Source organism: Leucobacter fengyongliangi (assembly GCF_052386045.1).
Genome location: NZ_CM126356.1, coordinates 1,203,205 through 1,259,942 on the forward strand (window position 1 = coordinate 1,203,205; position 56,738 = coordinate 1,259,942).

Annotated in this window: 54 protein-coding genes, 1 tRNA gene and 1 pseudogene (1 of these 56 running past the window's edge); 32 read left to right on the plus strand and 24 right to left on the minus strand. The window is 65.5% G+C overall.

Translation table 11 applies throughout. From position 1 onward, the window contains the following. Positions 1-372 precede the first annotated feature (372 nt). Positions 373-1,221, minus strand: a complete 849-nt coding sequence (locus ACTNFK_RS05620; RefSeq protein WP_435935963.1) for an SDR family oxidoreductase — start codon at positions 1,219-1,221, stop codon at positions 373-375. 102 nt (positions 1,222-1,323) lie between these two features. Here ACTNFK_RS05620 and ACTNFK_RS05625 point away from each other — a divergent pair, with 102 nt between their 5' ends. The 3 genes from ACTNFK_RS05625 (at position 1,324) to ACTNFK_RS05635 (ending at position 3,379) form a co-directional block, all read left to right on the plus strand. Further along, positions 1,324-1,722: a winged helix-turn-helix transcriptional regulator gene (locus ACTNFK_RS05625; protein ID WP_435935962.1), complete on the plus strand. Its 399-nt coding sequence runs from the start codon at positions 1,324-1,326 to the stop codon at positions 1,720-1,722. Between the two features lie 274 nt (positions 1,723-1,996). Then, on the plus strand, positions 1,997-2,782 hold the full coding sequence (locus ACTNFK_RS05630; protein WP_435935961.1) for an NYN domain-containing protein: 786 nt from the start codon (positions 1,997-1,999) through the stop codon (positions 2,780-2,782). A 132-nt stretch (positions 2,783-2,914) separates the two neighbouring features. Then, positions 2,915-3,379 carry a LexA family protein gene (locus ACTNFK_RS05635; protein WP_435935960.1) on the plus strand — a complete coding sequence of 155 codons (465 nt, stop codon included), beginning with the start codon at positions 2,915-2,917 and terminating at the stop codon, positions 3,377-3,379. Between the two features lie 30 nt (positions 3,380-3,409). Here ACTNFK_RS05635 and ACTNFK_RS05640 read toward each other — a convergent pair whose 3' ends face one another. Next, the gene (locus ACTNFK_RS05640; protein WP_435935959.1) at positions 3,410-4,108 is read right to left on the minus strand and encodes an SOS response-associated peptidase; all 699 of its coding nucleotides are present in this window, start codon (positions 4,106-4,108) and stop codon (positions 3,410-3,412) included. Between the two features lie 240 nt (positions 4,109-4,348). On the opposite strand from ACTNFK_RS05640, the gene ACTNFK_RS05645 reads away from it, so the two are divergent. Then, on the plus strand, positions 4,349-4,474 hold the full coding sequence (locus ACTNFK_RS05645) for an antitoxin VbhA family protein (RefSeq protein ID WP_435935958.1): 126 nt from the start codon (positions 4,349-4,351) through the stop codon (positions 4,472-4,474). Further along, positions 4,443-4,817, plus strand: coding sequence for a DUF5655 domain-containing protein (locus ACTNFK_RS05650; protein ID WP_435935957.1), 375 nt, complete (start codon positions 4,443-4,445; stop codon positions 4,815-4,817). Before ACTNFK_RS05645 ends, ACTNFK_RS05650 begins: the two co-directional genes overlap by 32 nt. A 257-nt stretch (positions 4,818-5,074) precedes the next feature. On the opposite strand, the gene ACTNFK_RS05655 is transcribed toward ACTNFK_RS05650, so the two are convergent. The 3 genes and pseudogenes from ACTNFK_RS05655 to ACTNFK_RS05665 form a co-directional block, all read right to left on the minus strand. Beyond that, positions 5,075-5,323, minus strand: a complete 249-nt coding sequence (locus tag ACTNFK_RS05655) for a rhodanese-like domain-containing protein (RefSeq protein ID WP_445117211.1) — start codon at positions 5,321-5,323, stop codon at positions 5,075-5,077. Positions 5,324-5,386: 63 nt separating this feature from the next. Then, positions 5,387-6,775: pseudogene (locus tag ACTNFK_RS05660) on the minus strand (MBL fold metallo-hydrolase); the annotation flags it as partial. 36 nt (positions 6,776-6,811) lie between these two features. After that, positions 6,812-6,997 (minus strand): DUF8730 family Cys-rich protein, encoded by a 186-nt coding sequence (locus tag ACTNFK_RS05665; protein ID WP_433646497.1) that lies wholly within the window; start codon positions 6,995-6,997, stop codon positions 6,812-6,814. A 124-nt stretch (positions 6,998-7,121) separates the two neighbouring features. Here ACTNFK_RS05665 and ACTNFK_RS05670 point away from each other — a divergent pair, with 124 nt between their 5' ends. Further along, positions 7,122-7,418 (plus strand): metal-sensitive transcriptional regulator, encoded by a 297-nt coding sequence (locus ACTNFK_RS05670; RefSeq protein ID WP_435935956.1) that lies wholly within the window; start codon positions 7,122-7,124, stop codon positions 7,416-7,418. Positions 7,419-7,568: 150 nt separating this feature from the next. Here the strand turns inward: ACTNFK_RS05670 and ACTNFK_RS05675 are convergent, their stop codons facing one another. The 4 genes from ACTNFK_RS05675 to ACTNFK_RS05690 form a co-directional block, all read right to left on the minus strand. Further along, positions 7,569-9,263, minus strand: a complete 1,695-nt coding sequence (locus tag ACTNFK_RS05675; RefSeq protein ID WP_435935955.1) for a thiamine pyrophosphate-binding protein — start codon at positions 9,261-9,263, stop codon at positions 7,569-7,571. Positions 9,264-9,268: 5 nt separating this feature from the next. Next, positions 9,269-10,042 (minus strand): cyclase family protein, encoded by a 774-nt coding sequence (locus tag ACTNFK_RS05680; protein WP_435935954.1) that lies wholly within the window; start codon positions 10,040-10,042, stop codon positions 9,269-9,271. Positions 10,043-10,251: 209 nt separating this feature from the next. Further along, complete coding sequence (locus ACTNFK_RS05685; protein WP_435935953.1) at positions 10,252-10,878, minus strand: LON peptidase substrate-binding domain-containing protein; 627 nt, start codon at positions 10,876-10,878, stop codon at positions 10,252-10,254. Between the two features lie 41 nt (positions 10,879-10,919). Continuing rightward, positions 10,920-11,714, minus strand: coding sequence for a Pr6Pr family membrane protein (locus ACTNFK_RS05690; RefSeq protein ID WP_433646492.1), 795 nt, complete (start codon positions 11,712-11,714; stop codon positions 10,920-10,922). A 129-nt stretch (positions 11,715-11,843) separates the two neighbouring features. Here ACTNFK_RS05690 and ACTNFK_RS05695 point away from each other — a divergent pair, with 129 nt between their 5' ends. Further along, positions 11,844-12,266 (plus strand): DUF1801 domain-containing protein, encoded by a 423-nt coding sequence (locus ACTNFK_RS05695; protein ID WP_435935952.1) that lies wholly within the window; start codon positions 11,844-11,846, stop codon positions 12,264-12,266. Between the two features lie 34 nt (positions 12,267-12,300). Here ACTNFK_RS05695 and orn read toward each other — a convergent pair whose 3' ends face one another. Genes orn through ACTNFK_RS05720 form a run of 5 tightly spaced genes read right to left on the minus strand, consistent with a single transcriptional unit; the run spans position 12,301 to position 18,024 of the window. Beyond that, positions 12,301-12,936: an oligoribonuclease gene (orn, locus tag ACTNFK_RS05700; protein WP_435935951.1), complete on the minus strand. Its 636-nt coding sequence runs from the start codon at positions 12,934-12,936 to the stop codon at positions 12,301-12,303. Between the two features lie 31 nt (positions 12,937-12,967). Continuing rightward, a complete protein-coding gene (locus tag ACTNFK_RS05705) occupies positions 12,968-14,539 on the minus strand; it encodes an ATP-binding cassette domain-containing protein (RefSeq protein WP_435935950.1) in 1,572 nt (523 codons plus the stop codon). Next, on the minus strand, positions 14,536-15,393 hold the full coding sequence (locus ACTNFK_RS05710) for an ABC transporter permease (RefSeq protein WP_445117203.1): 858 nt from the start codon (positions 15,391-15,393) through the stop codon (positions 14,536-14,538). Before ACTNFK_RS05710 ends, ACTNFK_RS05705 begins: the two co-directional genes overlap by 4 nt. A 4-nt stretch (positions 15,394-15,397) precedes the next feature. Beyond that, on the minus strand, positions 15,398-16,363 hold the full coding sequence (locus ACTNFK_RS05715; RefSeq protein WP_435935948.1) for an ABC transporter permease: 966 nt from the start codon (positions 16,361-16,363) through the stop codon (positions 15,398-15,400). Positions 16,364-16,371: 8 nt separating this feature from the next. Then, positions 16,372-18,024, minus strand: coding sequence for an ABC transporter substrate-binding protein (locus tag ACTNFK_RS05720; protein ID WP_435935947.1), 1,653 nt, complete (start codon positions 18,022-18,024; stop codon positions 16,372-16,374). A 58-nt stretch (positions 18,025-18,082) separates the two neighbouring features. On the opposite strand from ACTNFK_RS05720, the gene ACTNFK_RS05725 reads away from it, so the two are divergent. Together ACTNFK_RS05725 and def are read left to right on the plus strand one after the other, a co-directional pair. After that, a complete protein-coding gene (locus ACTNFK_RS05725; protein ID WP_435935946.1) occupies positions 18,083-18,652 on the plus strand; it encodes a TetR/AcrR family transcriptional regulator in 570 nt (189 codons plus the stop codon). Positions 18,653-18,682: 30 nt separating this feature from the next. Then, positions 18,683-19,246, plus strand: a complete 564-nt coding sequence (gene def / locus ACTNFK_RS05730; protein ID WP_433646483.1) for a peptide deformylase — start codon at positions 18,683-18,685, stop codon at positions 19,244-19,246. Here the strand turns inward: def and ACTNFK_RS05735 are convergent. The 3 genes from ACTNFK_RS05735 to ACTNFK_RS05745 all read right to left on the minus strand — a co-directional run bounded on the left by ACTNFK_RS05735 (position 19,243) and on the right by ACTNFK_RS05745 (position 21,970). Further along, entirely contained in the window at positions 19,243-20,454 is a 1,212-nt protein-coding gene (locus tag ACTNFK_RS05735; RefSeq protein ID WP_435935945.1) for an MFS transporter, read from the minus strand. The two genes, def and ACTNFK_RS05735, sit on opposite strands and share 4 nt — an antisense overlap. A gap of 53 nt (positions 20,455-20,507) precedes the next feature. Further along, positions 20,508-21,572, minus strand: coding sequence for a zinc-dependent alcohol dehydrogenase family protein (locus tag ACTNFK_RS05740; RefSeq protein ID WP_433646481.1), 1,065 nt, complete (start codon positions 21,570-21,572; stop codon positions 20,508-20,510). A gap of 325 nt (positions 21,573-21,897) precedes the next feature. Then, positions 21,898-21,970, minus strand: a tRNA-Arg gene (locus ACTNFK_RS05745). A 154-nt stretch (positions 21,971-22,124) separates the two neighbouring features. On the opposite strand from ACTNFK_RS05745, the gene ACTNFK_RS05750 reads away from it, so the two are divergent. The 3 genes from ACTNFK_RS05750 to ACTNFK_RS05760 are packed head-to-tail and all read left to right on the plus strand — an operon-like array spanning position 22,125 to position 24,931. Then, positions 22,125-23,327, plus strand: coding sequence for an SHOCT domain-containing protein (locus ACTNFK_RS05750; protein WP_433646480.1), 1,203 nt, complete (start codon positions 22,125-22,127; stop codon positions 23,325-23,327). Between the two features lie 7 nt (positions 23,328-23,334). After that, positions 23,335-24,492 (plus strand): TFIIB-type zinc ribbon-containing protein, encoded by a 1,158-nt coding sequence (locus ACTNFK_RS05755; RefSeq protein ID WP_433646479.1) that lies wholly within the window; start codon positions 23,335-23,337, stop codon positions 24,490-24,492. Positions 24,493-24,505: 13 nt separating this feature from the next. Continuing rightward, on the plus strand, positions 24,506-24,931 hold the full coding sequence (locus tag ACTNFK_RS05760) for a hypothetical protein (protein ID WP_433646478.1): 426 nt from the start codon (positions 24,506-24,508) through the stop codon (positions 24,929-24,931). A 19-nt stretch (positions 24,932-24,950) separates the two neighbouring features. Here ACTNFK_RS05760 and ACTNFK_RS05765 read toward each other — a convergent pair whose 3' ends face one another. The 3 genes from ACTNFK_RS05765 to pepN are packed head-to-tail and all read right to left on the minus strand — an operon-like array spanning position 24,951 to position 28,859. Then, complete coding sequence (locus tag ACTNFK_RS05765) at positions 24,951-25,403, minus strand: globin (protein WP_435935944.1); 453 nt, start codon at positions 25,401-25,403, stop codon at positions 24,951-24,953. Next, positions 25,400-26,293: a mechanosensitive ion channel family protein gene (locus ACTNFK_RS05770; protein ID WP_435935943.1), complete on the minus strand. Its 894-nt coding sequence runs from the start codon at positions 26,291-26,293 to the stop codon at positions 25,400-25,402. Before ACTNFK_RS05770 ends, ACTNFK_RS05765 begins: the two co-directional genes overlap by 4 nt. Then, on the minus strand, positions 26,286-28,859 hold the full coding sequence (gene pepN / locus ACTNFK_RS05775; protein ID WP_435935942.1) for an aminopeptidase N: 2,574 nt from the start codon (positions 28,857-28,859) through the stop codon (positions 26,286-26,288). Before pepN ends, ACTNFK_RS05770 begins: the two co-directional genes overlap by 8 nt. Before the next feature lie 89 nt (positions 28,860-28,948). On the opposite strand from pepN, the gene ACTNFK_RS05780 reads away from it, so the two are divergent. The 6 genes from ACTNFK_RS05780 to ACTNFK_RS05805 all read left to right on the plus strand — a co-directional run bounded on the left by ACTNFK_RS05780 (position 28,949) and on the right by ACTNFK_RS05805 (position 33,900). Then, the gene (locus tag ACTNFK_RS05780; protein ID WP_435935941.1) at positions 28,949-29,560 is read left to right on the plus strand and encodes a mycothiol-dependent nitroreductase Rv2466c family protein; all 612 of its coding nucleotides are present in this window, start codon (positions 28,949-28,951) and stop codon (positions 29,558-29,560) included. A 30-nt stretch (positions 29,561-29,590) separates the two neighbouring features. After that, positions 29,591-30,082 (plus strand): ribose-5-phosphate isomerase, encoded by a 492-nt coding sequence (locus ACTNFK_RS05785; protein WP_433646473.1) that lies wholly within the window; start codon positions 29,591-29,593, stop codon positions 30,080-30,082. A gap of 21 nt (positions 30,083-30,103) precedes the next feature. Beyond that, positions 30,104-31,132, plus strand: a complete 1,029-nt coding sequence (locus ACTNFK_RS05790) for an Fpg/Nei family DNA glycosylase (protein ID WP_435935940.1) — start codon at positions 30,104-30,106, stop codon at positions 31,130-31,132. Positions 31,133-31,149: 17 nt separating this feature from the next. After that, positions 31,150-32,472 (plus strand): MurT ligase domain-containing protein, encoded by a 1,323-nt coding sequence (locus tag ACTNFK_RS05795; protein WP_435935939.1) that lies wholly within the window; start codon positions 31,150-31,152, stop codon positions 32,470-32,472. Continuing rightward, positions 32,469-33,221: a type 1 glutamine amidotransferase gene (locus tag ACTNFK_RS05800; protein ID WP_435935938.1), complete on the plus strand. Its 753-nt coding sequence runs from the start codon at positions 32,469-32,471 to the stop codon at positions 33,219-33,221. Before ACTNFK_RS05795 ends, ACTNFK_RS05800 begins: the two co-directional genes overlap by 4 nt. A gap of 121 nt (positions 33,222-33,342) precedes the next feature. Continuing rightward, on the plus strand, positions 33,343-33,900 hold the full coding sequence (locus ACTNFK_RS05805; protein ID WP_433646470.1) for a YceI family protein: 558 nt from the start codon (positions 33,343-33,345) through the stop codon (positions 33,898-33,900). 80 nt (positions 33,901-33,980) lie between these two features. Here ACTNFK_RS05805 and ACTNFK_RS05810 read toward each other — a convergent pair whose 3' ends face one another. Next, positions 33,981-35,066 (minus strand): FUSC family protein, encoded by a 1,086-nt coding sequence (locus tag ACTNFK_RS05810; RefSeq protein ID WP_433646469.1) that lies wholly within the window; start codon positions 35,064-35,066, stop codon positions 33,981-33,983. Continuing rightward, positions 35,063-36,109: an App1 family protein phosphatidate phosphatase gene (locus tag ACTNFK_RS05815; protein ID WP_435935937.1), complete on the minus strand. Its 1,047-nt coding sequence runs from the start codon at positions 36,107-36,109 to the stop codon at positions 35,063-35,065. Before ACTNFK_RS05815 ends, ACTNFK_RS05810 begins: the two co-directional genes overlap by 4 nt. A gap of 220 nt (positions 36,110-36,329) precedes the next feature. On the opposite strand from ACTNFK_RS05815, the gene ACTNFK_RS05820 reads away from it, so the two are divergent. From ACTNFK_RS05820 to kynU, 5 genes are read left to right on the plus strand one after another with little or no spacing between them, the layout of a single operon-like run. Then, positions 36,330-37,787 (plus strand): cytochrome ubiquinol oxidase subunit I, encoded by a 1,458-nt coding sequence (locus tag ACTNFK_RS05820; RefSeq protein ID WP_433646467.1) that lies wholly within the window; start codon positions 36,330-36,332, stop codon positions 37,785-37,787. Positions 37,788-37,799: 12 nt separating this feature from the next. Continuing rightward, positions 37,800-38,840: a cytochrome d ubiquinol oxidase subunit II gene (gene cydB / locus ACTNFK_RS05825; protein WP_435935936.1), complete on the plus strand. Its 1,041-nt coding sequence runs from the start codon at positions 37,800-37,802 to the stop codon at positions 38,838-38,840. A gap of 52 nt (positions 38,841-38,892) precedes the next feature. Continuing rightward, positions 38,893-40,521 (plus strand): thiol reductant ABC exporter subunit CydD, encoded by a 1,629-nt coding sequence (gene cydD, locus ACTNFK_RS05830; RefSeq protein WP_435935935.1) that lies wholly within the window; start codon positions 38,893-38,895, stop codon positions 40,519-40,521. Then, a complete protein-coding gene (gene cydC, locus ACTNFK_RS05835) occupies positions 40,518-42,188 on the plus strand; it encodes a thiol reductant ABC exporter subunit CydC (protein ID WP_435935934.1) in 1,671 nt (556 codons plus the stop codon). The genes cydD and cydC overlap by 4 nt, the downstream gene beginning before the upstream one ends. Before the next feature lie 12 nt (positions 42,189-42,200). Beyond that, positions 42,201-43,472 (plus strand): kynureninase, encoded by a 1,272-nt coding sequence (gene kynU, locus ACTNFK_RS05840; protein ID WP_435935933.1) that lies wholly within the window; start codon positions 42,201-42,203, stop codon positions 43,470-43,472. On the opposite strand, the gene ACTNFK_RS05845 is transcribed toward kynU, so the two are convergent. Next, positions 43,473-44,231: an aminotransferase class IV gene (locus ACTNFK_RS05845; RefSeq protein WP_435935932.1), complete on the minus strand. Its 759-nt coding sequence runs from the start codon at positions 44,229-44,231 to the stop codon at positions 43,473-43,475. It abuts the gene before it with no gap. A gap of 49 nt (positions 44,232-44,280) precedes the next feature. Here ACTNFK_RS05845 and ACTNFK_RS05850 point away from each other — a divergent pair, with 49 nt between their 5' ends. The 5 genes from ACTNFK_RS05850 (at position 44,281) to holA (ending at position 52,790) form a co-directional block, all read left to right on the plus strand. After that, positions 44,281-45,675, plus strand: a complete 1,395-nt coding sequence (locus ACTNFK_RS05850) for an anthranilate synthase component I family protein (RefSeq protein WP_435935991.1) — start codon at positions 44,281-44,283, stop codon at positions 45,673-45,675. Positions 45,676-45,745: 70 nt separating this feature from the next. After that, positions 45,746-48,253, plus strand: a complete 2,508-nt coding sequence (leuS, locus tag ACTNFK_RS05855; protein ID WP_435935931.1) for a leucine--tRNA ligase — start codon at positions 45,746-45,748, stop codon at positions 48,251-48,253. Positions 48,254-48,384: 131 nt separating this feature from the next. After that, positions 48,385-49,212, plus strand: coding sequence for a ComEA family DNA-binding protein (locus tag ACTNFK_RS05860; RefSeq protein WP_435935930.1), 828 nt, complete (start codon positions 48,385-48,387; stop codon positions 49,210-49,212). Then, entirely contained in the window at positions 49,209-51,761 is a 2,553-nt protein-coding gene (locus ACTNFK_RS05865) for a ComEC/Rec2 family competence protein (protein WP_435935929.1), read from the plus strand. The genes ACTNFK_RS05860 and ACTNFK_RS05865 overlap by 4 nt, the downstream gene beginning before the upstream one ends. Positions 51,762-51,770: 9 nt before the next feature. Next, the gene (gene holA / locus ACTNFK_RS05870; RefSeq protein ID WP_435935928.1) at positions 51,771-52,790 is read left to right on the plus strand and encodes a DNA polymerase III subunit delta; all 1,020 of its coding nucleotides are present in this window, start codon (positions 51,771-51,773) and stop codon (positions 52,788-52,790) included. On the opposite strand, the gene ACTNFK_RS05875 is transcribed toward holA, so the two are convergent. Continuing rightward, complete coding sequence (locus ACTNFK_RS05875; RefSeq protein ID WP_435935927.1) at positions 52,791-53,669, minus strand: acyl-CoA thioesterase; 879 nt, start codon at positions 53,667-53,669, stop codon at positions 52,791-52,793. A gap of 89 nt (positions 53,670-53,758) precedes the next feature. Between ACTNFK_RS05875 and ACTNFK_RS05880 the strand changes: the two genes are divergently transcribed. From ACTNFK_RS05880 to ACTNFK_RS05895, 4 genes are all read left to right on the plus strand, one after another. Beyond that, positions 53,759-54,418: a DUF8185 domain-containing protein gene (locus ACTNFK_RS05880; RefSeq protein ID WP_435935926.1), complete on the plus strand. Its 660-nt coding sequence runs from the start codon at positions 53,759-53,761 to the stop codon at positions 54,416-54,418. Between the two features lie 60 nt (positions 54,419-54,478). After that, entirely contained in the window at positions 54,479-54,793 is a 315-nt protein-coding gene (gene rpoZ, locus ACTNFK_RS05885; protein ID WP_435935925.1) for a DNA-directed RNA polymerase subunit omega, read from the plus strand. A gap of 91 nt (positions 54,794-54,884) precedes the next feature. Further along, positions 54,885-56,075 (plus strand): methionine adenosyltransferase, encoded by a 1,191-nt coding sequence (gene metK / locus ACTNFK_RS05890; protein WP_435935924.1) that lies wholly within the window; start codon positions 54,885-54,887, stop codon positions 56,073-56,075. Between the two features lie 7 nt (positions 56,076-56,082). After that, a protein-coding gene (locus ACTNFK_RS05895; RefSeq protein ID WP_435935923.1) for a primosomal protein N' family DNA-binding protein crosses the window boundary here: on the plus strand, positions 56,083-56,738 show its start. It continues 1,339 nt past the right edge of the window; the window shows 656 of its 1,995 coding nt (coding positions 1-656); its start codon is at positions 56,083-56,085; its stop codon lies beyond the right edge, outside the window.

Here is a 56,738-nt window from a genome sequence, read left to right on the forward strand (position 1 = left end):
AGGTATCCGACGCTGAAACCAGTGAGGTAATCGTCGACAAGTCGATCTACTTCTGCGGGGGTGAGAAGGGTTTGAGCTTTTCCAATCCTCCTGACGCAAGGCCCTCGTACGTCGTGAATCGGGGTATTATCGGCCCGCTGCGATACCCGGTATACCCCTCGTTTCCAGCGAGAAATCAACGATTTCAGCTTCGGGGTGGGGTTTGAGAACTTTCTACGCAGGGACCCCAAATGGGAGGGGTTCAAACCCTCGACAAGAGTAACCACTCTTTGTCCGGTTTGAACCTCTCCCTTCTTTTTCGCCTCAGACGCCCAGTTGAGGGCGTTCATCTGCTCCCCGCGAGGAACGCCGACCCGGCAGTGCACGCTACGCCTAGACTGAAAGCGCGTCGGACACAGTGCTCGAAGGGCGACCAATCAGGTCTTGCAAGTCGGTGCTCTCGGAATAGAGCGCCCCTTGCGCGATAATCGGATCCATTTCGGCAAACATCTGGGCTATTGCGGCGGGCAGACCGAACCCCTCAAGGGTTGCCCGGTATTCGTCTACCGTCTGATCAACATAGGTAACCTGCGCCCCGATGACCGCGGCGACTTCGTCCGCAATCCCTTGATACGTGAGCGCGGGAGAACCTGCGAATTCATAGACACGACCGGCCTGATTCTCAGACGTCACAACTACGGCCGCTGCTTCTGCGTAGTCGCGACGGGCTGCACCGGATACCTTGGCGGAGCCAGCTGCACCGAAGAATTTACCGACGGCCCTGCCTGAATCGATCGCCGATGCATAGTTTTCCCAGTACCAGCCGTTGCGCAATAGTGCATGATCGATCCCACTCTGCGCGAGGACTTCCTCTGTCGCAGCATGCTCAGGGGCGAGACCAAGCTCTGACGTGTCGAGGTTCAGGAGGCTCGTGTAGGCAATGAACTCCACTCCGGCCGCCTTCGCCGCGCTGATAATGCTTGTGTGCTGTGCGACCCGCTTGCCGACCTCACTTCCCGATACGAGCACCAAACGATCCACTCCTTCGAGTGCCGCGGCAAGCGCAGCTTCGTCCTCGTACGATGCCACGCCCAACCGAACACCCTTCGTGGCGAGGTTCGCGGCCTTAGCTTCGTCGCGGACGATCGCAACGATGTCGGCCGCCGCAACTTCTCGAGTCAACAGGGACTCGATGACGTGACCGCCGAGGTGACCGGTGGCTCCGGTAACTGCAATGCGCATGAGATGCTTCTTTCAGTAAATGGGATATTCAAACATTGAAGCACTATCTAGAAGTTAGTGCAACCTGGAAGTAAGTACTTATTTTCAGGGTATGCTGTTGGCATGCGACGCTCAGAAGAAACGATTGAGCCCAAGGCGGCCGACGTGTTCTCGAGCGCATGCAGTTCTCGCACCGCATTGCAGCACCTCACGGGACGCTGGGGGGCCCTTATCATCGTTGCCCTGAAGCTCGGCGAGAGGGCGATGCGGTTTGGAGAGATTCGCCGAAGGGTTGACGGAATCAGCGAACGGATGCTCTCACAAACACTCGGACAGCTCGAACGTGACGGCATGGTCGCTCGCACAGTGCACAGCAGCATTCCACCTAATGTCGACTACGCGTTGACACCGCTGGGCGTGAAGCTCGCCGATCCACTCTCGGAAGTGGTCAGCACGATCGAGGCGGAATTGCCGCGGATCCTCGATGCCCAGCGAAGTCACGATGCAGTGCAGTCATTCTAAGTTCTTGACGATTCTTAACTTCCTGACACCAAGCCATCATTCACTGCGGGCGCTCGTTGGCGAAGTTGTTGCGACACCCACGGAACAGCAGTCGATCGAGAGCTCCGCCGAACGGACGCATCTCAGCGTCCGACACCTAGGCCGTCTGTTCCAACGGTGGCCTCTTGAATGCAAGGTATTGGTTCAGGAACGCCCATGGGGGCAAGCGTACGGGGTTGACGCAATGCTCTGTCGTTTTGTAGGACGCCAGCTGGCTATGGTGCAAGATTGCATTATGACTCAGTCGTCCTCACGCATTGCCGTTCTCATCGATTCTGACAACGTCAGTGCGTCACATGTTTCCCACGTGCTCGCGGAGCTGGCGAGATACGGGACGACGTCAGTTCGGCGCATGTATGGAGACTGGACCTCTGATCGTTTGCGTGGCTGGAAAGAAGCGGCGAATGAGCACTCGATCCAGCCGATCCAGCAGTTCTCATACACAACGGGCAAGAATTCAACTGACAGTGCCCTCATCATCGATGCGATGGATCTGCTGCACCAGAATCATCTGGACGGCTTCGCCATCGTCTCGTCCGACAGCGACTTCACCCGGCTCGCGGCGAGACTGCGTGAATCGGGCGCCCAGGTTTATGGGTTCGGCGAACGAAAGACCCCGCCACCGTTTGTCAACGCGTGTGACACCTTCACGTATTTTGACGTTCTGCAGGTTGATGAGGTTGTACCCGAAAAAGAGACCAGCACGAAGCCAACACCGGGCAGCGCTGCCGACGAAAACCCCGCGGCAGCTCGGCCGACATCAAAGCAGTTACGACAAGATACTCGGCTCATGAATCTCGTGCGAGCCGGAATCGTTGCTGGGGCCGACGATGATGGCTGGGCCCATTTGGGTGAAGTCGGCTCGACCGTGCGGAAGCAATCCCCGGATTTTGACTCACGCAACTGGGGGTTCTCGAAACTCGGTGACTTGCTTGAAGCGATCGGCCTGTTTGAACTGAAGCGGGTGGTGGGGCCCTCAGGCGGAACAAACCTGCAGGTACGCATTCCAATGAAGAAGTAGCTGCCTACACAACTGGGCCTTGTTGCGTCTGGGAGTTCCGAATAACTGACCTACCTCGCCGAAGCAGGTCTGACGACTGCCACTATGGAGGCCATTGCGGGGGCTGCCTCGGTGGCCGCTACAATCGTACATATGTTCGATACGGTGCGAGAAGTGGGCTCGGTGCGTGCGGTCGAACCGGTGCGGCTCGAAACCATCGAGGATGCGGTGCTTCCCGAGGCAGGCGAAGCGGTCTATGCGGGCTTCCCTTCGCCCGCCCAGGATTATTGGTCTGGGGATATCGATCTGGGTGAGCACCTGATTCGGGATCGCACATCGACGTTCATCGTGCGGGCGGTGGGCAGCTCGATGGAGCGCGCCGGCATCTACGACGGTGACCGTCTGATCGTCGATCGGAGCATCACCCCACAGAACGGGCATATCGTGATCGCGATTCTCGACGGCGAGCTCACCGTGAAGCGCCTGCGCAGCGACCGGGGGAGGATCTCACTGTGCGCGGAGAATCCCGCCTTCCCCGATATCACCATCGCAGAACTCTCCGACCTCACCATCTGGGGTGTGGTCACCTGGGTGCTGCATCGCGCCAGCCGAGTGTGACTCGATTCTGCAGGCTCAGCAGCGGGGCACTTATTCTGTGACTGCCTGGATCAGTTCGGGCCCGTCGCCTCGCAGCGGTGCGACCGGGTATTCAAACAGATCATTTGCGAGCGGCACCGCGGCCGCCGACACGGCTTGTACGAGGGCGTGGTCGCCGGTGATGTCTGGGTCGATCCACTCGTTCACGAACTCGTCGGCAAGGAACACTGGCATACGGTCGTGCAGCGGCTGCATGACCCCGGCCGAGTCGCGGGTCAGGATCGTGGCGGTGAGGTGCCACCCGTGATCATCGTCGGCACTTGGCTCGTGCCACCACGACATCAGCCCTGCGAGGGTCAGGAGTTTCTCTGGGCCGAAGATGGCGTGCGGAACGCGTGCGTTTTTCGGGCCGGTCCACTCGTAGAAGCCTGAGACCGGGATCGCGCAGCGGCGGTTCTGCACTGCCGCCTTAAACGACGGCTTATCGGCGGCGGTCTCGGAGCGGGCGTTGAAAGTGGGAAACTTCGTCTTCAGCTCCTTCGACCACACGGGCACGAGCGACCAGTACGCCGTCTCGAACTTCTTCTCACCGGTCTTGTGGTCGGTGTACGCGACGGGGATCTGTTGGGTGGGTTTCACGTTCCATGAGGATGCGGCGCCCGCGGGCGCCCCGGTGATCCACGCGGCGAGCTCGGTGTCTGTTGCCGCGGGGTTCATTTCCTCGTAATCAACGATGACTCGACCGCACATAGTCTGCAGCGTAACAGGGGGAGCGGAAGCCCCGGGGGATCACTTCTGATCGCTGTCGGGGGTGCGTTACGCGCGGGCTGGGTCACATTGACGGGGCTTCAAGGGCGTGATTGGGAATGGAACCGGTAAACTCGGGGCTCCGGCCGTGAAAGGAGCAAGCCGATGTCATTGAGGACGACTGCAGATGCTCTGCGCGACGAGCGTGAGCTCCAGGTTGCCGAAGCCATCCATAGCGGTTAAATGGAAGGCTTGCACACGACTGAAGCCACGAAGGCTGATGCTGGTAAGTATGTAGCCGGTGAGATCGATCTTGCCGATTTTGAGGATAGAATTCGTGCCCGCTACGGAATCGTCACGAAGCACTGAAGATCTCTTCGCGGGGTTCACCGAAGGTCTTGCCATCTGTCGTGCGGCCCAGGAGGCCGTTTCCACGGTCGGTGAAGCGTCGACGACAGTGACAAAGAGTCAAGTCGCTTTTCGGCGTCGAAGAGGTTTCGCGTACGTCTGGCGTCCTGGGCAGTACTTCGACAGTGACATCCCGGCCGTGCTCTCCATCGCGTTGCCGCGCGAGGTGGCGTCCACTCGCTTCAAGGAAGTCGCTCACCCGTCGACACATGTGTGGATGCACCGTATTGAGCTCCATAAGGCCAGCGAGTTGGACGACCAAGTTCTCGGATGGCTTGCGGAGGCCTACGCAAGCGCGAGCTGACCGCAGCAGTGTCGGACGCGCGTCGATGCCCACGACTACACCCTGGATTGCGAAGAGCATTGAGAACTCGCTGAGCGGGACCCGTTCATTCAGCTCGGGCGGTTGATCAAGCTCTCGATGGAGATATTCCTGCTCGCGCGCATGCACGACTAGGCATGCCGAGAGGGTCAGCCCGGGAACTGGCTGACCCTCTCAGCGTCGACGTTGAAGACATCGGCCGGGCTGCACGGCCGAGTCGATCTCAGCAGCCTCGCGGTCTATCTCACAACCGCAATCTGTGTCGCCTGAGCCGCTTCTTCGAGCGATCCGAGGTTGGTGAGGTTGGTGAATTCAGCTTGCTCCATGAGGGCGACCGCCTGACCGGAGCGGTTGCCCGAACGGCAGTAGAGGAGGTACTCGGCGTTCGGGTCGAGGGTCGGGATCGCAGCCGCGACTTCTCCGCCGTTGAAGTCGAGCTGCTGTGCCCCGTCGAGGTGGCCTGCGGCGAATTCCTCTGCCGTACGCACGTCGAGGATGATCGTGTCTCTACTGACCTCAGTCTTGCTTGCGGCGCTCGGCCCTGACGCGCGTGCTGCCCAGGCGGCGTAGCTGCCGTCGAGTTCGACGATGTCGTACCCGGCGCGTCGCAGCGCGCTCGCCGCGACGCTGTTTCGCACCCCGCTCTGGCAATAGGTCACGATTGCGCCGGCTTCGGGGTCGGGCAGTTGATCCAGATGCCACATCACCCGGCCACCCGACAGTTGCACCGCACCGGGCACGTGACCCTCTGCGTATTCGGTCTTGTTACGCACATCGAGAAGCATGACACTTTCGAAACTCTCGAGCTCTTCCGGCTGTATCAGCTTCGGGGTGACCAGGTCGAGACCGTCGAGCGTGGTGATGAACCCGCGCGCGGAATCGATGCCCACGCGCACGAGGTGATCGCGGAACTCTTCGGCCTCCTCGCGCGACGCAGCGAGGAGCACGAGAGGCCTGTGCTCCACATCCGGGTTCACAACCCACGCCCCATAGCTTGCGGCCTTCGCCACGCCGGGGATATTCAGCGATCTGTCGACCGTTCCCTTGTGAACCTGCGTGTTGTGGCGGGTGTCGACGAAGATCACGCTGTCGTCTGCGAGTGCCTTCCGCAGGTCTTCGGCGCTGTACTCGACGAGCTCGGGCACGTCACCGATCACGGCGGGGCCGACCTTGTTTTGCAACTTCATGCGCCCGAAGTAGGCGTGCGCGTCAGGCTGTCCGTTCAGGAGCTCATCGACGAAGCCCTGCTCATCATTGTTCTTCAGATACTTGCCCCACCACGAGAAGTTGCGCTCGTACCCCACCGTAGACGCGGCGATCGCGCCGAGCGCCTTGCCGCACGCGGATCCCGAACCGTGCGCGGGCAGTACCTGCACGTAGTCGGGCAGCGTGAGGAAGCGATCGCGCAGGCTCGCGAAGAGATCCTTTGCACCCGCGAAACGGGTATCGACGAACCCAGCGGCTTCGTCGAGGAGGTCTGGGCGGCCGAGATCGCCGACGAATACGAAGTCACCGGTCAGCATGAAGCCCGGCTCTGGCGACTGTGCGCCGTCGGTGATGAGAAATGACATGTGCTCGGGCGTGTGGCCGGGGGTGTGTACCGCCTCGACCGTGATGTTGCCGAGGTGGATCTGATGCCCGTGCTGCATGCGCACGGCGGTGTCGAACGCGTCGGAGTAGGTCCAGTCGGGCCCGCCCTCATCAGAGACATACATCTGCGCACCGACCTTCGCGGCGAGCTCGCGCGTGCCCGAGAGGTAGTCGGCGTGGATGTGGGTTTCGGTGACGGCCACGATCTTCATGCCGTTCTTCGTGGCAAGGTCAAGATACACGTCGAGGTCGCGGCGGGGGTCGACAACAATAGCCTCGCCCTTCGCCTGGCAACCGATGAAGTAGCTCGCCTGTGCGAGGTCTTCGTCATAGATGCGCTCAAGCAGCATGATCAGTTCCTTCGTGCGTGGGTGTGGGTGAGTGGGTTAGCGGCCGAAGAGCCGCGAGAAGAACCCGCCACGCTCAGCATTGGCTGCATCGATTTGCGCTTGGGTGTGTTTCCCGTTGCACCACTGCGATGCCGGCACAGACTTCTTCACCATCGCGACGTGCTGACCGCACCCCGCCCAGGTGGTCTTTCCGCAGGTCTTGCAGGTGACGGCTCTACACATGTGATCTCCTTCGCTGGCCCCGCGTCCGAGTTTCGAATACATCGGGGGGTATCTATTTCGATAGATTCAATATACCCTAGGGGGTATTCTTGTTGTCAAGTCCCTGAGCAAAGGAAGTTCGGAAATGTCGGATGCGAAGCCCCGCATTGATGCCTCGGCCGAGACTCGGAGCGTGGCGAATCGGAAGATCATTAATCGGCTGCGTCGCGCACACGGACAACTTGCTGCGGTCATTGCTTCGGTGGATCAGGAAGCTCCGTGTCGCGATACTGTGCAGCAGCTTGCGGCCGTCTCGAAAGCGCTCGACAGGGCGGGTTTCTTGCTGATTTCGAGCGCCCTCACCGAGTGCCTGAACCATCCGGAATCGCCAGGCGGAAACGACCCGAAAGAACTCGAAAAGCTGTTCCTCACGCTGGCCTAAGCAGCGCGGTCAGTGGCTGCATTGCCTCTTGATCCGGTGTGAATCTCGCCCTATTTCTTCGCCGCGGTCGCCCGGTTCAAGGCGTTCGCCTGTGGCTCATTTCTGCAAGGCGTGCCACAGGGTTGCTCATACGCAGCCCCAGCGCGGGGCCTAGTGACCCCGGAACGCCTCCGCCAGCCACCAGGCGCCGCCATCGGACGCGATCCGCGCGTCGAGCACGAGCGGGCGCTGCGGCCCCGAGTCGAGCCAGTCGCGCACGGCGGCGAGATCCGCGACGCGCTGCACCGTCACGCCGTCCGCGCCGAAACCGCGGGCGATGCTGGCGATATCCACCCGGGGAAAGGTGACGGTGTCAAGCGGCGGTCGCTGAGTCGCGGGGTCGTTGCCAGCGCCGAAGTGATGCACCTCTGCGCCGTACGCGTCGTCGTTGTACACCACGACGAGCAGCGGGAGCCCCAGTCGCACCGCGGTCTCGAGCTCCGCAATGCCCATCAGAAAGCCACCGTCACCGGCCCCCAGCACCGGCAGTCGTCCCGGCTGCGCGAGCGCCGCCCCGATTGCGGTGGCGAGCCCGAGGCCGATGGCTTGAAACGCCTGCGTGAAGCAGAACCCGCGCTCGTCGGGCACGTCGAGGTAGGCGGACGGATAGCCCATGAAGTTGCCCGAGTCCACCGACACGATGCGTTCGCTCGGCAAGAGCGCATCAAGTTCGCGGGTCAGCACGCGGGGGTCAATGGTGCTCGCATCGCTGAGATCCGGTGGATCGAGCGGCACGTTGCTCCACCGCGCCGCTGCGGCGATCCGCGCCGCGACCTCGGGGGTGCGGTAGCGCGGAGCGGGGGAGTGCCCCAAACTGATCAGCGCCGCACACGCCGCCGCTGCGGTCGCGGCGCTGTCACCGAGCACCCCCAGATTGATGGGTCGGTGTGCGCCCAGGGCGGCGGGGTCAACATCCACCTGCACCACCCGGGTGTCGGAACCGATGAGGCGCCCGTGGCGCATGGTCCACATGTTGAGGGCGCAACCGAAACTGACGATCAGATCGGCCTGCGAGATCAATTCGGCGGTCAGCGGCGAGGAGAACCCGCCCGAGATGCCGAGGTCGAACTCGTCGCCGGCGAACAGGCCCTTCGCCACAGCCGAGGTGGCGAGCAACGCCCCGCTGGCTGCGGCGAGCGCGCGCAGCGCGGGCCCGGCCTCGCGAGCGCCGCGCCCCGCGATGATCACCGGCCGCGCAGAAGCCGCGAGCATCGCCACAAGCTGGGTGAGTGCCGCGTCATTGGCGCGTGGCAGGAGTGGAGCCGACGGTGGTGCGAGGGTGTCGAGCGCGTGCCACGCATCTGCTGGAGCGGGCTGCGCCTGTACATCGAGCGGCAGTTGCAGCACGATGGTGCGGCGTTCGTCACGGGCCGTTCGGAACGCTCGCACCACATCGGCGAGCGCGCTTTCCGCGGAATGCACGCGATGCGAGTCGGCCAGCACCGATCGTGTGAAACCAGGCTGGTCCATCGCGAAGTTTGACAGCACCGATGCGGCCGAAGCCTCGGCTGCGAGCACGATCATCGGGGTGCGACTTTTCGCAGCCTCGCCGATGCCGGTGGCTGCATTCGTGAGCCCGCACCCCTGGTGCACCGACACCAGGGCCACCTCACCAGACATGCGCGCGTAAGCATCGGCCATCGTGGCGGCGCCGCCCTCGTGCCGGGCAGCGGTAAAGGTCACCCCCGCGGCCTGCAGAGCGTTCGTGACGGCGAAGTTGCCGGACCCGACGACCCCGAAGCAGCGCCGAGCGCCGAGGCTCGAGAGCGCTCGCGCGACGAGATCGGCAACGGTGTGGGAAAGCACCCTGGTCACGCTTCGACGAGGGCGTACACGCGCGCAGGGCTGCCGGTGCCACCCACGATTGGCAGCGGTGCGACGATGATCGCTGCTCCCCGCGGGGGCAGCTGCGTCAGGTTCTGCAGTGAGGTCACGCCGTACTTGTCGGCACCCAGCAGGTGATAGTGCACCGGGAAAGGCGGATCAAATTCGCCCGCCCGCCCTGCATCGATGCCGACTGTCTCCACGCCAACGCCAGAGATTTCAGACCGCGTGGCGAGCCACCTGGCGCACTCGGCGGAGATGCCGGGGGTGTGTGATCCGCTGTCGTCGGCATTGAGAAACGCTTCCTGTGAGTCGGCGTATGCGTCCCAGCCCGTGCGCAGCAGCAGCCAGGTGCCCGGTGCGAAGGTGCCGTGTTGTGCTTCCCACGCCTGCACATGGTGGATCTCGAGCAGGAAATCGTTGTCGGCAGCGGACTCGGCCGAGAAGTCGAGCACCGCAGCCGGGCCAAAGAGCCGAGCGGTAGGAATCTCTGATACGTCGTGGCCGTCACGCCCGCTAATCCAGTGGATCGGTGCGTCGAGGTGCGTGCCAATGTGCTCGCCGGTGTGAATGTTTGCATGCTTCCAGAACGGCCCTGGCTCGTTGTACTCGCTGACGGTTTCAAGCGAGAAGTTGATGAGGTTCGCGAACGGTGCCGGCAGGCGCAGGGTCGGGGTGGACGCCTGCAATTGGTTCGTGAGATCGATGACACGCAACGATCCGGAGGTGAGGGCGGTCAGCAGGTCGGAAAGCACGGGCAATGGTCCTCCTCGATGAGGCGCACACCTTGCGGTACGCGTGTGACGGTAGCGAACCCAACCAGGTTATCGCTCGCAGGTATCGAACAAGCGATTGTGGATTTTTGACGTGAAGTCTCCCCGGCCAGTCACATGCACGAGCATATGCTCTGGGTAGCGTCGCACCTCAAAGTCACCAAAGTCGCGAAGCACTCGTTAAGGCAACTGTTCGGTCATGAGGCGTCTCCGCGTTCGAGCTCGTCGAGAAAGTGGTTCCCGCCTGCGCAGACCGCGAGCGTCCGTTCAATGAGATCTTCGAGGGTCTCAGACGCGAGCAGAGTGTGCAGCTCCGAAGATTGCACGGGCAGCATACCGGCAAGCTGCCAGACGCTGGCGACCGGCTCCTCAGACACTTCGGTGTCGACCCCCCAGAGCAATTCACCGTAGGTGCTGGCCCGAGAGAGGAGACCTCGCACCTCGAGCTCGAGCTTCAACCTGTGACTGTCGAGGCGCTCTTCCCACGCAAAGTCTGGCAGGAATTCAACCTCTGCTCTTGGATATGGTTCAGGTTCCAGCCACTGCGTGACGACGTAGCGTCGGGTTCCGGTCCCGGTGATGCCCATGAAGTCGTCGGTCATGCCGAAGTCGTCTATCTGGGCAACGGTCCCCACCGTGAGCACTTCTGGAGCCTCACCGGGTTCGACGTTTTGCCCAAAGAACGGGATGCCGAATATTGGCTTTTCGGCGGTCATCAGCTCACCCATGAGGTTGAGATAGCGGGGTTCAAACACACGCAGTTCAACCGGCATGTATGGCATGAGTACTGAACCAACAGGGAACTGGGGAAGCACGACCGCCATGCGATACTCCTTTGGGTGAGTTCTGGGTGGGCAGCGTGCGCTTAGGGAGTGGCGCGCTGACGGGTGTCTTGGCCCGGGAGGTGCGCTCCAACTTCGGCGGAATGTTCGGTGCCGGTGGCGGGGGACCCTGCGCCTCTGCGCCGCGAGATCCACACTGACCCCGCGGCGAGAAGGGCAAGCGCGAGGGCGATGCCGACGACGTATGCGGCGACACCAGCGTATCCGCCGGCCACTCGGTGCGGGTCGAGAAAGCCGTAGGGGTACCACCACGGGTTGCCGGTCACGGGGTCGGTGATGAGCTCACCGCGCACAAGCGTGTACACAGCCCAGAGCACGGGGTAAATGAGCGCGAGTGCGGCATCGCTCCACTTGAATGGTGCGCGCCCGATGTGCAAGATCAGATCGAGCGCGAACACGATTGGTGCGACCACGTGCTTGATATCGCTCGCCCAGGTGAGGGTGTCAGGATCGGGCACACCATCGTTGCGCAGCAGGAGGTTGAAAACAATCCCGGTAATGACTACGGCGGCACCGATGCACAGAAACAGCACCGACATCCATCGGGGTTCGACGGTTCCTGTGCGCCCCTTCGATACCAGCCAGACACCACCGATGGCGAGCACGATTGCGCCGGCGGCCGTCGACAGCACAGTGAAGTAGCTCAGGTGATTTGCGAGCGCCGTCGGGAGGTGTTGCCCCGCCCCGAGCGCGTACTCTGTGGTCGCGATAATCTGCATCACGATTGCCGCGAAGAGCGCTGCTGCGGTGGCGAGTCGAACAATTCCCCAGAATGTGCGGAGGCGGGGGTTCGGCTGCAAGAGCGAAGGCGAGGTCATGAGCGAAAAATAGCAGAGAGCCGTGCCCCTGGATCCTGGACACGCTGTCGGGTGATGTGTTGCCCGCCTGGTTACATCCGCCTCAGAACTGACCTCGCTGGGGCGGTCCTGATCCGCCAGAATACATACATGGCTGAGATTAAGACGCAGGCGACCGACGCGAACGTGCAGGAGTTCTTGGAGGCTGCGGAACCTGCTAGGCGGCGCGCCGACGGGCTAACGCTCGCAGAGATCTTTCACGAGGTTACGGGGGAGGAGCCCGTGATGTGGGGCCCGTCCATTGTCGGGTACGGCAGCTACCATTACGTGTCGCCCGCGAATCCACGCACCCAAGGTGAGTGGCCGAAGACCGGGTTTTCGCCGCGTAAGGCGAAGCTTTCGATCTACGGGCTCAAGGATCTTCCGGCAGGAGCAAAGCTTCTGCCCCAACTCGGAAAGTACACGGAGGGCGCGGGCTGCGTCTACGTCAACAAGCTCGACGACATCAACCTTGAGGTGCTGCGTCGGCTCATTACCATTGCATACTCGCGCACCGACGACTCATCCGAGTGATGCTCGCCGCGATTGCGTTTATGTAATCAGCGGATCAGGATTCGCCGTCGACCAGCGCAGCGTACTTTACGCGCGCCGCGGCCGCGATCTGCTCGGCCTCGGGCTTCTTGGGGCCCGGGCCCGAGATGAGCACGGCCTGCCGAAAGTAGGCGAGTTCCTGGATCGACTCCGCGATATCGGCGAGCGCGCGGTGGCCGCCCCGCTTCTCGGGTGTCGCGAAAAACGCCGCCGGGTACCACTGACGCGACAGTTCCTTGATGGTCGAGACGTCAATGCTGCGGTAGTGCAGTCGCTCGTCAAAGGTTGGCATGTACTTCGAAATGAAGCGGCGATCCATGCCGATCGTGTTGCCAGCAACGATGGGGCGTCGGCCCGGGGTGACGTGCGCAGACAAGTAATCGGTGACCAGCTTCTCGGCCTCGGCCACCGTCACACCCGCTTCAATGCGGGGCAGAAGACCCGACTTCTCGTGCATATTTCGCACGAAGTCTCCCATGTTCTCCATCGCCTCGGGCCCAGGGTTAATGACGAGCTCGAAGCCAGGGTGCAGTGGCTCGAGCTCGAAATCGGTGACGATGACCGCAATCTCGCAGAGTCCATCGAGATCCACGTCGAGCCCCGTCATCTCGCAGTCGATCCAAACGATCTGTTCGGCGGGGGTGTGTGACACGTGGGCTCCTTCGTGAGTGGGCTGATCTAGTCTAGCCGCGGGCGATTTCTCCGTTCTCCAGCCGCAGCACCCGGTCGCTCATATGGTGGATCACGTCGACATCGTGCGAAACAAACAGGAATGAGGTTCCGCGCCGCGCTTGCACGTCGTCGAGCAGATCGAGGACCCGGGCCTGCACGGTGACATCGAGGGCGGAGACCGGCTCGTCGAGGAGGAGGACTTCGGGGTCCCGCGCGAGGGCGCGCGCGATCGAGAGCCGCTGACGCTGCCCGCCGGACAGGCTCTGCGTGGGCCGCCGCAAGAGTTCAGTCTCGAGGCCCACCTCGGTGGCGAGCGCCGCCGATTGCGCGGTTCTCGACGCGCGTGGGATGCCAGCGGCGCGCAGGGCATCGGCGAGGATATGACCCCCGGTCGCGCCCCGCGGGAAGGAATCCAGCGGGTCTTGCGGAACGAACGCCAGTCGTTTCCGCAACTGCAGGCGCGCGCGCGCCGAGAGCGTGGAGCGATCCACACTGTCGATGCGCACGGTGCCCGCATCGGGGCGCTGCAGCCCGAGCGCGACGCGCAGCAGCGTGGTCTTGCCCGATCCACTCTCGCCAACAAGCCCGACGGTTTCTCCTGCCCCGAGTTCGAGCGATACGCCACGCAAGACCTGGTGCGTGCCAAACGACACCGAAATGTCGGCAAGCTCGAGCCGTGGGGCACATGTGGCCCGGGGTGACGCGATCGGGGCGACAGGCGCTGAGGCGGGAAGATCCTGGGAATCGTCGGGCGAATCGGACGCGCCGGTCAACCGCATCCCGCGAGGCTTGCCCGCGGGAGAGGACTCGAGCAACTCCCGGGTGAACGGGTGCGCCGGGTGCGTCAGCACGCGGGCCGGGTCGCCCGCCTCGATGATGCGCCCGTGACGCATCACCAGCACCCGGTCGGCCACGCCGCGCACGCTCGCAAGGTCGTGTGTGATGAGGAGCACCCCGCACCCCTGGTCGACGCGCTGCCGCAACCGAGAGAGCACGTTGCCGCGGTGACCGGCATCGAGGGCCGTGGTGGGCTCGTCCGCGACGATGAATTCCGGGTCTGCGATGAGCGCCGTGGCGACGAGCGCGCGTTGGCGAAGCCCGCCGCTCAGCTCGTCAGAGCGCTGCCGGAGATGACGAGCGGGTTCCGGCATGCCCGCGGCGTTCAGGGCCGCGAGCACGCGGTGCCGGCGCTCCGCGCCAGTCGCGAGGCCGTGCAGGCGCAGCGCATCGCCCACCTCGTGTTCCACGCGGCGCAGCGGATCGAGCGCAGCGAGGGCGTCTTGCGGTATCAGCGAACCGTGCGCACCGCGAATGGCATCCCATCGCCGGTGGCCGGGCTCCGGTGCGGCCCCGAAGGTGCCGCCGGGGGCGATGATCTCGAGCGAAGTGTGCGTGGCGATCGCCGCGCGAGGGAGCAGGCCGAGTAGCGCGCGTGCGGTGAGGGACTTGCCCGATCCACTCTCGCCCACGAGCGCCACGCACTCGCCAGCGTGTACCACCAGACTCACGTCGTCGACCGCGGCGCGCGGCTGACCCGGAAAGCGGACGGTCAGTGACTCCACCCGCGCGAGTACCGCGCTCATGCGAACCGCCGCTCACGTTCGAAAGCTCGACCGATCACGGTCGTCGCGATGCCGACAGCGAGGATCATCGCGCCGGGGAAGAACGTGATCCACCAGGCCTTCGTGAGGTAGGGCCGGCCGGAGTTGAGCATCGCACCCCACTCGGGGGCCGGGGGCGGCGACCCGAGCCCGAGAAAGCCGAGCGCCGCGGCGAGCACGACCGCGTGCCCCACCCCCAGGGTGGCGAGGACCAGCACGGGGCGCATCGCCTCGGGAAGCACGAGAGTCGCCCAGACGCGAGCCCCGCGGTCTCCCTGGAGTCGGGCGGCCTCGACCGGGCCGGATCCCAGCGCCTGACGTACGCCGCCGCGCACCATCCGCGCGTAGCCGGGCGCGGTCGAGATGGCGACCGCGACCACGATCGACGCGGTGCCCGGACCCCAGACGGTGATGAGCAGCAGGGCGAGCAGCAGGCCGGGGAACGCGAACAGCGCCTCGATGACGCGGTCGGCGACGAACCTCAGTGGGGCGAGCACCCTCCCGCGGCTGCCTCCCGCGAGGGCCCCCAGGGCGATGCCGGCTCCGAGACCGAGCAGGGTGGCCGCGGCTCCGATGACGAGCGAGTCGCGCGCGCCGAAGATGACGCGGCTGAGCACATCCCGGCCCGAATCGTCGGTTCCAAAGGGGTGGGCGAGCGAGGGCGGGGCGAAGGCATCTGCCGGGTTCACCGCGAGCGGGGGGAAGGGCGCCAGGACTGCGGGCGCGAGCGCACACGCGACGAGCACCCCGAGGGTGGCGAGGGCGATCCACTCGCCGGCACTCAACCCGCTGCGCCGCGCGAATGTGCTGCGCCGGAACCCGTCGCGCAGTGCCACCCCCCTACGCACGCGCCACCGCCTGCGCGAGCCTGGACTCGGTGCGCGGATCCACGCGAGAGATGACAAGATCGGTGATGAGCGCGACCACCACGTAGGCGCACGCAGAGAACAGCACCACACCGAGCACCACCGGCACGTCGCGGCCGAGCACTGCGGTCACCAGGGTGCGGCCGAGCCCGGGCCTAGCGAAAATCACTTCAATAACCGCCGCACCCCCGAGCAGCGAGCCGAGAGCCCAGGCCGTGAGATTCAGGCCCGGCACCAGGCCGTGGCGCACCACGTGACGCACCCTGATGCCGAGCTCGGTCTCGCCACGCGCGCGGGCGCTCTCGATGAAGGGCGCGGAGCGGGCGGCATCCACCCCGGCTCGGCACACCTGGGCAAGGAATCCGGCGGTGGGAATCGCCAGGGCCAGTGCGGGCAACACGATACCCGAGAACCCGCCGGTGCTGACGGGAGGAAACCATCCGAGCACGCTCGCGAAGACGAGCACCAGCAGACTCGCCAGCCAGAAATTTGGCATCGCGGCTGCGGTGAGGTCGAGGGCCGACGCGACCGCGCGGGCGCGGCGCGAGTGCCCGCTCGCCATCACCACGCTCACCAGGGCGAGCGCCCAGGCGAGCAGCAGCGCGGTGAGGGTGAGCAGCAGAGTCGGCCCGATTGCGCCCCCGAGCACCTCGGAAACGGGGATCCGCTGCGCGTACGACACCCCCAGATCACCGCGCAGCAGTCTCCACATGAAGTCGACGTACTGGGTGAGGACCGGGCGATCGAGGCCAAATTCGGCTCGGGCCGCCTCGAGTGCCGCGGCGCTCGCCTGGCTGCCCGGGCCGCCGAGAGCGGCCTCCGCGGGGTCGCCTGGGATGAACTGCAGGGCGACGAAGGCGAGGGTGGCGACGGTCACGAGCACGGCGAGCGCGCCGCCCACGCGTGCCGCTGCCCGCCACCACCATCCCTCGCCGGTCATCGCTCAGGTCATCCGGCGATGACGGACCCGAGCCACGGGGTATTGACCGTCGGCAGTGCCCGGAATTCGGTCAGATCGGCTCGGTACAGGAAGTGGTTCTGCTGATCGTAGATCGGCAGAATGATCGATGCGTTCGCGATCCACTCCTGCGCAGCGCGCGCGGCCGCTTCCCGCTCCTCCACGTCCATCGAGGTGCCGATGGTGTCGAGCAGCGCGTCGAGCTCGGGGTCTTTCACCTGCGCGTTGTTGGCGAAATAGCCGCTCGGCGCGGGTACCGTGGCATCGCTGTGATAGAGGAAGCGCAGCACGTCGGGGCCGATCTTCGTGTAGGGGGCACTCACCATCTCGTACTCGTAGGCACCGAGCGCGCCGTACCAGCTCGAGAGGTCGAGCAGCGTGATCTGAATGTCGAAACCCACCTCGCGGGCGCCCGCCTGGATCTGTTCGAAGAGCGCCTGCTCGGCCTGCGTCGACTGTGCGCCGGTCACCGGGAAGCGGGCGGTGAGTCGTTGCCCGTCCTTCGTCCGAATTCCGTCGTCGTCTCGCTCGGTCCAGCCCGCTTCGTCGAGCAGGGCATTCGCGAGCTCGGGGTCGAAGACGTAGGCTTCCGGGCTCTGCAGTGCGAGCCGCTCGCGGCTCGAGAGCGCACTGGTGGATCGCGGTGCCCACCCCTCGAACAGCGTCTCGAGGCCCGCGTCGACGTTGGCAGAGGCGATGAACGCCTCACGCACGCGCTGATCGTTGAACGGAACCGTGCTCGTGTTTAGCTCGATCCGGTTGCTGGCGCCCGGGCGGGGCGCATCGAGGTGCGCGAGGTCTTCCGAGTTCTCCGCGACGGTGATCTGCTCGGGCAGGGGGTTGTCGATGATGTCAACCTGACCAGCCTCAAGGGCCGCGAACCGCGCCGTCGCATCCGGGATGAAGCGCCACTTCAGCGTCTCGGCGGCCGCTGCGTCGGGTGCGTCGATCCCGTCGGGGGAGGTGGTGTACTCGGGATTGCGCACGAGTTCGATGCGATCCTGTTTCACCCAGTCGTCGATGACGAAGGGCCCCGACCCGATCGGTGCGAGGCAGTTTTCGTCCATGCCACGAGCGATGCCGGCGGGCGATTGCATCGCCACCCACGGCTGCGCGAGCGACTCGAGCAGCGCCGCGTCGGGTCGGGTGAGTGTGAAGCGCACCACATCGGCAGCGACGACCTCGACGGCCGCCACCTGGCGCACGGCGAGATAGCCGGTGGAGGATCCCGTGTCGGGGTCTTGCAGGTGCTCGATGTTGGCCTGCACCGCGGCAGCGTCGACGGGGGTGCCGTCGCTGAAGGTCGCACCGTCACGCAGCGTGAACTCCCAGGTCAGTCCGTCGTCGCTGACCGTCCATGAGCTCGCCAGCCACGGCACGATGGTGCCCTCGGCGTCGAGCGCCACGAGCGATTCGAGCACCTGCGTGGCGAGCAGGGCCTGCGGGAAATTGCCGCCGACGTGGGGGTCGAGGCAGCTCGGTTCGCCGTCTCCGGTCGCGTAGACGAGGTTGGTGCGGGCCTCGCCTGGTTCCGGCGTGCTTCCGCCCGCGGAACAGGCCGCGAGCGGCAACACGAGGGCGACCGCGGTGAGGCCGGTCGCCCAGGCGGTTTTTTTCGGTGTGTGCGCTGGTGTATGTTTCACAACCGCTAAGCCTATATTATTAGACGCGATCTATTAAATGCGGCCAGGAGTAATTCGCATGTCTCAGTCACGGGGTCGACCCAGAAAGGCCTCTGCGGAGATGCTGCAGGAGGCGGCGTTCGAGCTGTTCCAGGTGCAGGGGTACCGCGGCACCAGTGTCGAGCAGATCGCGCGAACCGCAGGCTTTAGCCGGGCGACCTTCTTCAACTTCTTCTCATCAAAGTCCGAGCTCTACTGGCTCGATACCGACGTGCTGCTCGCCAGCCTCGGCAAGCACCTGGAGGGTCAGCTCAGCGCGGGGGATTCTGTGCCGCTGCGAGCGGCCATGCTGAGTTACGCGGAATCGATCAGTAGCGCCAACATTCCCTGGGCGCTGCAGAACTTCCGGTTGCTCGAATCGGCAGACGACCTGATCGCCGGAGGGGCCGGGCGTGTGCTGGCACTCAACCGATTGCTCGAGTCGTACCTGCAGCGAAGCGCGCCGGAATCTGACTCGGTCGAACGAAGCGCCAACGCTGCGGTCACCACGGCACTGCTCATCACGGCGCTTCGCGGGTGGATTGGCGCCGGGGTGAGCCGGGGCAGCTTTCGCGCGCAGCTTGAGCACATTTTGTCGGTTGGCACGTGAGCGGTCTGCGTGACCCGTAGGCTTGTCGGCATGGCTGTTCTTCCCATTGTGATCTGCGGTGAACCCGTGTTACATCGACCGGCGGCTCCCGTGACCCAGTTCGATGACGAGCTGCGCACCCTCGTCGCCGACATGTTCGACACGACGGTCGCGGCACCCGGAGTGGGACTCGCCGCCCCGCAGGTCGGTATCGGCAAGCGCGTCTTCGTGTGGATCTATGACGACCAAGACGAGGGCCCCTCGCGTGGTGTCGCCATCAATCCTGAACTGTGGATCTCGCCACCCGAGCCGGGCCTCCCGGATGAAGACGAGGTCGAGGGATGCCTGTCCTTCCCCGGTGAACGGTTCGCCCTGCGACGCTCGGAGCGCGCGCTGCTTCGCGCGCTCGACATCGATGGCGCGCCCTACGAGCTCGAGGTCAGCGGCTGGTTTGCACGCATCATGCAGCACGAATTCGATCATCTCGACGGTCTGCTCTACGTGGATCGGCTCGTGCACCCCGAAAACCGTGCGGCGCAGAAGGCCGAGCGGAAGAACGGCTGGGGGAAGCCTGGGCTGAGTTGGATGCCCGGAGTGGATCACCCGGAGGATTAATCCCGCGGTCGCCGCTGCTGAGTATCGGGAACCGCGACCCACGCCAGTGTCACCGCGGCGAGGAGGGCGGCCGTGACGCCGAACCCCCAGCCGAACCCCGCGAGATCCACAATCGCACCCACCGCGAGTGGACCGAGCACACCCCCGAGATCGGCCATCATCGAGTAGGCCGCCACGACCTTGCCTCCTGAACGCTGCCCCAGGATGTCGGCGAGCGCCGCCTGCTGACCGGGGTTCACGAGTGCCGAGCCCATTCCCGCCACGAACATGCAGGCGAGGGCGGCCCACAACGCGGGGGACGCCGGGAACACGAGGTAGGAGATGGCGAGGACCGCCAACCCCGTCACGAGCATGGGCTTGCGCCCCACGGTGTCGGTCCACCGCCCCGCGGGAAAAATGAGGAGTGCGTTGCCCGCAGCGTAGGCGGCAAGCACCCATGCCGCGTCGCTGGGTGCGCCCTGGAATGAGAGTGCCACAAAGAGGGGCACGATCGAGATGCGCACTCCGAATGAGGTCCATCCGAAGATCAGCACCGAACTGAGGAGCACGCGGTACTGCGAGATTTTCCAGGCCTCACGGAGCCCCATCGATTCGCGGGAAGCACCATCACCACCACCGGGAGAGGCGAGGGCCGAGCGGCGAAGCGCCGACCAGACCACGATTGCGGCGAGCACCAAAGTGAGGAAGTAGAAGATGAAGGGTGCGCGCAGACCGAACCCCGCCACGAGCGCCCCAAACACCGGCCCGAGCAACATGCCGCTCAAAAATCCTGCCGCGTTCAGGCTGGCCACACGACCGCGTGCATCGGGCGGGCTCACCTTCACCAGCAAAGCCGTCGCCGCAACCGTGAACATGGCCGACCCGATGCCCCCAGCTCCGCGCAGCAGCAGAAGTTGGGGGTAGGTCATCGCCAGGGCGCAGGCGCCGGTTGAGACCGCCACAATGAGCAGCCCGACCGTGTAGGTGCGTCGCTCGCCGAAGCGGGAGACGAGCCACCCGGCGAGCGGTGCCGACACCAGCCGCATGAGCGCAAATGCGCTGACGATCGCGCTCGCCGCCAGGTTCGACACACCAAACTCGAGGGCGTACTGCGGAATCGCCGGGGCGACGACGCCGTAGCCGAGCGCAACCGTGAACCCGCCCGCCACGAGCGCCCACACCTCGAAGGGCAGCTTGGCGCGCGGGGGGCGCGCGGGGCGAGGAGACATCGACTCAATTCTACTGTCGGGGGTGGGCCCCGGTTGTCTCCCCGGGCTCCGGGCTACGGGTGCAGCAATACCTTGATGGCGCGGCGCTCGTCCATGGCGCGGTACGCCTCGGCGGCCTCCGCCAGTGGCAGCTCAAGGTCGAACACACGTCCGGGTTGGATCGATCCGTCGAGCACCTCAGGAAGGAGCTCCTCGATATAGTTGCGCACCGGGGCGATGCCACCTCGCACGCCGACGTTGCTGCCAAACAGGGTGTCGATCGGTAGCTCTGCACCGCCAGCTGGCACGCCGACGAAGCCGACCTGGCCGCCGGGCCTGGCCGAGCGGAGCGCCGTGTCCATCGATTCCTGGGTGCCGACGCACTCAAGCACGCAGTCTGGTCCGATTCCGCCGAACATGTTTTTCAGAAGGGCGATGCCCTCATCGCCGCGCTCTGGCACCACATCTGTGGCTCCGAATTCCCTCGCGAGTGCCTGCCGGTCGGCGTGCCGCGACATCGCGACGATCCGCGTTGCCCCCAGGCGCTTCGCGGCGATGATCGCGCAGAGCCCGACCGCTCCGTCACCGATGACCGCGACAGTGGATCCAGGCTTCACCCCGGCGGAAACCGCCGCGTGATGCCCCGTTCCCATGACATCAGACAGGCTCAGCAGAGCCGGAATCATGTTTTCGGTGGGCTGCCCGGGAACCACGACGAGGGTGCCATCGGCGAGCGGAACCCGCACGCGCTCGCTCTGCGCGGCATTCGCGTAACCAAAGTCGCGGACCTTGGAGCCCCAGAATCCGCCGTTCAGGCAGTGGCTAGAGAACCCATTGATGCAGTTCAGGCAGGTGCCATCGCAGACGTAGAACGGGGCGATGACGAAGTCTCCAACTCGCACCTGCGAAACGGCAGAGCCGACCTCCTCGACAATCCCGACGAACTCGTGACCAATCGGCCGCGGCTTGGGTGTCGGCTTCACTCCGCGGTACCCCCACAAGTCGGAACCGCACACGCAGGCAGCCACGACTCTCACGATCGCATCGCGGCCGGCGGCCTCGGGGCGGTTATCGAGCGCAGGATCAACCACATCTTCGACGCGAATATCTCGTTCACCGTGGAGGAAGACTTGGCGCATGGGAAGATCCTTTTCGCTGAGTGGGGAAGAACGTGACAGGTGCACTGCCCTGACTGGATTCTAGGTGCCCCGCCCCTCGCTTCGCTCCGTGGGCTGCCGCCGTGGGCGGCACGGGGCCCTGAATGCGCAGAGCGGTGCTCTGCGCTTGAATCAGTGCCCCGCCCCTCGCTTCGCTCCGTGGGCAATCGCTGTGGCGATTGGGGTCACTCGGTCGAACGCGATATTTTCTTTGTGAGTGCCCCACCCCTCGCTTCGCTCCGTGGGCTGCCGCCGTGGGCGGCACGGGGCCCTGAATGCGCAGAGCGGTGCTCTGCGCTTGAATCAGTGCCCCCGGCAGGATTCGAACCTGCGACCAAGAGATTAGAAGGCTCCTGCTCTATCCCCTGAGCTACGGAGGCGACCGAAATAGCGTATCGCAGCAACGCGTGAATCCCGTCGCTTCTGGAACGGCGGGTCAGCGAGTCTGCTCTTCCCCGGGCGCACGGAGACTCATAGGATTGGGGCAGACGTTCGCACCCACCAGGAGGCGCGCGACCGAGCAAAGGGGAGACCATGGGTTTCATCAAGGCGTTTTCGGGTGCGATCGGCGGCATGTTTGCCGATCAGTGGATCGACTTCCTGCAACCACCGGCAGGGCTTGCACCCACCGCCGCAATCTTTCCGGCGGTACCGAAAGGCACGAACGCGGGTCGCGGCTCCAACACCAAGGGCTCGGAGAACATCATCAGCGACGGTTCGCTGATTGTGGTTCCGGAGGGATACGGTCTCCTCACCTTCCTCAACGGTGAATTGACCGGTCTCGTGGCGGAGGCCGGTGGGTACACGTTCACGACGACCGATCCTCAAGCGAAATCAATCTTCACCGGCGGTGGCCTGCTCGCCTCGACTGTGTTGCAGTCGTGGGAGCGGTTCAAATTTGGCGGACAGCCCGGGGCTCAGCACCTGGCCTTCTACGTCAACCTGAAGGAGATCCCGAACAACCGCTTCGGAACGCAGAGCGAGATTTACTGGGACGACGCCTTTCTTGGCACCCAGGTGGGCGCGATCACGCGCGGCACCTACACACTGAAGATCATCGACCCGGTGCTGTTTGTGAAGCAGTTCGTGCCGCTCACCTATCTGAGCGCAGATGCCCGGGTGTTTGACTTCAGCGATCTCGACAACGACGCCGCGGCACAGCTTTTCAATGAGGTCGTTTCGTCACTCGCACCCGCGTTCTCGATCTATACGAATGATCCGAGCAAGGGCAACCGTATGGCGCGCATTCAAAGCGATGCGCTGGGGTTCGCCCAATCGCTCTCCGCCGCGGTCGAATCGGGCTACCAGTGGGCATCGCAGCGTGGCCTCGCAATTGTGAGCACCGCGATCCAGTCGATCGAGTACGACGCAGACACCCAGAAGCTCCTCAGCGATGTGAAGAAGGCCGATGCGCTCTCCGGGAATCGCGGCGCCTCCTTCCTGCAGCAGTCGGTCGCGCGTGGCTTCGAGGCTGCGGGCTCTACCGAGGGTTCGGGTGGCATGGCGATGATGGGCCTGGGGGTTGGCATGACCGGCCAGGCCCTGAACTTCCAGCAGCAGCAACAGCAGCCGGCAGCCCCGGCTCCGGCAGCGCCGGCACCTGCCGCACCGGCACCAGCACCGGCCGCAGCAGAGGATCCCGTGGCAAAGCTCGCCCAGTTCAAGCAGATGCTCGATCAGGGCCTCATCACTGCGGAAGACTTCGAGGCAGCGAAGAAGGCGCTGCTGGGGCTGTAGACGCGACATGGTAGACAACCACATCGACACCGCCTCGGGAAAAGCGGACGGGCTCGACAAATGCCCGAAATGCGGGTCTACCGAGATCTCGCTGCGCCCCGCGACTGGCATGCTGGTTTGCCACTTCTGTCGACACGAGTGGGCGGAAGCCGGGATCGAGCAGCAGTTCGGCCTGGACTCGGCCATCGGAGATCTTCGGGGCACGACCGTCGCCTCCGGCGCGGCCGCGTTGCAGGAATCTGCTCAAGATGTGCTCACGCTGAAGTGCCAGGCCTGCGGTGCGGAAGTGGTGGTAAACACCCAGGAGGCGCTGCAGTCGCGGTGCCACTGGTGTCGGCAGACGCTGTCGGTGAACACGCAACTGCCCAACGGTGCGGTGCCGGATGGTCTGTTGCCCTTCAGTATCACCCGCGAGGATGCCATTGCTCGCATCGATGCGTTCGTGAAATCACGTCGCTTCTTTGCCCACCCGAAGTTCGTGCGCGAGTTTGCCCCAACCGAGGTGGTCGGGGTTTATATGCCGTACATGCTGCTCGACGCGAATACCCACGTGGATCTCACCGGCTTCGGGGAGATCCAGACCCGGCGGTACACCCGGAAACGCGGTGACGACGAGGTGACGCTGTATGACGCTGACGTGTATCAGGTGGCGCGATCGTTCGATGTGCACATCGACGATGTGATGATCGAATCGTCAGCTCAGCGCGCCGACATCGACTGGTCGCGCAACACCAATAACATCATCAACTCGATTCAGCCGTTCGACGTGAAAGCCGCGGTGGCGTACAACGCGAACTACCTGCGGGGCTTCACGGCCGAGAAGCGCGACCTCGACGTGTCGTCGCTCGGCCGCGAAGCACACGATCGCCTGTTGTCGATCGGTCGGCAGCGCGCAAACGACAGCACAGGGCAGTACAACCGGGGGGTGCGCTGGGAAACGGAGCACTTGGATGTCAAGGGCACGCGTTGGGTGGCGGTCTCGGTGCCCGTCTGGCTCTACAGCTATTTCGATGGTCGACTCACCCACTTCGTCGCGGTCAACGGTCGCACGGGTGAAACCATGGGGAGCGTGCCGATCCGCTACGGGCGGCTCATTCCGGCTGCAGTGATCATCGGTATCGTCGGAACCGCGGTCGGCGGCTTCCTAGATTTCTTTATGGGATAGGGGAGGCGCAATCGTGCAGTTTGTGGACGCGTGGATCGCGCTCAATACCAGCGGAATCTTCGACACCATCGCCCGACTGGAAGACTACGGTGCCAGTTCTGAGGAGGGTGGCGCGTGGCTCTGGCTCATCGGGCCCGCCGGCGGCCTCGGCTTTTTCATGTGGGTGTTTCTGCGGTATCGCAACACCGACAAGCGACACGCATTTGAGCGGGAAACGGCCGCCGAGGTGCTTGATTTGCGCACCTACGATCAGAAGACAGGCGAAGTCAAGGGTGTCGAAAACTCTCGCATCCCCGGCCAAAACTCGAATTCACCGCTGAAACGGCTGGGCTCGGGTACGACAGTCACAGAGCTTCCGGCACCGACGAAACCCACCCTTCCCGGGATCCCACCGCAACCCGAGTCGCCGCCACAATCCGAGGCCCCGCCGCAGCAGTAGGGCACGGACATACCGCGCATCACTCGAAGCGGTTCACCATCGCCAGAGCGGCGCGATCCACATAGTCCCGGAACGCCGCGTCGTGCATTGGCGGTAGCGCCACCTCGTCGAGCGCTGCGTACATGTGCGCCAGCCAGTGTTCCCTCGCTTCAGGGGTCACGGGGAAGGGCGCGTGTCGCATCCGGAGCCGGGGGTGGCCTCGCTGCTCCGAATAGGTGGTGGGCCCACCCCAGTACTGTTCGAGGAACGTGCGCAGCCGCCAGATCGCGCCCTCCCAATCTTCGTTGGGGTACATCGGCGCTAGGAGTTCGTCTTCGCGCACGCCACGGTAGAAGGCCCGCACCAGTCGATCAAAGGTGTCGGTGCCGCCTACCTGGGCCCATAGGGTGTCCGTGAGGGCCGGCCCGTCGGCCCCCGAGCGCAGTGTCAACCGCGGGGCTGGCGGGGGAGTCGTTGGTTCTGGGTCGGTCATACGGAACCTCCGGGGAATCGTGGGAGCTCACTCGCCAGCTCGATGCCGAGTTCGGCGTAGCGCTTCTTGATAAGCGAGCGAAGCTCGCGCTGCACCGCCCACTGTGCCTCTGGCCTCGTGCGCACCATGAAGCGCAGGGTCGCGCGGTCTCCGAACACGCTCTCGAGCCCCAGCATCTCGGGAAGGCCGGTAACCCGTCGCGCATACTGCGGCGAGGAGAGGAGCTCCTTGCCGCACTCAAGGGCCGCCTGTTCGGCAAGCGCGAGGTCGGTGTCGGCGGCAACCGCGATGTCGATGATGGCGCGGCCCCACCCCTGAGACGCGTTGCCGAGCGTCAAGATCTCGCCGTTGCGCACAAACCACAGGGTGCCGTCGATCGCCCGCACCTTGGTGACGCGGATGCCCACATCCTCCACGGTGCCGCTGATTTGATCGATGGTCACCCAGTCACCTACGCCGAGTTGATCCTCAAAGACCATGAAAATCCCGTTCAGGATGTCTTTGACGATGTTCTGGGCACCAAAGGCGAGGCCGGCCGCGACAATACCCGCCGATGCAAGCATCGCCGTGAGGTTCACGCCGAGCTGCGAGAGAATCGCAATCGCGGCGGCGACGACGATCGTCCAGGAGATGACGTGACGACCGACCGTGCCGAGGGTGCGGGTGCGCTGCACGGCCCGCGCGTTCATGTGTGGGGTGGCCTGCAGCTCTTGGGTGGATTCGACGTCTTGCGAACGCTTCACACCGCGCACGACGTGGCTGACGCTGCGATCAAGCACGCGTCGCAGTACCCAATTCGCGATGAGCGCTCCCACGACGATGAGCACCACGGAAAACGGCACTCGGTATGTGATGAAGAATCCGCTGACCGCGGCCCAAAACTCAGCCATCGGCGAGCCTCGCATCGGCGGCCTGCGCTGCCAGGGCTCGATCCACCCCGGCCACATGCTCAGTCACAAGCCTGCGCAAGGCTGCGGGAGCCTCAGGATGCTGCTCAAGCCAGTGGCGGCTCGCTGCCCGAAGCGGTTCGGACGCGAGCGGCGCGGGGTAGAACCCCTCGATGATTTCCTCGGCGATCGCGTAGCTGCGCGAGTTCCAGATTGCGAGCAACGAATCAAAGTACCGATCGATGAACGGCACGAGCAGGGACAGGTCGTGGGCGCGCAGGAACCCGAGACCGGTTGCCCGCACGATCGCGTTCGGCAAATCGGCAGCTTTGAAAACCGAATCCCAGGCCGCAGTCTTGGCCTCAGCCGTCGGGAGGGCCGCACGGGCGTGTGCGGCCGACTGCTGCCCGGTCGCGGTGCGGTCCTCGGCGAGCGCGGTTTCGATTTCCTCAGATGTCGCACGCCCACCGGCCGCGAGGGAGATGAGCAACTCCCACCCCAGGTCGGTGTCGATATCGAGGCCATCCAGCGGCGCGCGTTCATCGAGCAGCGCAAGCACGGTGTCAAGCTGCTCGCTGGTGGATGCCAGCTGCGCGAAGGCGCGCACAAATTGGAACTGCCGATCCGAGCCCGGCTCGGCATCTACTGCGAGCTGCCACATCGCTTCGGCGACGCGCTCGAGCGTCGCCGCGCGTCGCTCCGGAGCCACATAGCTCGCGGCCGCCAGCAGCAGTTGGCCGATGAGCGTGCGGAGCGTGGTGGACTGCGTCTCCGCAGAGATGTGACGCAGCACGACATCGACAAAGCGCGATGCCGCGAATTCGCCGTCGCGAGTCGCGTCCCAGAGCGTTCCCCAGACGAGGGCCCGAGCGAGGGAATCGGTAATGTTCCCGATGCCGTTCAAGGCGGTCGCGAGCGAGGACTCATCCAGACGGATCTTCGCGTAGGTCAGATCATCATCGTTGAGCAGCAGCAAGTCTGGCCTGGTGATGCCAATGAGCTCGGGCACCTGGGTGAGCGCACCATCGACATCGGTTTCGATGCGGTGCACTCGCGTGAGCGCACCGTCAACGCCGCGCGAGTACAACCCAATCGCAATTCGGTGCGGCCGCAGGGTGGGGTATTGCTCGATGGCGGTTTGCTCGATGGCGAACGACGAGTACGCTCCGGACTCGTCGACCTCGCACACCGGACGCAGGGTGTTGACCCCAGCCGTCTCGAGCCACAGTGTCGACCAGTTGCCCAGGTCTCTGCCGCTCTGCGCCTCCAGCTCGGTGAGCAAGTCAGGCAACTCGGTGTTTGCGTGATGGTGCTTCACGAAGTAGTCGTGAACGCCTCGCATGAAAGGCTCGCGACCCACCCACGCGACCAGCTGCTTGAGCACCGATGCGCCCTTCGCGTAGGTGATCCCGTCAAAATTGACGAGCACATCTTCGAGATCGCGAATTTCGGCGACGATCGGGTGGGTCGAGGGGAGCTGATCTTGCCGGTACGCCCACGACTTCTCGCTCGCCGCGAAGGTCGTCCAGCAGTCCTTCCACTCGGTCGCCTCAGCGACACCGAGGGTCGACATGTATTCCGCGAACGATTCGTTCAGCCACAGGTCATTCCACCAGCGCATCGTTACGAGATCGCCGAACCACATATGGGCGAGCTCGTGCAGGATCGTCACGACCCGACGCTCCCGCATCGCGTCAGTGACCTTGCTGCGAAACACGTACGCTTCGGTGAACGTCACCGCGCCGGCATTCTCCATCGCGCCCATGTTGTACTCGGGCGCGAAGATCTGGTCGTACTTGTCGAACGGGTAGGGGTAGTCGAACTGCTCTTCGAAGAACGCGAACCCCTCGCGGGTCTTCTCGAAGAGGTAGTCGGCATCGAGAAACTCGCTCAGTGACTCTCGGCAGAAGACGCCGAGCGGGATGATGCGGCCGTCGCGGCTCGTCAATTCGGATCGCACCACACGGTAGGGCCCCGCGATGAGCGCGGTGATGTAGCTCGACATGACCGGGGTGGGCTCGAACGCCCACGTTGCGATCGCTTCGCCGTCGCGCTCCCCGGCTGGCGTCTGGTCTGGTGTCGGCTGGTTGCTGATGACCTGCCACCGGGCGGGCGCGGTGACACGGAAGGTGAACGTCGCCTTCAGGTCGGGCTGCTCGAACACGGCAAACATGCGCCGGGAATCGGGCACCTCAAACTGGGAGTACAGGTAGACCTCGCCATCGGCGGGATCGACGAAGCGATGCAGACCCTCGCCCGTGTTCATATACCGCTGGTCGCTCTCGATGCGGAGGGTGTTTTCGGCAGCGAGGGCGGGAAGCGCGATCCGCGATTCGGCGTAGCTCGACTCGGGATCGAGCTCCTCGCCGTTCAGCGTGATGCTGAGAACCTTCGCCGCGATGAGGTCGATGAACGTGCTCGCCCCGGGTGTCGCCGAGAACTTCACCGTGGTGACCACACGGAAGTGTTCAGCGCCGGTGGTGAGGTCGAGGTCGATCTCATAGCTGTGGGTGGTCACGACGCTTGCGCGTTCGATCGCTTCAGCGCGGGTGAGGTTTTCTCCGGGCACGATGCTCCTCGCATTTTCTGGTGGATCAGTCCGCTGCGCGGACACCGTCACCACCCAGCCTATTCCCGCAAGCTGACTACACTTGAGGTATGACCGAACGCGCCACTCCCGCAGTCCAATTCTGGTTCGATCCGATTTGCCCGTGGACCTGGATCACGAGTCGCTGGGTCAGCGAAGTCGCCGAACTTCGCGGATTCGAGGTGGAGTGGAACCCGTTCAGCCTCGCGGTGTTGAACGAAGGAAGCGATGCGGGTGATCATGCCGAGGGGCAGCGTCAGGGGCACCGCATGGGCCAGGTGCTGACCGCGGCGCGCGCTTCTCACGGGGGGCGGGCCGTCGCCGACCTGTACACGGCGCTCGGGAACCGCCTGCATTCGGCGGAACGCACGGACGTGGATGCGGTGATCGCTGAGTCGCTCGCCGAGGCTGGTCTGCCAGCAGAGCTTTCGGCTGCGGCTGATTCTGGCGAGCACGAAGCGGAGCTGGTTGCGAGCACGAGGCGGGGCATTGAGCTGGTGGGCCCCGGGGTGGGCATCCCGATCATCGTGATCGACGGCATCGCGTTTTTCGGCCCCGTCATCAGCCCCGCGCCGCACGGCGAGGACGCGCTGACGCTCTGGGACGGCGTGCGCGCCGCGGCAAGCATTCCCGGGTTTTTCGAGCTGAAACGTGGCCGCGAGGTCGGCCCGCAGTTCAACTGAGCAGTACGACCGCACGAGAGGGCAGCACGCATGCGCATCCACATTGCCACCGACCACGCTGGGCTTGAATTCAGCCAGCACCTGCAAGATCACCTACGCGGGCTTGGCCACGAGGTCATCGATCACGGGCCGACACACTATGACGCGCTCGACGACTATCCGTCGTTTTGCATCAACGCGGCCCTGGGCGTCGCGCGAGACGAACGCGCGGGCGTCGAGGCGCTCGGCGTGGTCTTTGGCGGCTCGGGCAACGGTGAGCAGATGGCGGCAAACAAGGTCGCCGGGATCCGCGCAGCACTGGTGTGGAATGAGTCCACCGCGGCCCTCGCTCGTGAGCACAACAATGCGAACGTGATCTCGATCGGCGCTCGTCAGCACCCGGTCGAGGACGCGATCCGCTTCATCGAAACCTTTGTCTCGACGCCGTTCTCGGGTGACGAGCGTCACGTGCGCCGCATCGCCCAGCTCGCGGAGTACGAGCGCACGGGAGCGATCGCGGGCAAGCAGGTGGATTCGCTGTAATGTGCGCTCAGGGAGGTCGGTGTGCCTGAAGGCCATTCCGTCCACCGCATCGCGCGGCAATTCGGCGTGAACTTCGTCGGCACTGCCCCCGAGGTGTCGAGCCCGCAGGGTCGGTTCTCGCTCGGGGCCGCACTCCTGAGCGGCCGCGAGATGACCGACGCGCGTGCGGTGGGAAAGCAGATGTTTCTCGAGTTTGAGGAGCGAGACTGGCTGCGGGTGCACCTCGGGATCTACGGCGCCTGGGATTTCGCGGGCGAGGTGGCGGTGGATCCGCGCATCCAACTGCACGCCCGGCCGTCCGGGCGCACGAAGCTTGGCCAGACGGGCATGGCCGGGGCCGCACTGGGCCAACCTGGAGCCGCTGGCAGCGTGCCGGTCGATGCCGAGGGTGAGGACTCGGTGACCTCGATTGGGGCACCACGCCGCACCCGCGTGCGCATGGCCGAGCACGACCTTGAGGGTCGCGTGGCCGAGTCGTTTCCACCTGAACCGGTGGGGCAGGTGCGCGTGCGACTGCTGAACGAGCGGGTCTGCGCCGATCTGCGTGGCCCCACCGCCTGCGAAGTGTTGCCGCCCGAAGGAGTCGCCGCGGTGCTCGACCGCCTCGGCCCCGACCCCGCGAACGCGAACACCGACGCCGAACGCGCCCGGTTTATCGCTCGGGCCCGTACGCGGCGCACCCCGATCGGCCTCGTGCTCATGGATCAGTCGGTGATCGCGGGCATCGGGAATGTGTACCGCGCGGAGCTTCTCTTCCGTGCCGAGCTGGACCCGCACACCCCGGCCTCGTCTCTGAGCGAGCGCGTGCTCGGCGAGCTGTGGGACGACTGGGCGCACCTGCTCGAGATCGGCATCACGGTCGGTCAGATGATTACCATTGATGGGCTCGAAGGTGAGGCCTATCAGCGCGCGCTGCAACATCGCGACGAACGGCACTGGGTGTACAAGTTGGAGGGAACCCCGTGCAAGCGATGCGGGGCATCGATCACCCTCGAAGACATGGCGAACCGCAAGCTCTACTGGTGCGCGGGCTGCCAGCGTGCTCACTAGTTCACTACGCTGGTCTCATGCGTGATGTGCTCTCGGCCGTGATCGGCAAGTCGGTGCGACAGGTCGCGCGTCTGCGCGGCGGTGGATCGGCGCTTCCCGGTCTCGTGATCGAAAAGTTCGACCCGGGCTTCCTCGCCCGCGTGCTCGGTCGCTTGCCCTACGGGGTGGTCGCGGTGAGCGGCACGAACGGCAAGACGACGACCACCAAGATGATCGTTGAGATCCTCGAATCGCAGGGGCTGCGCGTCTTCACCAACAAGACCGGCTCCAACTTCTCGCGCGGGGTGATCGCCGCGGCGGTGCAGGAGTGCTCCCTCACGGGTCGGCTCGACGCTGACATCGCCGTGCTCGAGCTCGATGAGGCGCACGCGATCCACTTCATAGCCCGGGTGAAACCGCGCTTCACGCTGCTGCTCAACGTGCTGCGCGATCAACTCGACCGATTTGGCGAGATCGATGCGACCGCCAAGTTGCTGCAACGCATTGCCGAAGCCACGACCGACGGGTTGGTGGTCAACCGCGAAGATCCGCTGCTTGAGCAGACGGGAGCGAGTCAGGCTGATCGCCTCGAGGTGCGCTCGTTCGGGCTTTCCAGCGACCTCAGGGCGATGTTTCCGAGTGACGACGACTTCCATCGCGGCACGGCGGCACCAGATGGCCCCGACGAGGCCGCAAGGTCCGACGCGGATGTCACACTCACCCTGGTGGGTGATCACGAGGCGACCTTCCGCATCGACGGTGTGGATCATCACACTGGGTTAAAGCTTGAGGGGCTCTACAACACGTTTAACGCGGCGGCGGCCCTCGCCACGGTGCGGCTCGTGCTGGCCGGGGGGGTCACGCAGCAGTCTGACGCGCCGGAGGTACACGCGACCACGGGAGAACTGCTCGCCTCGCTCGCAAACGTTCGCCCCGCCTTCGGTCGGGGGGAGCAGCTGGAGCTCGACGGCCACACCCTCGAGCTGGTGCTTGTGAAGAATCCCGCGGGGTTTCGGCTCGCACTGGCCTCGTTTCCCGCTGCGGGAGTCGCTTCGATGATCGCCATCAACGATCAATACGCGGATGGCCGCGATATGTCGTGGCTGTGGGATGTTGACTTTGGTTCGCTCGCCGCCACCGGGGTCGACACGGTCTCGGGTACACGTGCTTGGGATATGGCGCTCCGGCTTGAACACGACGATGTGAACGTTGGGCAGGTGGAGGAGGATCCACAGCGAGCGCTGGCCGGGTTTCGGCGGCGCACCATGGGCCAGCCTCGGCGCATCTACTGCACGTACACCGCCATGCTCGCGCTCCGGAAGGAGCTCGCTACCCTGACGAAGGTGGAGGAGATCTGGTGACGCTTGACGAGGGTGCGGCCGAAGTGTCCGGCGAGCGAGAGCTTGTCATCGTGTCGCTGTACCCGCGCGACATGAATATTTACGGGGATCGCGGCAACGTTCTGGCGCTCACCCGACGCGCCCGATTGCGCGGTTATGACCCTCGGGTCGTCGACGTGAACCCCGGTGATCCCTTGCCGTCGCAGGTCGACATCGTCGTGGGCGGTGGCGGTCAGGATTCGGGACAGGGGCGGGTCGCACTCGACCTCGTGTCCAAAGGGGACGAGTTTCGCCAGCTTGCGGCTGACGGTGTGCCCATGCTGATGATCTGCGGGCTCTATCAGCTTTTCGGACACCGTTTCGTGACCCATACCGGCGACGAACTGACAGGCATCGGGGTGCTGGATGTCGAGACGCGCGGCGGGGACACACGCATGATCGGAAACATCGTGGTCGAGAGCGACGAGTTCGGTGAGGTTATCGGCTACGAGAACCACAGCGGCGACACGGTGCTCGGGCCGAGATCGCGTCCGCTTGGCCGCGTGACGCGCGGGGCCGGGAATAACCCCCGCGACGGGGTGGAGGGCGCGCGCTCACACAACGTCATCGGCAGTTACCTGCACGGCTCACTGTTGCCCAAGAACCCCGCCATCTCGGACTTCCTCATCGCCACAGCTGCACGAGCGCGGTATGGTGGTTTCGAACCGCAAATGATTGATGACTCCACCGCCCAGCAGGCCCGGGAAGCCGCAAAACGACGCCCCAGGTAGACGAGCGACGAACTCGAAATAAATATTCAAGTGAATACTTGACCTGGTCGTGCGCTTCTTGTTACTCTCTTTTTAGTTGAAACGTCAATAATTCAATATCTTGAGACCTGGAGGACACCCCATGACCATAACCGCAGATCAGATCCCTGGCTACCGCGTCGGCACCTGGGTCATCGACCCCACGCACACTGAGGTCGGCTTCTCGGTTCGTCATCTCGCAATCAGCAAGGTCAAGGGCAAGTTCGAGCAGTTCGCGGGCACGTTTGTGACCGCCGAAAACCCCCTCGACTCGAAGGTTGAGGCCACCGTGGAGGTCGCCTCGATCAACACCAACCAGGCGGATCGCGATGGCCACCTGCGTACGGGCGACTTCTTCGCCGCAGAAGAGTTCCCCCAGTTCACCTTCGCGAGCACCGGGATCCGCGAAGAGGGTGGCAACTTCCTCGTCGACGGCGACCTTACCCTCCGCGGCGTGACCAAGCCGGTCACCTTTGACTTTGAATTCGGCGGCTTCGGTCAGGATGGGTACGGCAACTACAAGGCCGGCTTCACCGCCACGACGAAGGTCAAGCGCGAAGACTTCGGCATTCAGTGGAACGCTCCGCTGGAGACCGGCGGGCTCCTGCTCGGCAGCGATGTCACCATCACCCTTGACGTGCAGGCTGTGCTTCAGCAGTAGTCAGGCGCACTGAAAGCGGGGAAGGGCAGTTGCCTTTCCCCGCTTTCATGTTCCCGGTTCGATGATCCGAACGAGAGAAGCTAGTCGATATCGCCGGTGATGCGCCCACGCACGCGCCGCAGATCCTCCATGAGTGAACCAATCAACTGCCAGTACACCGGGTGGGGCTGCGCGATGACATAGGGCGCGGTGAGCGCTGGCGGTTCCGTCCCCACTTGCGGCTCCGTGCCCACCTGCTGCTCGATGCCCGGCCGAACGAGCCGCTCCAGGTCGTGCGCGGCGCGGCGCAGCTCCACCGCTAGGCCGCGCACCTGTGGCACGTCGACGAGTGCCTTCCCGTAGTTGTCTGAGAGTGCGCGGGTCATCCCCACGACCTGCGTCACTATTGGCTGAAGCCGGTCGAACATCTCGTCGTCCTCGCCGAGAATGGCCCGGTATCTCGGCCCGCGGGGGTTCAGCCGGAGGCTTTCCCGGGCGCTTCGGAGAAGCTGGTGCACGTCATCGCGCTCGCCCTGTAAGCGCCGAGCATCTCGCATCATGCGGTCGATCCACTCGCGCTCGCGGGGTTCTTCCAACGCCTCGGAGAGGCGCCTAAGCGCCTGCGCGGCGTGCCGGGTGAGGTCGCCGATCGCGACGTGCACGGGGGTCGTGCGCACCGGGGCCACCACGAGGGCGTTGATGGTGATGCCGATCCCCGCCCCGATCGCGGTCTCGACGAGCCGTTCGAACCCGTACCCGAGCGACAGACCGCCGAGCGCGATCATGAGGAGCGCAGAAATGGCGATCTGATTCGTCGAGGAATTCGTCATGCGCAAGAGCCACCCGAGCGCCATCGACACGATGATCGCGGCGAGGAACAGCCACGTCTGCGGCCCGAAGAGCGCACCTGCGCCCAAAGCGACGCTCACCCCGAGCAACACGCCGACGACGCGCTCGATGCCTCGCGTGAGCGATTGATCCACACTCTCTTGCACCGAAAGCAGCGCGGCGATTGCGCCGAAAATGGGTAGCTGCTCGGGAAACACCCAGAGGCACACGAACCAGGTGAGGATCGCCGCGGCCGCGGCCTTGCCCACCTGCAGCAGCGGCGCCCGGCGCGACACGGTGAATCGACCGGTCATTCGCCGTTCGAACCGCCGCCACGGCCTGGTGATGGGTGCGGTCACAGCAGGCCCAGTCGTATCAGCTCCTCGCGCAGGGTCGCGCCGTCGGGGCCGTATACCCAGGGAACCCCGCTCACGCTTCGGTGCAGGCGCGCCTTCGAGCGACCTCCGGCGAGCACGGCCTGGCCGGTCGAGAGCTGGCGGATCGCCACCGCGGCAACGTGATCCGGGTGTGCCGAAGAGAACTCGTGGTACAGCGATTCGTCGTGCTGCCCGTCATCGCCAAAGAGCACCCATTTAATCTCTGGGAAGTCGCTGGCCAACCGGACGAGCTCGCGCTGCTTGTGCTCTTTTCCGCTGCGAAACCAGCGGTCGTGGGTGGGGCCCCAGTCGGTCAAGAGGAGCGGCCCCATGGGGTAGAGGTTGCGCTCAAGGAAACGGCTGAGTGCGGGAGCCACGTTCCAGGCTCCGGTCGAGAGGTAGAGCACAGGGGAGCCGGGATGCTGGGCGATGAGGTGGTCGTAGAGCACCGGCATGCCCGGGGTCGAGGTGCGGGCCTGTTCGTCAAGCACGAAACTGTTCCACGCCGCGACAAAGGGCTTCGGGAGGGCCGTGTTGAGGATCGTGTCATCCACATCGCTGATGATTCCAAAACGCGCCTGGGGATCCACGATGTAGACGGGAGCATTGGCGGGCTCACCGTGCTCGGTGCGCAGGCTGATGGTGTGCCAACCGGGCGACAGCGTGACCTGCACGATCGAATCGAGCACACCGCCGCGATCGGACACGATCTCGGCAACCGGCTTGCCGTCGATGTGCACCTGCACCGGTGTGAACGGCACGTGCAGGCTCGCGAAGCTGCGCCATCCGCGCACCCGCTGCACCTCGGCCACCCGCGACCCTCGGCCGGTCTTCTTCGGTTCGGGAGCGAGGTAGAGCACCCGCCCGATGACGCGCACCCAGGTCGTTGAGCCGTAGCTGATGTACGGAATGATTCCCGGGGTCTTGCCGCTCGCGAGCGCTCGTTTCTCGCGTCGCCGGTGGATCCAGTCGTCGACCCTTGCCGCAAATCTGGGTCTGCTGTCGGGTCGCCTGAGTTCCGTCACCCCACCAGTCTAGGTGGGGCAGCCTGCCACCCGAGTTTCGCTTGATGTCGAGAGAAATATCGCTCGACATCAAGATGAATTCGCAGGAGATTCACAGAATCGCTAAAATTGAGGTTGACTGGCCACTGGTCGGTAGGTCCGGGAGGCATCACCATCCTTTGACGGAACTCACTACGGGAGTGCGACCCGCAGTGGGCGCGCTCGGCATTCTGGAGAACTCGTGAACGAATTCTTGGATGCGTTGACGCTCGCTCGCTGGCAGTTCGGGCTCACGACGCTGTATCACTTCCTGTTTGTTCCACTCACCATCGGCCTGGCACTGCTCGTGGCCATCTTGCAAACCGCATGGGTGCGCACGGGGAAGGTGAAATACCTTCGCCTCACCAAGCTCTACGGCAAGATCTTTCTGATCAACTTCGCGATGGGTGTGGTCACCGGCATCGTGCAGGAGTTCCAGTTCGGCATGAACTGGTCGAACTACTCCCGCTTCGTGGGAGACATCTTCGGTGCCCCGCTCGCGATGGAGGGTCTCATCGCGTTCTTCTTCGAAGCCACCTTCATCGGGTTGTGGATCTTCGGATGGGACAGGCTGCCGAAGAAGATTCACCTCCTCACGATCTGGTTCGTGTGGATCGGCTCCGCCGCCTCCGCCTACTTCATTCTCGCCGCGAACGCCTTCATGCAGAACCCGGTGGGCTACCAGCTGAACGAGGAACGCGGACGGGCCGAGCTCACCGACATCGGTGCGGTGCTCATGAACCCGGTCGCACTCACCCAGTTCCCACACACGCTCTTCGCCTCGCTCATGTTCGCGGCCACCGTGATGGTCGCGGTCGCCGCCTGGCACCTCTCGCGTAACCAGTTCGTCGACGAGATGCGCACCAGCCTGCGCTTCGGCATGTGGGCCAACATCGTCGGTTTCGCCGGTGTCTCGCTCTCCGGCCACTCGCTGGGTCTCGTCATGACCGAGACGCAGCCGATGAAGATGGCCGCTGCGGAGGCCCTGTACGAGAACGCGACCGGGGCCGATGCCTCGTTCTCGATCTTCAGCCTCGGCACCCCGGACGGACTGCACGAGATCTTCTCGGTGCGGATCCCGTACCTTCTCTCGTTTCTCTCGACCAACACGTTCAACGGCACGGTCGAGGGCATCAATAACCTGCAGGCCGAGTACACCGAGCTGTACTGTGGCGCCGCCGGGACCGCCCTCACCTGCCCGAGCGATGGTTCGTTCACCCCGATCATTTGGGTGACGTACTGGGCGTTCCGCTGGATGATCGGCCTCGGGGCCCTCGCCACCCTCGTCTCGGTGGTGGGGCTGTGGATCACGCGCAAGAACCGCAGCGTGCCCCAGTGGGCGTGGAGGGTGGCCGTGTGGACCGCGCCCATTCCGATGCTGGCCTCGCTCGTGGGGTGGATCTTCACCGAAATGGGTCGCCAGCCGTGGATCGTGTTCGGGGTGATGACGACCGAGTCGGCGGTGTCGCCCGGGGTGCCCGGGTGGGCGGTGCTCGTCTCGCTCATCGTGTTTACCGTCGTGTATGGCGCGCTCGCGGTCGTGGAATTCAAGCTCATCGTGAAGGCCGCGCAAGCAGGCCCGCCCGAAATCGACACGACCGACAGAGCTGGCGAGGGCGGCGGCGACGTCGACCACACGCAGCTCGCGACGGTCTACTAGGAGGCTGAAACCATGGAACTCACCACAGTCTGGTTTTTGATCGTCGGGGTCCTCCTCGTCGGCTACTTCATTCTCGACGGCTTCGATTTCGGCGTCGGCATGGCGCTGCCATTTCTCGGGAAAGACAACGTCGATCGCCGCGTCATCATCAACACGATCGGCCCGGTGTGGGATCTCAACGAGACCTGGCTGATCGTCGCGGGCGCCTGCCTCTTCGCGGCGTTTCCCGAGTGGTACGCGACGATGTTCTCCGGCTTCTACCTCGCGCTGCTCCTCATCCTCGTTGCCCTCATTCTGCGGGGGGTGTCGTTCGAATTCCGGCACCAGGGCAAGGGCACACAGTGGACTCGCTGGTTCGACCAGTTCATCTTCTGGGGCTCGCTCCTGCCGCCGCTGCTCTGGGGCACCGCCTTCGCCAACCTTATTCAGGGCGTGCCGATCGAGCCGCTCGAGGGCGGCGGGTGGATCTTCACGGGGACGCTGCTCACGTTGCTGAACCCCTACGGTCTCCTCGGCGGCCTCACCCTGCTGCTCCTGTGCTTCACGCACGGGCTGGTTTTCATCGCACTGAAGACCGAGGGAGACATTCGGGTGCGCGCGCGGTCGCTTGCCACCAAGGTGGGGCTGGTCACGCTCGTGGTGGCGGCGGCGTTCCTCGTGTGGACCGTCGTGCAGCATCTGGGAGACGAGAACGCGCTGCTCGTGATCGTGCTCGCGGGCCTCGCCGCGGTCTCGCTGGTTGCAGGAATCCTCTTCAATCTGCGGGCCCGCGAGGGCTGGGCGTTTACGTTCAATACCCTCACGATCGCGTTCGCGCTGCTGGCCATCTTCATGGCGCTGTTCCCATACGTCATGATCTCGAGCACCGACCCCGCGTACTCGATGACGATTGAGGGTGCTGCGAGTTCGCAGATGACGCTCGAACTCATGACCTGGGTGGCGGTGTTCACGCTTCCGTTGGTGCTCGCCTACCAGGCGTGGACGTACTGGGTATTCCGGAAGCGGATCTCGCGCACCCACATTCCCAGCGACGAGCTCGTCGGCGCGCACTGAGCGCCCCGGGCTCTCAGCCAGCGCGCACCTCCTACATCGATACAGTTACACCGTGAAGCCCCTCGACCCGAGACTGCTGCGCTACGCACGAGCTGCGCGCACAGTTCTCGGTATCGGGGGGCTCCTCGGTGTGGTGCGCACCGCCGCGGTGATTGCCTGGTGCTGGTTGCTCGCGAACGCCATCGCCACGCTCGTGCTCCCGGTTCTCGGCGGCGCGGGCGGGGCCTCCGGCCGCGTGGCAGAGGGCGCGCTCGGGCCCGAGTCGCTTCCCCTGCTCCTGGCGGGAGCGGCGGTCGCACTCGTCGCGCGGTCGCTCGCCACGTGGGGCATGGAGGTCGTGGCCGCGCGCGGGGCCGTGCGCGCCAAGGCGCAGCTGCGCGCAGCCGCCCTCGATGCGATCGATCGGCGCTCGCCTGAGTGGCTTGGCAGCAGAGCCGATGTGGGCCCGGCAACCGCGCTGGGGCGCGGCCTCGACGCGCTCGATGGATACTTCTCCGCGTATCTCCCGCAGCTGATTCTCACCGCGTGCGCGACCCCGTTTCTCGTGCTCGCGGTGCTGCTCGCAGACCCCCTGAGCGGTGTCACGGTCCTGATCGTGTTCCCCGTGATCCCGCTCTTCATGATCCTCATCGGCCTGGCGACGCGCGCGGTGCAGGAGCGGCAATGGCAGCAGCTCGAGCACCTGTCACGTTCTTTCCTTGATGTCGTCGAGGGTCTCTCGACGCTGAAGGTCTTCCGGCGCGAGCAGCGGCAATTTGAGCGGATCGCCCGCGAAACGGGGGAGTACCGCACCCGCACGATGCAGGTGCTGCGGGTGACCTTCCTGTCGGGGTTCGTGCTCGATCTCGCGGGCACCTTCTCGATCGCACTGGTGGCGGTGACGGTCGGCACGCGGCTCGTGACGGGCGAATTCCCGCTCGCGCTGGGGCTCTTCGTGCTCCTGCTCTTGCCCGAGGTGTTCATCCCGATTCGGCAGGTCGGCGCCGCCTTTCACTCGTCAACCGAGGGCCTCGCGGCGGCCCAGGCGGTGTTCGACATCATCGAAGAACCGGCGGAAGTAGTGCCAGTCCCCGGCGCGGCCCAGGGTATTCGCTTTGACTCGGTCTCCGTTCGCCGCGACGAGCGTGAGGTGGCTGGCCCGGTGAGCTTCTCGGTCGACCCGGGGGAAATGGTGGCGCTCGCGGGGCCATCTGGAGCGGGCAAGTCGACGCTCGTGTCGGCGCTCTTGGGGTTCGTGTCTCCCGCGGTCGGCACGATCACTCGACCCAACACGGTGGCATGGTCGGGGCAACGACCGGGCCTCCTGCAGGGCACGGTCGCCGAGAACGTGGCCCTCGGCGCGCAGAAAGCGGATCCGCCCCTCGTCACGCGAGCGCTCGAAACGGTGGGCCTCGGCGACATCGACCCGTCACAGGTCCTGGGTGCGAAGGGTGCCGGGCTCTCAGGGGGGCAGGCGCAGCGCGTAGCCATCGCGCGCGCTCTGTACCGCGCGTGGACGACCGACGCCGGGGCGATCGTGCTGGACGAGCCAAGCTCGGCGCTCGACGCGGCCAGCGAGACGCTCGTGTGTGCTGCGCTGAGGGCGGAAGCGCGTGCCGGTCGGGCCGTGCTCGTCGTGAGCCATCGCCCGGCACTCATCGAGGCCGCGGATCGGGTGGTTCGAATGGGGGTACCGGCATGACCACAGAGCCAGCCAACATCGCCCGGGTGCTGCGCCTGGCGACACCATCCTGGCGTCGGTCGATCGCGGGAATCGTGTTCGGCGCGCTCGCCGATGCGAGCGTCGTGGGCCTGCTCGCGCTGAGCATGTGGCTGATCGTTCGGGCGGGGGAGCAGCCGCCGATCCTCTTCCTCACGTTCGCCATTGTGGGGGTACGCGCCTTCGCCATCGGCCGCGCGGCGTTTCGCTACGCGGAGCGTCTCGCGAGCCACGATGCCGCACTGGCCCAACTTTCTGAGCTGCGCAGCGACACCTTCGGGGCGCTGATTCCTCGCGTGCCCGGTGCCATCGAGTCACACCGTCGCGGCGAGGTGCTCGCCGCGTTCGTCGACGACGTGGATCAGCTGCAGGATCAGCCGCTCCGCGTCAGGCAGCCGCTCATCGTCAGTGGCATCATCCTGACACTCAGCCTCGCTGTGCTCGCACTGGTGTCGCCACTCGCCGCGCTCGTCCTCGCTGTGTCGCTCCTCGTCTCCGGCGTGCTCACCGCCTGGCTCTCCCGGCGCATCGCCGGTGCGAGCGATCGGGAGCTCTCGGAGGCACGGGCAGCGCTCACCGACGCGTTGCTTGAGCGGTTTGAATCGGCATCCGAGCTTGTGGCCTACGAAGCGCTGCCGATGCAGCGTGAGCGGATTGCGGGAGCGGAGCGCCGGCTGGCGCGGATTCAGCTCGGTCGATCCCGTGCGGCGGGGGTCACCGGCGCGTTGCTGTCGCTTGCCTCGGGTGCCGCCACCCTGACGATCCTGCTTGCGCTCGCCCCGAGCTTGGGCGCGGGCCTCTCTGCGCCGCTGTTCGCCGCCGCGGTGATTGTTCCGGCGGCGGTCTTCGAGGTCTTTGCCCAGGTGCCCCAGGCGCTCGTCGCCCGGCGCACCGTCGCCTCGAGCGCGGCTCGGGTGGCCGACCTCACCGAAACGGCCCTCCCGGCTGAGCTGCCGGTCGATCCGGCGGATCCACTGTCGCTGTCACCCGCGACTGAGGCGGCGACGCATCTGCCACTTCTGGAGGTTCGCAACCTTGACGTGCGGCACCCGGGATCGGATGGCCCGGCGGTGCGCGGCGTCTCATTCGACCTGCGCGCCGGAGAAACACTGATCGTGACGGGTCAAAGCGGTGCCGGGAAGACCTCCCTCGCGCTCGCGCTCGTGCGCCTGCTCGAGTACCGCGGGAGCTATCGGGTGATGGGTCTCGAGGCGAGACGCATCCGCGGAGCCGAGATTCGAGGGGTAGTGGGCCTGTGTGAGCAGTCCCCGCACCTGTTTGATGCCGATCTGCGACAGAATCTCCTCTTTGCGCGTGACACTGCGACCGACAACGAACTCATGGCTGTGCTCGCCCGGGTTGGACTCGCGCAGTGGGCGACTGAGCGCGGAGGGCTGGGAGCCCCGGTGGGCGAGCGGGGTGCGCTGGTCTCGGGCGGCCAGGCCCAGCGCATCGCCCTGGCCCGCGCGATCCTCGCCGACTTCCCCGTGGTGATCCTCGATGAGCCGACCGCGGGCGTTGATCGCGAGCGTGCCGATCGTCTGCTGCTTGACCTTCTGGGTGCCGTGCCCGACAATCGAGCAGTGATTCTCATCACCCACACCGAGGTGCCGTCCGAGATTCGGGCCACTCGGCTCTCACTCGCGTAAGGAAGCCACACCATGTCAGCAGCCGAACCGAGTCGTGACAGCCGTGACGCGTGCCTGCGCGCGGATGAGAGCGATCCGCTCGCTCAGTTTCGTGCCGAGTTCTCTCTCCCGGAGGGGGTCATCTACCTTGACGGGAACTCCCTCGGCGCGCGTCCCCGCGCCGCGGCAGAGCGGGCGCGAGAGGTACTTGAACAGGAATGGGGCCACGACCTCATCGGGAGCTGGAACAAGCATCACTGGTTCGACTTGCCGGTGCGGATCGGCGCGAAGGTCGCGCGCCTGGTCGGCGGCGACGCGGGCGAGTGCGTGGTGACCGACACGACCTCGATCAACATCTTCAAGACCCTGAGCGCGGCGCTTGACCTGCAGCGCGACGCCGACCCCAGCCGTCGAATCATCGTCTCCGAGCGCGAGAACTTCCCAACGGATCTGTATGTCGCGGAAGGACTCATCCGACTGCTCGACCGCGGATACGAGCTCCGGCTCATTGATGATCCCGCTGAGCTCGGAGCCGCGCTCGGGAGTGATGTCGCCGTCGCGTTGCTGACTCAGGTGAACTATCGCAGCGGTGAGTTGTGGGACATGGGCGCTGCCACCGAACTCGTGCATGCGGCGGGTGCTCTGGTGATTTGGGATCTGTGCCATTCGGCCGGGGCCGTTCCGATTAACCTGAGCGCGGCGAATGCGGATTTTGCGGTCGGCTGCACCTACAAATATCTGAATGGCGGGCCGGGATCGCCCGCATTTGTGTGGATCGCCGAGCGGCACCTCGCCGAGGCCCGGCAGCCGCTCAGCGGCTGGTGGGGGCACGCCCGTCCGTTCGAAATGAGGCCCGAGTTTGCCGCGGCCGAGGGCGCTCGACGATTCCTCAGCGGCACGCAGCCGATCCTCTCCCTGGCCACGGCCGAGGTCGGGATCGACATCGCCCTTCGCGTTGACGAAGACGCGGTGCGGGAGAAGTCGCTCGCGCTGACGGAGCTCTTCATGCGTCTGGTGGAGACTCGACTTGCGCACCACCCGTTGACGCTCATCACCCCGACCGACCCCGCGCGCCGGGGAAGCCACGTCAGCTACCGCCACCCCGAGGGCTTCGCGGTGATGAAGGCACTCATCGCGGAGGGCGTGATCGGCGATTATCGTGAGCCCGGGGTGCTTCGATTCGGCATCGCCCCGCTGTACGTGGGGTACGCGGATGTCTGGGATGCGGTGGAGACTCTGCGCCTGGTGCTCGATGAGGAACGCTGGCGTGCGCCAGAGTTCCAGGTGCGGGGGGCCGTCACCTAGTCACTCAGGGTGAAGCGGCTCCCAGGTCGCGTCCAGTGCCGCGCGGAAGGCGCTCAGGCGCGGCGAGTCCGGGTCTGGCATTGGCTCGCTGTCCGCCTGCGTGATCGGGCGAATGCCGTGGAGCGCGTTCACAGCCCAGGTCTCAAAGTGCGCGAGCCGGGTGAGCGAAAGTCTGCGGGAAGCCACCGGATACCCTGAGCGATGCGCGATGTCGAGCAGTAGTCGCTCGGTGACGGAGCTGACGCGCTCCTCGTCTGTGATCTGGCACAGCGTGTCGCCGTCCCACCACAGAATGCTCGTGGTGGCACCCTCGCGAATATTGCCGTGCGCATCAAGAAGCAACGCCTCGGCGCCGAGGTCACGGTTCAGTGCCATCAGGCGCTCGATGTTGGGGCCCTTGCGGCGTGGGTCGGTGAGGGAGAAGCCGTGCGCGGAGCGAACGGAAAGGTGATCGGAAAGCACTGGCAGCGGCCTCACGGCGAGGTGGAGCCGCACCGTGTCGTCCGACCGGCGCCAGAGTTCGAGCCGGGGGAAGCCCTCGCCAAACGCGGCGATGTCGGCGCGTGCCTGCGCAAGAAAGCCGGGCAGGGATTCCGCGAGCCAGGCGCGTTCGGTGGTGTCGCGAAGGCAGTCGGCCGCGGTGCGTGCGAAGCGTTCCGCGTGCAGACTCCAGCCGCGTACCTCCGCGCGTGCCCCGATTCCGCGCACGCGGAATGAATCGGCGGCCAGCAACTGGCCCGATCGATCCTGATCCGTCATCAATTCCTCCGCGGGATGGGTGCGGGAACAACACTACGCTGGAGGGGTGATGCAGCGAGGTGCGACATCTCGGCAGGTGCCGTGGCCGAGAGAGGTGGCGCTGGTTGCGCGCAGCCTCGCCCGCGACGGCGCCTGGTTTTGGCTCGATGGCGAGGCCAAGGTACCCGGCGAGGCCGCCGGACAGAGCTATCTTGGCTCGGCAAGCGACGTGCGCCGTGCGGAGCGAGGAAGAGAGCACGAGTTTCTCCGCATGTTGCGCGGCGAGCAGACAGTGGATCAGGGCGAGCGATCACCGGAGTTCCTCGGATGGGTGACCGCCCTGAGCTACGAGTTCGGGGTGGCGCTGCTGGGCCTCACTCCGCAGCCAGATGACGCAGTTCCGGGCTTCGCGCTCGCCGTCTCCACGGTGTTGATCCTGGATCACGGTACTGGGCGTGCCGAGCTCTCGGGTGAGAGTGAGGCCGCAATGGAGTCGTGGCTGGACCGCCACGGGGCGTCGCTTGGGGTGGAACAGATGGACACCGCTCACACCGATCCGCCCGATAGATTCCCGAGCCCGGCCGGTTCCGCGATCCACACCGAGTCACCGGATTCCGCTGCGACCACGGAAGCCCGCGCACAGACCTGGCGGCGAACCGAGCACGAGTATCGAGACCAGGTCGCGGCGTGCCGGGCTGCGATCGTCGACGGCGACGCCTACGTGCTGTGCCTCACCGATCGAGCCACGGTACACGGCAAACAGGATCCACTGTCGCTCTATCTGAAGCTACGCCTGGGCGGGTCGAGTTCGCGCGGCGGCGTCATCGTCGCGGGGGAGCGCTCGCTCGTGAGCGCGAGCCCGGAGCGCTTCCTCACGGTGTCGGCGGGGACGGTGACGACCCACCCGATCAAGGGCACGAGGCCCCGGGGCGCGAATGCGCGTGCGGACGCGGAGCTCGCGACGGAGCTCGCCGCCGACCCCAAGGAACGCGCGGAAAACCTCATGATCGTCGATCTCATGCGGAACGACCTCAGCCGAATCTGCGACCCGAACACGGTGGCCACCAGCGGTTTCTTGCGCGTCGAGACGCACCCACACGTGCATCAGTTGGTGAGTACCGTGTCGGGCAGGCTGCGTTCGGGGCTCGACGCGATCGACGCGGTCGCGGCTTGCTTCCCCGGGGGATCGATGACGGGGGCACCCAAGCGCCGCGCCGTGGAACTCCTCGCGGAAATCGAAGGCGAGCCGCGGGGTCTGTACTCGGGGTGCTTCGGGTGGATCGCCGGGGGCGATGCGGAACTCGCGATGACGATCCGCAGCATCGAGCTGCGGGGGCTCGGTACGAGTTCGGTCACCGCGTTCGTGGGCGCGGGGGGCGGGATCACCGCGGATTCCGATCCCGCGAGCGAAGAACGCGAGCGGCGCCTGAAGGCCGCCCCGCTGCTGGAAAAGCTCGCCCGGTAAACACCGGTATTCTTGAGTGATGTCTGCCTACGCATCGTAGGCACTCTTTCGAGCTAAACCAGAGGTGTGTGTGAGCGAGCAGCCAGTCGAGGGTTACGACTTCCAAGCGATCCAGGATCGTTGGCTTCCCGTGTGGGAAGAAATGCAACCCTTCGTGGTGAGCGCCGGCGAGAGCGACCGCCCGAAGAAGTACGTGCTCGACATGTTCCCGTACCCGTCCGGCGACCTGCACATGGGTCACGCCGAGGCGTTCTGCTTCGGCGACGTGATGGCCCGCTACTGGCGGGGGCGCGGCTACGATGTGCTGCACCCCATCGGCTGGGATTCGTTTGGGCTGCCCGCCGAGAACGCGGCAATCAAGCGTGGCGTCGATCCGCGCGAGTGGACCTACGCGAACATTGCGCAGCAAAAGGCCTCGTTTCGCGTCTACGCGCCGTCGTTCGACTGGAGCCGGGTGCTGCACACCAGCGACCCGGAATACTACAAGTGGAATCAGTGGCTCTTCCTGAAGCTCTACGAAAAGGGGCTCGCGTACCGCAAGGCGAGCTGGGTCAACTGGGACCCGGTAGACCAGACGGTGCTCGCGAACGAGCAGGTACTCGCAGACGGCACCTCCGAGCGATCGGGTGCGCAGGTCGTCAAGAAGAAGCTCACGCAGTGGTACTTCCGCATCACCGACTACGCGGATCGCCTCCTCGACGATCTCGATGCGCTTGAGGGCCAGTGGCCAACCAAGGTGCTCAACATGCAGCGCAACTGGATCGGCCGCTCCATCGGTGCGGAGGTCGAGTTCGAGATCGAGGGCCGCGAGGCGAAGGTTCCCGTCTTCACGACGCGCCCCGACACCCTGTACGGTGCCACCTTCATGGTCGTCGCCCCCGACTCCGATCTCGCGGCCGAACTCGCCGCGAGCGCATCCCCCGAGGTGCGCATGCAGTTTCAGGCATATCTCACCGAGGCGCAGAAGCAGACCGAGATCGATCGACAGAACGCCGATCGCGAGAAGACCGGCGTCTTCCTCGACCACTTCGCGACCAACCCCCTCACGGGTGAGCGCATTCCGGTCTGGGCATCCGATTACGTCCTGGCCGACTACGGCCACGGCGCGATCATGGCCGTGCCCGCACACGACCAGCGCGACCTCGACTTTGCCCTGCGGTTCGACCTGCCGGTGCGGGTGGTCGTCGACGTTCGTGGCGAAGACGGAGAGTCGCTTCCCGATCCCGCGCAGAGCGGGATCGCAACCGCTGGCAACGGCACCCTCGTCAACTCGGGTGAGCTCGACGGGCTCGCGAAGACCGAGGCCATTCAGCAGGCCATCGAGCTTCTCGAACGCCGTGGCACCGGGCGTGCCGCGAAAACCTATCGACTGCGCGACTGGCTGATCTCGCGGCAACGCTACTGGGGCACCCCCATCCCGATCCTGCACGGGGCCGATGGCGAGATGCGTCCCGTTTCCGAGAGCGAGCTGCCGGTGCGGCTGCCCTCCAGCGAGGGCCTCGATCTCAAGCCCAAGGGAAGCTCGCCGCTCGGCGCGGCAACCGAGTGGGGCACCGTGGTGGATCCGGACACGGGCGAGACCTGGACCCGCGACCCCGACACGATGGACACGTTCGTCGACAGCTCCTGGTACTACCTCCGGTTCCTCTCGGCGCAAGACAATACCCAGGCGTTTGACCCGGCCGAGGCGAAGCGCTGGGGCCCGATCGACCAGTACGCGGGCGGCGTCGAGCACGCGATCCTGCATCTGCTCTATTCCCGGTTCATCACGAAGGTGCTGCACGACCTGGGGTACCTCGATTTCCAGGAGCCCTTCACCGCACTGCTCAACCAAGGCATGGTGCTGCAAGACGGTGCCAAGATGTCGAAGTCGAAGGGCAACCTCGTCGAGTTCGCCTCCGAGCTCAGCGCGCACGGCGCCGACGCGTTGCGGGTGACGCTCGCGTTCGCGGGCCCGCCGGAAGACGACATCGACTGGGCCGACGTGTCGGTGCAGGGGTCGGCGAAGTTCCTCGCTCGTGCGTGGCGCGTCGCCAACGACGTGACATCCGAGCTGGGTGCCGATGCTTCCACCGGCGACGTGGCTCTGCGGCGCCACACGCACCGGTTGCTGGCGGATGCGCCCGGGCTCGTGGAACACTACAAGTTCAACGTGCTGGTCGCTCGCCTGATGGATCAGATCAACGTCACGCGCAAGGCAATCGACTCGGGGGCTGGGGCCGCCGACCCGGCCGTGCGTGAATCCGCCGAGGCTGTCTCGATCATCCTCTCCCTTTTTGCCCCGTATGCGGCAGAAGACATGTGGGCGCTGCTCGGGCATCAGCCGACGGTCGCGCTGCAGGTGTGGCCGGATGCCGACCCGGCGCTGCTCGTCGAAGATGAGATCACCCTCGTGGTGCAGGTCGATGGCAAGGTGCGCGATCGGCTCACGCTGCCCGCCTCGGTGAGCGAGGCCGACGCGGAAGCCGCGGCACGTGCCTCGGAATCGGTGCAGCGAGCGATCGGTGATCGGCAGATCGTCAACGTTGTCGTGCGCGTACCGAAGATCGTGAGCATCGCGACCAAGCCCGCGGGGTAGCCGCGCTCGCGGGTGCCCCTGGGGCGTGATTTCCCGCTCACACCTCGGTGAATCGGTGTGAACTCCTGAAGTTCTCCAGAGGAAGCCGAGACTGGGCGCTGGGACGGCCAGCCCACGCCTAGCGTGTGGGCATGGCCGTCCATCATCTCCCAACACCCGAGCCCCCGCCGGGCCGCCCGAGGTGGGGTCTGCGTCTCCCCGGCTTCGAGGCCGAGGGCCCGAGTGAACCACCCGAGCCCATCGATTGGCGCCCACCGCCGACGATGCGCGAGCGTGTGTTTCGCGCGGTGTCGGTGCCGGTACTGCTCGGCGCGGCGGTGTTCTCGCTCGCGGTCATCGTAGCCATCGTCTCGGTGTTCGTGCGCCCGAATCTTCCGGTGTCTGAAGACCTTGCCGATGCCACCGTTGCGACTGCGGAGGCCACTGGCGGCGCGGCAGGGCTGGGGGACGCGGCTTCGAACGCTGACTCAGCGAACTCGCCGAACCCGAACGGTTCGGGGTCAGTCGGCGGTCTCGCTGCCGGTGCCCCGGTCTTCGTGCACGTGGTGGGGGAGGTGCATGCGCCCGGCGTGGTGAAGCTTCCTGCCGGATCACGCGTGGAGGCCGCCATCGAGCTCGCCGGCGGAGCCACCCCCGGTGCGGTGCTTTCCGGGGTGAACCTGGCGCGAGTCGTGCAAGACGGTGAGCAGATTGTGGTGCCAAACGCGTCCGTAACCGCAACTGGGCCAAGCGGATCCACTCCACCAGCGGGCGGCACCGCGATCGGTTCGGTCATCAACCTCAACAGCGCAGACTTGGCGGCACTCGAATCCCTGCCGGGGGTCGGGCCAGCCCTCGCGCAGCGCATTCTCGACTGGCGATCCACGAACGGTCAGTTCGGAACCGTCGAACAACTCCTTGAAGTCGCCGGTATCGGCGCAAAGACGCTCGAGGGGCTTCGAGATCGTGTGACCGTGTGACGAGCCCCGACCTTCGCACCATCGCTGCTGGCGAATCTTCCACCGTCGACGGGCCGCCTCCGGGGCGATGGCGGTTGCTCGCGCCGGCGCTTACGAGTTGGGGGGTGTGTGCCTGGATGATCGTCACCCCCGGCGCGGCAATCTGGGTGATATGTGTAGTGGCGACGGCCGTCACGGCACTCCTGGTTCTGGCGCTCTGGTTCGGCGGTCGATGGCGATCCACCTGGGTCATTGTGGCGATCGGCTGCGCGCTGCTCGTACTGTTGGGCGGGCGGGTCGCCGCGGTGGAGCATGGGAGGTACGACCCGGCTTTCGTGCGGGCGGCGGCGGCCTCCGAGCGCATCACGCTCGAGGTGGATCTGGTGAGCTTTCCCCAGAGCTCCGCGGGGGAATTCGGCGCGCAGCGAAGCTGGGTGCGTGCTCAAGCGCCGGGTGCAAGGGGGAGCGTGCCTCTCCTGCTGTTCTTCGACGGAACACCGGAGGCGAACTGGGCCCCGGGAACCCGGATCAGGGTCACCGGTGTGCTCACCCGAACTCCGAGCGGAGATACGGCCGCCTACACGATGCGCGTGACCGAGTTCGCGATGGCCTTAGCGGCCGGTGCAGGACCCCAAGAGCGGTGGGCGCTGAGAATCGGTGAGGTTACTGTGGGCCTCCGAAACGGGCTGAGCACAGCGGCAGCACAAATTGATGGGGCGGAACTCGTGCCCGGCTTTGCCGTCGGAGATACCTCGCTCGTTTCCGACGATCTCGACGCGGCAATGCTCGAGAGCTCACTCACACACCTCACCGCGGTGTCCGGGGCGAACTGCGCGCTCGTCACGGGGGCCATCATGTGGCTGCTCGCGCGGATGGGTGCCGGGCGTCGGGTGCGCATCGCTGCAGCTGCGGGGGCGCTGGCCGGCTTTGTCACGATCGTGGGTCCCGACTCCAGCGTGCAGCGCGCCGCAGTCATGGCCACGGTCCTCCTGGTGTCGGGATTCGGCGGGAAGCGTGCCTCGTCGCTGCCTGCGCTCGGAGCGGCGATCGCGGTGCTCCTCCTCATCGACCCGTGGCAGGCGCTCCAGGCAGGTTTCGCCCTGTCTGTCGTGGCAACGGGAGGAATCCTTCTGCTGGCGACACCGATCGCGCTCTGGCTGCGCAGGCGCGTGCGGCTACCGCAGCTGCTTGCCCTTCCGATCGGTGTGGCGCTGGCCGCGCAAGTCGCGTGCGGGCCGTTCCTGTTGCTCCTACAACCCGGAATTCCCGCGGTGGGGGTGCTCGCCAATGTACTTGCCGCGCCCGCCGCGCCGCTCGGTACCGGACTCGGTCTGGTCGCGATGCTGCTCCTGCCGCTCAGCCCACCGCTGGCCCACGCGGCCCTCCTCTGCGCGAGCGTTCCTGCCCGGTGGGTGGCTGCGACCGCGGAGGTCGCCTCCGAGCTGCCCCTCGCACGTTGGTTCTGGCCCGAGGGCTGGGCCGGCGCACTGCTCTTGGCCGGGTGTCAGCTCGCTCTGCTCGCAGCCTGGGCCCTGCATCGGGGGTATCTGGCTCTACCGGGCGGAGTGCGGGCCCCGCGACGCAGGCCCTGGGCGAACATCGAGCCACCCGCACACTCACTGCGCATTGCTATCTGGGTGATCGCGTCCGCCTCGCTGGGCATCTTCGTCGCGGTCACCGTGATCACTCCTACGAGCGAGCGCTTCGACACCCCGGCGAACTGGGCGGTCGTTGCCTGCGATGTCGGGCAGGGCGATGCCGTGCTGGTGCGCGATCCGTCGGCTCCTGAGGAGGTGATGCTCGTAGATACGGGCGACGACGAAGAAAGACTCGAGGCCTGCCTCGATCGCTTCGGTGTGGATCGCATCGCCCTCCTCGTGCTTTCCCACGACGATCGCGATCACGTCGGGGCGCTCCCCGCGATCATCGCCCGGGTCGAGGCGGCACTCATCTCCCCAGCGTCGCTCGAGCAACGAGGTGAGGAGCGAGACGTGGTGCGACAGCTGCGCGTTGCGCGGGTGCCCACCACCACTGGCGTGGCGGGGCTCGCCGCGGGAGGTCGCGCGGGCGAGGCCGATGCGGCAGCTGGCCAGATTCCTGATCCAGGGGCTGAGTTTGAGCCTGCGCTTGCAGGCCTGAGGTGGGAGGTGTTGGCACCGCGGGCGGAGGTCACCCCCGCCGACACGAACTCGGCGAGCGTCGTGCTCATGGTTGATGCCGGCGACACGCGACTCCTGTTCCTCGGCGATACCGGGCTCGAGGAACAGCAAGAGATTCTGTCGCGAATCGATCAGCTTGAGGCTGACGTGATCAAGGTGTCACATCACGGGTCGCGAGACCAAGATCAGGGGCTGCCGGCTCGGGTGGGAGCTGCGTGGGCCCTCGTCTCCGTCGGAGCGGACAACGGGTATGGGCATCCCTCGGGCGACACGCTCGCCGCGCTGGCGCGCGCGGGCACGCGCACGCTCCGCACCGACACCTCCGGTTCGATTGCGCTCTCGCTAGATGGCGGTTCACTTCGTCCCTGGGTGGAGCGCCAGGCGGCCCCCGATGTCGGGGCTCACCCCTAAGCTGGTGGCGTGGCAGCAGCAGGCGGAAAGACGAAGATTGTGCAGCTGACGTTCGACGAGGCGAGACCCGCGCCCGTCGTGCTGATCAGTGGGCCCGAGCAGTTTCTCGCCGACCGCGCGAGTCGGGCGATCCGCGAGGCGCTGCACCATGCAGACCCAGCCCTCGAGGTGCATGACATCGACGCGCCAAGTTACGGCAGCGGTGAACTCTTCACGGTCGCCAGCCCCTCGCTCTTTGCCGACCCACGACTCATTCGGGTGGAGGGGGTCGAGAAGGCGAGCGATGCGTTCATCGAAGACGCGAAGCGGTACCTGTCCGAGCCGGCAGACGGGGCGACTCTCGTGCTCCGGCACGCCGGAGGGCAGCGCGGGAAGTCGCTCCTCGACGCCGTGCGCGGGGCTCCGGGGCAGGCCGCTGGTGCATGCGAGATCGTCTGCGCGGAGCTGAAGAAGGATGCCGAACGCCTCGGGTTCGCGCAGGGCGAGTTTCGACGACTCGGCGCGCAGGTGAGCCCGGGCGCGGTGCGGGCTCTGGTCGCCGCCTACGGTGGGTCGCTCGGCGAGCTCGCCGGGGCGATCGAGCAGCTGGTCACCGACGTGGGCCTCCGGCTGAACGAGAGCGATATCGAGCGAGTGACTGAGGGGCGCGTCGAAGCCGGCGCCTTCAAGGTGGCCGACGCGGCGACAGCTGGCCGCGCGGCGGATGCCCTGGTGCTGTTGCGGCACGCGCTGTCGACCGGCACCGATCCCATTCCGATGCTCGCGGCACTCAATATGAAGGTGCGCGGGATGGCGCGCGTCTACGGCGCGGTCGGCAGTAGCGGTCAACTCGCCAAAGAGTTCGGCATGGCACCCTGGCAAGTTGAGCGCGCATTGAAAGAAACGCGTGGGTGGCGCGAGAGCGATCTCGCACGGTGCATCGATCTTGCCGCCGAGACCGAGTGGCTGCTGAAGGGTGGCACCCGCGACCCGAACTATGCGCTCGAGCGCTATGTGCTGTTCGTCGCTCGGAAAGGGCGAGAGCGGTAGCTAGCTCTCGCTCCCCATTCCGGGGAGTCGGATCATGCTCTCCTGTGACACGCTGGCGACCAGCACGCCGGTGCGGTCGTAGAAGCGTCCGTGCGTGAGGCCCCGACCGCCCTGCGACGTTGGTGACTCAAGTACGTAGAGCAACCACTCATCGACGCGGAACGACCGATGAAACCACATCGCGTGGTCGAGGCTTGCCAAGCGTAACCCCGGAGTTGCCCAGGGGAGCCCGTGCTGACGCGCAACCGGCTCCACCAGCATGTAGTCACTCGCGAATGCAAGCGCCGCCGAGTGCAGCAATTGCGAATCGCCAAGTTGGTCGCGGCTGCGCATCCAGACCCGCTGCGTGTGGGTGCGATGCTCAACCTCAAACGTGATGTCGGGATCGATGTACCGAAAATCAAACGGTCGATTGAGAATCCACGATGCCCGACCCTCGTTCGCCAGGTGCCCGAACCGCTCCCACACGCTCGGCAGCTCGTCAGGTGTCGGCAGCCCGGAGAGATCGTACGGCTCCTGGTGTTCCAGCCCCTCAGCCTCCTCTTGGAAGGACGCGATCAGCGACATCAGCACTGCGCCGTTTTGGTAGGCCTGCACGCGCCGGGTCGAAAACGACCGACCGTCGTAGAGCCGGGCGACTTCGAAGGTCATACGCTCGTCTGCCACCCCCGGCCGCAGGAAATACCCGTGCATGGAGTGCAGCCCGCGCCCGTCGGGCGCCGTCTCGCCGGCCGCGGCCAGCGCCTGACCCAAGACCTGACCGCCGAACGAGCGACCGTGCGGGGTGGGGAGGGCTGGTCCGGTGAAGATATCTTCGTGGGTGCGCGCGCCGCTGTCGAGCACGGAGAGCATCGCGGTGAGGTCTGGTACGCCGGTCATTGCGCCTCCTGAACGTCGAGCGGGCGTGGCCGCGAAGCGGCCGATCCACTTCAGTCTATGGGTGGATCGCCCGCCACTAGGGTGGTGGGGTGACCACGCAGCTTGAGCTCGCCGACCATCAGACCAGAGACGACCTTCGGGTCTTTCTTGAGCGACTGCAGCGCGCGGGGCAACCGGAGGTGCGGATACTCACGCGGGGAGATGCCCTGGCCGTCTACGGATGCATTCAGGCACCAGCCGGGCTGCTGGACTCCGTGCCGGTGGTTCTCGGGATGCGGGCGTTCGCGCTGCGGCCCCGGCTCGACGCGGGGAACGATTCCGAGGTTGACCTCACGGTGTCTGGGAGGGCGTTGCTGGATCGCATGGCTCGCATGGGGCTGCTCGGGTTGCGCCTGGAATTGCCTGAGATGACGGTCGCCGCGGCGTGGGCAGGGATCTTGCCGCCCACGAGCGGGTGGGAGTCCGATGGGGTCATTGACGGGCCTTCCCTCAGTGCTGTCGCACAGCAAGGAATTACCCGGGTAGCGGAGGCGCTCCCGGCCGATCCGGGCGATCCACTCGTGCGTCAGGTACGACGTTCAGTGTGGGGTGTCGAGATCGCGCCGGGGGTGCCCGCGTCGGCGGCCTTCGCGGCAGAGGTGCTGGGGTTTCTCCCTGGCGAGCCCACGGCGACCGTCGCCCGCACACTCACGTGGACGCGGCTCAGTACCTCACGTGGCCACGTGCTGGTGCGCAACTTCCTCGGTTAACAGGTGCCCGCACGCGCGGGTGGGGTAGGATGATGAGGTTCAAGCGAAGGAGAAACGCCAATGGCACAGGTGAACGGCATTATCGATCCCCCCATCGACGACCTGCTCGAGAAGGTGGATTCGAAGTACGCCCTGGTGGTTTTCGCCTCGAAGCGCGCCCGTCAGATCAACGATTACTACACCGATCTGCACGACGGAAACCTGTTCGACAACGTCGGCCCGCTGGTCGACGCGTCGGTTGACGACAAGCCACTCTCGACGGCTCTGCACGAGATCGTGGAGGGCAAGTTGGTCATGACGCCCAAGAAGCCCGAGTCGGCAGAGTCATCACTCGCCGCGGCGCTCGATGAAGCTGAGGCTGCGAGCGCGGAGTAACACCCGCTTTCTTGTCAGTGGCGCCGGATAGGCTGGGTTTATCTCAGATCCGGCGCCATTGTCGTTTTCTCGCTCGTTCGAAAGGCAACCCGTGTCACTTCGCCAGTTCACCTCCGAATCGGTCACCGAGGGCCATCCAGACAAGATCTGCGACCGCATTTCCGACTCGATTCTTGATGCCATGCTTGAGCAAGATCCGGGCGCTCGAGTCGCGGTCGAGACGCTCGTCACGACGGGGCTCGTCCACGTGGCCGGCGAGGTGACCACCTCCGGCTACGTCGAGATCCCGCAGATTGTGCGCGCGGCGATTCGCGAGGTGGGGTACACCAGCAGCGACATGGGGTTCGACGCGAACTCATGCGGGGTGTCGATCTCCATCGGTCAGCAGTCACCAGACATCGCCAGCGGCGTCGATGCCTCGCTCGAGGTGCGCGAGGGCGAAGAGGGGGATCCGCTGAGCCTGCAGGGTGCTGGCGATCAGGGCATCATGTTCGGCTACGCCACCGACGAGACACCCGAATTGCACCCCCTGCCGAGCTGGCTGTCGCACCGCCTCGCGGAGCGCCTCACCGAGGTGCGCAAGACCGGCGTGCTCCCGTATCTTCGGCCTGATGGCAAGACCCAGGTGACGATCGGGTACGACGGAGACAGGCCGGCGACCATCGAAGCGGTCGTGCTCTCGACGCAGCACTCGGTCGAGATCAGTCAGGCCGACCTGCGCGCCGACATCGAGCGTGAGGTGATTCGCCCGGTATTGGGGCGTGTGGAACTGGCGAGCGATCAGGCGCAGCTGTTCATTAACCCCGCCGGCCCCTTCGTCATCGGCGGGCCCATGGGAGATGCGGGTCTGACCGGCCGCAAGATCATCATCGATACCTACGGTGGCGCGAGTCGGCACGGCGGCGGGGCATTCAGCGGGAAAGACCCCTCGAAGGTGGACCGCTCGGCGGCCTACGCGATGCGTTGGGTGGCAAAACACGTGGTCGCGGCCGGTCTTGCCCGTCGAGCCGAACTGCAGGTGGCCTATGCCATCGGTCGTGCGCACCCGGTGGGGCTGTACGTTGAGACGTTTGGTACAGAGTCGGTGCCTGTGGATCGCATTGAGCGCGCCGTGCGTGAGGTCTTCGACCTGCGGCCACTCGCGATTATTCGCGATCTCGACCTCCTGCGCCCGATCTACGCGCAGACCAGCGCCTATGGGCATTTTGGGCGCAACCTGCCGGAGTTCACGTGGGAGAAGACTCCGCGTGTCGTAGAATTGCGCGCGGCAGCCGGGCTATAGCCCGCGCGTGACCGAGCATGCGGTGACCTTCGAAGCCGAGTCGCCTCTCGAACGTCGGGTGGCGCTCGTGCTGCTCGACTCCGCCCTGCCACAGCTCGACCATCTGTTCGACTACGCGGTGCCCGAGGAACTGGCCGCCCAGCTGCGGGTGGGACAGCGAGTGCGGGTGCCCTTCCGCTCGCAGAGCCGGCGCAGCCACGGCTACATCGTCGCGTTTGCCGAACACAGCGAGTTCGGCGGTGAACTGCAGCCGATCGCCGAGATCGTGGGCCCGGTTCCCGTGCTCACGCCCGAGCTGTATCGGCTCGCGCGAGCGGTGGCGGATCGGGCCGGGGGCAGCGCCGGCGACATCATTCGGCTCGCGATTCCCCCGCGCATGGTGCGGGCAGAGAAGCAACACCTTGCGGGTACCGCGCCAGATCCGGGGAACGACAGTCTGCCGTTTGATCCTCACCCGGAGGAGGAAGAGCTGGCCCAGCTCCTGGGCGAGGGCGGACGGGTTGCCGTGACACCCTCGCACGGACCCGCGCGCCTGGGCACGGGCGAATGGGTCGGTGGTTGGGCGGTCACCGTGGCGAGGGCCGCCCTTGCCGTGCACGCGAGTGGGCGCAGCGCGATCGTCGTGGCTCCTGACTATCGAGACGTGGATCAGGTGCGTGACGC

What these genes read in the sequence shown, in the direction of transcription:
- kynU (WP_435935933.1), top strand. Translation starts at nt 42,201, where the DNA reads ATGTCAGCAGCCGAACCGAGTCGTGACAGCCGTGACGCGTGCCTGCGC.
- ACTNFK_RS05670 (WP_435935956.1), top strand. Translation starts at nt 7,122, where the DNA reads ATGTCGGATGCGAAGCCCCGCATTGATGCCTCGGCCGAGACTCGGAGC.
- ACTNFK_RS05845 (WP_435935932.1), bottom strand. Translation starts at nt 44,231, where the DNA reads ATGACGGATCAGGATCGATCGGGCCAGTTGCTGGCCGCCGATTCATTC.
- ACTNFK_RS05795 (WP_435935939.1), top strand. Translation starts at nt 31,150, where the DNA reads ATGCGTGATGTGCTCTCGGCCGTGATCGGCAAGTCGGTGCGACAGGTC.
- ACTNFK_RS05640 (WP_435935959.1), bottom strand. Translation starts at nt 4,108, where the DNA reads ATGTGCGGTCGAGTCATCGTTGATTACGAGGAAATGAACCCCGCGGCA.
- ACTNFK_RS05620 (WP_435935963.1), bottom strand. Translation starts at nt 1,221, where the DNA reads ATGCGCATTGCAGTTACCGGAGCCACCGGTCACCTCGGCGGTCACGTC.
- ACTNFK_RS05785 (WP_433646473.1), top strand. Translation starts at nt 29,591, where the DNA reads ATGCGCATCCACATTGCCACCGACCACGCTGGGCTTGAATTCAGCCAG.
- ACTNFK_RS05860 (WP_435935930.1), top strand. Translation starts at nt 48,385, where the DNA reads ATGGCCGTCCATCATCTCCCAACACCCGAGCCCCCGCCGGGCCGCCCG.
- def (WP_433646483.1), top strand. Translation starts at nt 18,683, where the DNA reads ATGGCTGTTCTTCCCATTGTGATCTGCGGTGAACCCGTGTTACATCGA.
- ACTNFK_RS05735 (WP_435935945.1), bottom strand. Translation starts at nt 20,454, where the DNA reads ATGTCTCCTCGCCCCGCGCGCCCCCCGCGCGCCAAGCTGCCCTTCGAG.
- ACTNFK_RS05665 (WP_433646497.1), bottom strand. Translation starts at nt 6,997, where the DNA reads ATGTGTAGAGCCGTCACCTGCAAGACCTGCGGAAAGACCACCTGGGCG.
- ACTNFK_RS05645 (WP_435935958.1), top strand. Translation starts at nt 4,349, where the DNA reads ATGGAAGGCTTGCACACGACTGAAGCCACGAAGGCTGATGCTGGTAAG.
- ACTNFK_RS05850 (WP_435935991.1), top strand. Translation starts at nt 44,281, where the DNA reads ATGCAGCGAGGTGCGACATCTCGGCAGGTGCCGTGGCCGAGAGAGGTG.
- ACTNFK_RS05685 (WP_435935953.1), bottom strand. Translation starts at nt 10,878, where the DNA reads ATGGCGGTCGTGCTTCCCCAGTTCCCTGTTGGTTCAGTACTCATGCCA.
- ACTNFK_RS05875 (WP_435935927.1), bottom strand. Translation starts at nt 53,669, where the DNA reads ATGACCGGCGTACCAGACCTCACCGCGATGCTCTCCGTGCTCGACAGC.
- ACTNFK_RS05690 (WP_433646492.1), bottom strand. Translation starts at nt 11,714, where the DNA reads ATGACCTCGCCTTCGCTCTTGCAGCCGAACCCCCGCCTCCGCACATTC.
- ACTNFK_RS05725 (WP_435935946.1), top strand. Translation starts at nt 18,083, where the DNA reads ATGTCTCAGTCACGGGGTCGACCCAGAAAGGCCTCTGCGGAGATGCTG.
- ACTNFK_RS05695 (WP_435935952.1), top strand. Translation starts at nt 11,844, where the DNA reads ATGGCTGAGATTAAGACGCAGGCGACCGACGCGAACGTGCAGGAGTTC.
- cydB (WP_435935936.1), top strand. Translation starts at nt 37,800, where the DNA reads ATGGAACTCACCACAGTCTGGTTTTTGATCGTCGGGGTCCTCCTCGTC.
- ACTNFK_RS05780 (WP_435935941.1), top strand. Translation starts at nt 28,949, where the DNA reads ATGACCGAACGCGCCACTCCCGCAGTCCAATTCTGGTTCGATCCGATT.
- ACTNFK_RS05770 (WP_435935943.1), bottom strand. Translation starts at nt 26,293, where the DNA reads ATGGCTGAGTTTTGGGCCGCGGTCAGCGGATTCTTCATCACATACCGA.
- ACTNFK_RS05765 (WP_435935944.1), bottom strand. Translation starts at nt 25,403, where the DNA reads ATGACCGACCCAGAACCAACGACTCCCCCGCCAGCCCCGCGGTTGACA.
- ACTNFK_RS05715 (WP_435935948.1), bottom strand. Translation starts at nt 16,363, where the DNA reads ATGACCGGCGAGGGATGGTGGTGGCGGGCAGCGGCACGCGTGGGCGGC.
- ACTNFK_RS05635 (WP_435935960.1), top strand. Translation starts at nt 2,915, where the DNA reads ATGTTCGATACGGTGCGAGAAGTGGGCTCGGTGCGTGCGGTCGAACCG.
- ACTNFK_RS05705 (WP_435935950.1), bottom strand. Translation starts at nt 14,539, where the DNA reads ATGAGCGCGGTACTCGCGCGGGTGGAGTCACTGACCGTCCGCTTTCCG.
- ACTNFK_RS05740 (WP_433646481.1), bottom strand. Translation starts at nt 21,572, where the DNA reads ATGCGCCAAGTCTTCCTCCACGGTGAACGAGATATTCGCGTCGAAGAT.
- ACTNFK_RS05750 (WP_433646480.1), top strand. Translation starts at nt 22,125, where the DNA reads ATGGGTTTCATCAAGGCGTTTTCGGGTGCGATCGGCGGCATGTTTGCC.
- rpoZ (WP_435935925.1), top strand. Translation starts at nt 54,479, where the DNA reads ATGGCACAGGTGAACGGCATTATCGATCCCCCCATCGACGACCTGCTC.
- ACTNFK_RS05625 (WP_435935962.1), top strand. Translation starts at nt 1,324, where the DNA reads ATGCGACGCTCAGAAGAAACGATTGAGCCCAAGGCGGCCGACGTGTTC.
- ACTNFK_RS05805 (WP_433646470.1), top strand. Translation starts at nt 33,343, where the DNA reads ATGACCATAACCGCAGATCAGATCCCTGGCTACCGCGTCGGCACCTGG.
- ACTNFK_RS05755 (WP_433646479.1), top strand. Translation starts at nt 23,335, where the DNA reads ATGGTAGACAACCACATCGACACCGCCTCGGGAAAAGCGGACGGGCTC.
- ACTNFK_RS05630 (WP_435935961.1), top strand. Translation starts at nt 1,997, where the DNA reads ATGACTCAGTCGTCCTCACGCATTGCCGTTCTCATCGATTCTGACAAC.
- cydC (WP_435935934.1), top strand. Translation starts at nt 40,518, where the DNA reads ATGACCACAGAGCCAGCCAACATCGCCCGGGTGCTGCGCCTGGCGACA.